General features: G+C 63.8%; 56 protein-coding genes (1 of these 56 cut by a window edge). 28 read left to right on the top strand and 28 right to left on the bottom strand.

The window, feature by feature from the left end:
* The 9 genes from NGM28_RS11125 to NGM28_RS11085 all read right to left on the bottom strand — a co-directional run.
* Window positions 1-276: the 5' end (the start) of a peptide ABC transporter ATP-binding protein gene (locus NGM28_RS11125; RefSeq protein WP_240065593.1), read on the bottom strand. It extends 693 nt beyond the left edge of the window; the window shows 276 of its 969 coding nt (coding positions 1-276); the start codon lies at window positions 274-276; its stop codon lies off the left edge, out of view.
* Entirely contained in the window at window positions 276-1244 is a 969-nt protein-coding gene (locus tag NGM28_RS11120) for an ABC transporter ATP-binding protein (RefSeq protein WP_240065594.1), read from the bottom strand. Before NGM28_RS11120 ends, NGM28_RS11125 begins: the two co-directional genes overlap by 1 nt.
* Window positions 1245-1254: 10 nt before the next feature.
* Window positions 1255-2181, bottom strand: coding sequence for an ABC transporter permease subunit (locus NGM28_RS11115; RefSeq protein WP_011532378.1), 927 nt, complete (start codon window positions 2179-2181; stop codon window positions 1255-1257).
* A gap of 10 nt (window positions 2182-2191) precedes the next feature.
* Complete coding sequence (locus NGM28_RS11110) at window positions 2192-3202, bottom strand: ABC transporter permease subunit (RefSeq protein ID WP_011532379.1); 1011 nt, start codon at window positions 3200-3202, stop codon at window positions 2192-2194.
* Between the two features lie 76 nt (window positions 3203-3278).
* Complete coding sequence (locus NGM28_RS11105; protein ID WP_252090146.1) at window positions 3279-4874, bottom strand: ABC transporter substrate-binding protein; 1596 nt, start codon at window positions 4872-4874, stop codon at window positions 3279-3281.
* A 72-nt stretch (window positions 4875-4946) separates the two neighbouring features.
* Window positions 4947-6326 (bottom strand): OprD family porin, encoded by a 1380-nt coding sequence (locus tag NGM28_RS11100; protein ID WP_252090145.1) that lies wholly within the window; start codon window positions 6324-6326, stop codon window positions 4947-4949.
* A 163-nt stretch (window positions 6327-6489) separates the two neighbouring features.
* The gene (locus NGM28_RS11095) at window positions 6490-8082 is read right to left on the bottom strand and encodes an ABC transporter substrate-binding protein (protein WP_252090144.1); all 1593 of its coding nucleotides are present in this window, start codon (window positions 8080-8082) and stop codon (window positions 6490-6492) included.
* A 211-nt stretch (window positions 8083-8293) separates the two neighbouring features.
* On the bottom strand, window positions 8294-9919 hold the full coding sequence (locus tag NGM28_RS11090; RefSeq protein ID WP_240065598.1) for an ABC transporter substrate-binding protein: 1626 nt from the start codon (window positions 9917-9919) through the stop codon (window positions 8294-8296).
* 312 nt (window positions 9920-10231) lie between these two features.
* The gene (locus NGM28_RS11085) at window positions 10232-10951 is read right to left on the bottom strand and encodes an SIMPL domain-containing protein (RefSeq protein WP_240065599.1); all 720 of its coding nucleotides are present in this window, start codon (window positions 10949-10951) and stop codon (window positions 10232-10234) included.
* A 350-nt stretch (window positions 10952-11301) separates the two neighbouring features.
* On the opposite strand from NGM28_RS11085, the gene NGM28_RS11080 reads away from it, so the two are divergent.
* Entirely contained in the window at window positions 11302-12558 is a 1257-nt protein-coding gene (locus NGM28_RS11080) for an ATP-binding protein (protein ID WP_011532385.1), read from the top strand.
* Window positions 12558-13118 carry a response regulator transcription factor gene (locus tag NGM28_RS11075; protein ID WP_194789012.1) on the top strand — a complete coding sequence of 187 codons (561 nt, stop codon included), beginning with the start codon at window positions 12558-12560 and terminating at the stop codon, window positions 13116-13118. Before NGM28_RS11080 ends, NGM28_RS11075 begins: the two co-directional genes overlap by 1 nt.
* Window positions 13119-13222: 104 nt before the next feature.
* Here NGM28_RS11075 and NGM28_RS11070 read toward each other — a convergent pair whose 3' ends face one another.
* Entirely contained in the window at window positions 13223-13411 is a 189-nt protein-coding gene (locus NGM28_RS11070; protein ID WP_240065600.1) for a hypothetical protein, read from the bottom strand.
* Window positions 13412-13425: 14 nt separating this feature from the next.
* The gene (locus NGM28_RS11065; RefSeq protein WP_252090143.1) at window positions 13426-15057 is read right to left on the bottom strand and encodes a phospholipase; all 1632 of its coding nucleotides are present in this window, start codon (window positions 15055-15057) and stop codon (window positions 13426-13428) included.
* Between the two features lie 189 nt (window positions 15058-15246).
* On the opposite strand from NGM28_RS11065, the gene NGM28_RS11060 reads away from it, so the two are divergent.
* Together NGM28_RS11060 and NGM28_RS11055 are read left to right on the top strand one after the other, a co-directional pair.
* Complete coding sequence (locus NGM28_RS11060) at window positions 15247-16188, top strand: AEC family transporter (protein WP_011532389.1); 942 nt, start codon at window positions 15247-15249, stop codon at window positions 16186-16188.
* 51 nt (window positions 16189-16239) lie between these two features.
* A complete protein-coding gene (locus tag NGM28_RS11055; protein WP_240065602.1) occupies window positions 16240-17598 on the top strand; it encodes an amino acid permease in 1359 nt (452 codons plus the stop codon).
* An 88-nt stretch (window positions 17599-17686) separates the two neighbouring features.
* On the opposite strand, the gene NGM28_RS11050 is transcribed toward NGM28_RS11055, so the two are convergent.
* From NGM28_RS11050 to gatC, 6 genes are all read right to left on the bottom strand, one after another.
* A complete protein-coding gene (locus NGM28_RS11050; RefSeq protein WP_240065603.1) occupies window positions 17687-18061 on the bottom strand; it encodes a carboxymuconolactone decarboxylase family protein in 375 nt (124 codons plus the stop codon).
* A gap of 10 nt (window positions 18062-18071) precedes the next feature.
* Entirely contained in the window at window positions 18072-19115 is a 1044-nt protein-coding gene (locus tag NGM28_RS11045; RefSeq protein ID WP_252090288.1) for a calcium/sodium antiporter, read from the bottom strand.
* Window positions 19116-19176: 61 nt separating this feature from the next.
* On the bottom strand, window positions 19177-19551 hold the full coding sequence (locus NGM28_RS11040; protein WP_252090142.1) for a septal ring lytic transglycosylase RlpA family protein: 375 nt from the start codon (window positions 19549-19551) through the stop codon (window positions 19177-19179).
* A gap of 133 nt (window positions 19552-19684) precedes the next feature.
* Window positions 19685-21130, bottom strand: a complete 1446-nt coding sequence (gene gatB / locus NGM28_RS11035; protein ID WP_240065605.1) for an Asp-tRNA(Asn)/Glu-tRNA(Gln) amidotransferase subunit GatB — start codon at window positions 21128-21130, stop codon at window positions 19685-19687.
* An 11-nt stretch (window positions 21131-21141) separates the two neighbouring features.
* Entirely contained in the window at window positions 21142-22593 is a 1452-nt protein-coding gene (gene gatA / locus NGM28_RS11030) for an Asp-tRNA(Asn)/Glu-tRNA(Gln) amidotransferase subunit GatA (protein ID WP_240065606.1), read from the bottom strand.
* Window positions 22594-22608: 15 nt separating this feature from the next.
* Window positions 22609-22896 carry an Asp-tRNA(Asn)/Glu-tRNA(Gln) amidotransferase subunit GatC gene (gatC, locus tag NGM28_RS11025; protein WP_240065607.1) on the bottom strand — a complete coding sequence of 96 codons (288 nt, stop codon included), beginning with the start codon at window positions 22894-22896 and terminating at the stop codon, window positions 22609-22611.
* Window positions 22897-23099: 203 nt separating this feature from the next.
* On the opposite strand from gatC, the gene mreB reads away from it, so the two are divergent.
* From mreB to tldD, 8 genes are all read left to right on the top strand, one after another.
* Window positions 23100-24137, top strand: a complete 1038-nt coding sequence (gene mreB / locus NGM28_RS11020) for a rod shape-determining protein MreB (RefSeq protein ID WP_011532397.1) — start codon at window positions 23100-23102, stop codon at window positions 24135-24137.
* Window positions 24138-24305: 168 nt separating this feature from the next.
* Entirely contained in the window at window positions 24306-25322 is a 1017-nt protein-coding gene (gene mreC, locus NGM28_RS11015; RefSeq protein ID WP_430624212.1) for a rod shape-determining protein MreC, read from the top strand.
* Complete coding sequence (gene mreD, locus NGM28_RS11010; protein WP_213659732.1) at window positions 25323-25811, top strand: rod shape-determining protein MreD; 489 nt, start codon at window positions 25323-25325, stop codon at window positions 25809-25811.
* 31 nt (window positions 25812-25842) lie between these two features.
* Window positions 25843-26442, top strand: coding sequence for a Maf family protein (locus tag NGM28_RS11005; RefSeq protein WP_252090141.1), 600 nt, complete (start codon window positions 25843-25845; stop codon window positions 26440-26442).
* A 55-nt stretch (window positions 26443-26497) separates the two neighbouring features.
* The gene (rng, locus tag NGM28_RS11000; protein ID WP_011532401.1) at window positions 26498-27955 is read left to right on the top strand and encodes a ribonuclease G; all 1458 of its coding nucleotides are present in this window, start codon (window positions 26498-26500) and stop codon (window positions 27953-27955) included.
* Window positions 27956-28043: 88 nt separating this feature from the next.
* Window positions 28044-31856: a YhdP family protein gene (locus NGM28_RS10995; RefSeq protein WP_252090140.1), complete on the top strand. Its 3813-nt coding sequence runs from the start codon at window positions 28044-28046 to the stop codon at window positions 31854-31856.
* Between the two features lie 14 nt (window positions 31857-31870).
* Window positions 31871-32722: a carbon-nitrogen hydrolase family protein gene (locus tag NGM28_RS10990; RefSeq protein ID WP_011532403.1), complete on the top strand. Its 852-nt coding sequence runs from the start codon at window positions 31871-31873 to the stop codon at window positions 32720-32722.
* Between the two features lie 2 nt (window positions 32723-32724).
* Window positions 32725-34164 (top strand): metalloprotease TldD, encoded by a 1440-nt coding sequence (tldD, locus tag NGM28_RS10985; protein ID WP_252090139.1) that lies wholly within the window; start codon window positions 32725-32727, stop codon window positions 34162-34164.
* Between the two features lie 122 nt (window positions 34165-34286).
* Here tldD and yjgA read toward each other — a convergent pair whose 3' ends face one another.
* Window positions 34287-34808, bottom strand: a complete 522-nt coding sequence (gene yjgA, locus NGM28_RS10980; RefSeq protein WP_011532405.1) for a ribosome biogenesis factor YjgA — start codon at window positions 34806-34808, stop codon at window positions 34287-34289.
* Window positions 34809-34917: 109 nt separating this feature from the next.
* Between yjgA and pmbA the strand changes: the two genes are divergently transcribed.
* The 6 genes from pmbA (at window position 34918) to NGM28_RS10950 (ending at window position 40226) form a co-directional block, all read left to right on the top strand.
* Window positions 34918-36264, top strand: coding sequence for a metalloprotease PmbA (pmbA, locus tag NGM28_RS10975; protein ID WP_240065611.1), 1347 nt, complete (start codon window positions 34918-34920; stop codon window positions 36262-36264).
* Window positions 36265-36459: 195 nt separating this feature from the next.
* Window positions 36460-36861: a FagA protein gene (locus NGM28_RS10970; RefSeq protein WP_240065612.1), complete on the top strand. Its 402-nt coding sequence runs from the start codon at window positions 36460-36462 to the stop codon at window positions 36859-36861.
* The gene (locus tag NGM28_RS10965) at window positions 36854-38230 is read left to right on the top strand and encodes a class II fumarate hydratase (RefSeq protein WP_252090138.1); all 1377 of its coding nucleotides are present in this window, start codon (window positions 36854-36856) and stop codon (window positions 38228-38230) included. The genes NGM28_RS10970 and NGM28_RS10965 overlap by 8 nt, the downstream gene beginning before the upstream one ends.
* Before the next feature lie 16 nt (window positions 38231-38246).
* Complete coding sequence (locus tag NGM28_RS10960; protein WP_252090137.1) at window positions 38247-38708, top strand: DUF2753 family protein; 462 nt, start codon at window positions 38247-38249, stop codon at window positions 38706-38708.
* A 1-nt stretch (window position 38709) separates the two neighbouring features.
* On the top strand, window positions 38710-39321 hold the full coding sequence (locus NGM28_RS10955; RefSeq protein ID WP_252090136.1) for a superoxide dismutase: 612 nt from the start codon (window positions 38710-38712) through the stop codon (window positions 39319-39321).
* 11 nt (window positions 39322-39332) lie between these two features.
* Window positions 39333-40226 (top strand): ZIP family metal transporter, encoded by an 894-nt coding sequence (locus NGM28_RS10950; RefSeq protein WP_252090287.1) that lies wholly within the window; start codon window positions 39333-39335, stop codon window positions 40224-40226.
* A gap of 125 nt (window positions 40227-40351) precedes the next feature.
* Here the strand turns inward: NGM28_RS10950 and NGM28_RS10945 are convergent, their stop codons facing one another.
* The 10 genes from NGM28_RS10945 to NGM28_RS10900 form a co-directional block, all read right to left on the bottom strand.
* Window positions 40352-40624: an HPr family phosphocarrier protein gene (locus NGM28_RS10945; RefSeq protein WP_011532412.1), complete on the bottom strand. Its 273-nt coding sequence runs from the start codon at window positions 40622-40624 to the stop codon at window positions 40352-40354.
* Between the two features lie 20 nt (window positions 40625-40644).
* Entirely contained in the window at window positions 40645-41499 is an 855-nt protein-coding gene (gene rapZ, locus NGM28_RS10940) for an RNase adapter RapZ (RefSeq protein WP_240065617.1), read from the bottom strand.
* A gap of 2 nt (window positions 41500-41501) precedes the next feature.
* Entirely contained in the window at window positions 41502-41966 is a 465-nt protein-coding gene (gene ptsN / locus NGM28_RS10935; RefSeq protein WP_252090135.1) for a PTS IIA-like nitrogen regulatory protein PtsN, read from the bottom strand.
* Window positions 41967-41977: 11 nt separating this feature from the next.
* A complete protein-coding gene (gene hpf / locus NGM28_RS10930; protein ID WP_011532415.1) occupies window positions 41978-42286 on the bottom strand; it encodes a ribosome hibernation-promoting factor, HPF/YfiA family in 309 nt (102 codons plus the stop codon).
* A 78-nt stretch (window positions 42287-42364) separates the two neighbouring features.
* Window positions 42365-43861, bottom strand: coding sequence for an RNA polymerase factor sigma-54 (locus tag NGM28_RS10925; protein ID WP_240065618.1), 1497 nt, complete (start codon window positions 43859-43861; stop codon window positions 42365-42367).
* Window positions 43862-44033: 172 nt separating this feature from the next.
* Complete coding sequence (lptB, locus tag NGM28_RS10920) at window positions 44034-44759, bottom strand: LPS export ABC transporter ATP-binding protein (protein ID WP_252090134.1); 726 nt, start codon at window positions 44757-44759, stop codon at window positions 44034-44036.
* Window positions 44760-45284, bottom strand: a complete 525-nt coding sequence (lptA, locus tag NGM28_RS10915) for a lipopolysaccharide transport periplasmic protein LptA (protein ID WP_011532418.1) — start codon at window positions 45282-45284, stop codon at window positions 44760-44762. It abuts the gene before it with no gap.
* The gene (gene lptC, locus NGM28_RS10910; protein WP_252090133.1) at window positions 45271-45843 is read right to left on the bottom strand and encodes an LPS export ABC transporter periplasmic protein LptC; all 573 of its coding nucleotides are present in this window, start codon (window positions 45841-45843) and stop codon (window positions 45271-45273) included. The genes lptA and lptC overlap by 14 nt, the downstream gene beginning before the upstream one ends.
* A gap of 8 nt (window positions 45844-45851) precedes the next feature.
* Window positions 45852-46376, bottom strand: coding sequence for a KdsC family phosphatase (locus NGM28_RS10905; protein ID WP_240065620.1), 525 nt, complete (start codon window positions 46374-46376; stop codon window positions 45852-45854).
* Window positions 46377-47351: a KpsF/GutQ family sugar-phosphate isomerase gene (locus tag NGM28_RS10900; RefSeq protein WP_252090132.1), complete on the bottom strand. Its 975-nt coding sequence runs from the start codon at window positions 47349-47351 to the stop codon at window positions 46377-46379. It abuts the gene before it with no gap.
* A gap of 235 nt (window positions 47352-47586) precedes the next feature.
* On the opposite strand from NGM28_RS10900, the gene NGM28_RS10895 reads away from it, so the two are divergent.
* From NGM28_RS10895 to hisC, 10 genes are all read left to right on the top strand, one after another.
* Complete coding sequence (locus tag NGM28_RS10895; protein WP_011532422.1) at window positions 47587-48396, top strand: ATP-binding cassette domain-containing protein; 810 nt, start codon at window positions 47587-47589, stop codon at window positions 48394-48396.
* Window positions 48396-49193, top strand: a complete 798-nt coding sequence (gene mlaE, locus NGM28_RS10890) for a lipid asymmetry maintenance ABC transporter permease subunit MlaE (RefSeq protein WP_213659746.1) — start codon at window positions 48396-48398, stop codon at window positions 49191-49193. Before NGM28_RS10895 ends, mlaE begins: the two co-directional genes overlap by 1 nt.
* On the top strand, window positions 49193-49678 hold the full coding sequence (gene mlaD / locus NGM28_RS10885) for an outer membrane lipid asymmetry maintenance protein MlaD (RefSeq protein WP_011532424.1): 486 nt from the start codon (window positions 49193-49195) through the stop codon (window positions 49676-49678). Before mlaE ends, mlaD begins: the two co-directional genes overlap by 1 nt.
* Window positions 49679-49687: 9 nt before the next feature.
* Complete coding sequence (locus NGM28_RS10880) at window positions 49688-50341, top strand: MlaC/ttg2D family ABC transporter substrate-binding protein (protein ID WP_252090131.1); 654 nt, start codon at window positions 49688-49690, stop codon at window positions 50339-50341.
* Window positions 50338-50640 carry an STAS domain-containing protein gene (locus tag NGM28_RS10875; RefSeq protein ID WP_240065623.1) on the top strand — a complete coding sequence of 101 codons (303 nt, stop codon included), beginning with the start codon at window positions 50338-50340 and terminating at the stop codon, window positions 50638-50640. The genes NGM28_RS10880 and NGM28_RS10875 overlap by 4 nt, the downstream gene beginning before the upstream one ends.
* Before the next feature lie 118 nt (window positions 50641-50758).
* Window positions 50759-50998, top strand: a complete 240-nt coding sequence (locus tag NGM28_RS10870; RefSeq protein WP_011532427.1) for a BolA family protein — start codon at window positions 50759-50761, stop codon at window positions 50996-50998.
* A gap of 23 nt (window positions 50999-51021) precedes the next feature.
* A complete protein-coding gene (gene murA / locus NGM28_RS10865; protein WP_011532428.1) occupies window positions 51022-52287 on the top strand; it encodes a UDP-N-acetylglucosamine 1-carboxyvinyltransferase in 1266 nt (421 codons plus the stop codon).
* A gap of 92 nt (window positions 52288-52379) precedes the next feature.
* Complete coding sequence (gene hisG, locus NGM28_RS10860) at window positions 52380-53015, top strand: ATP phosphoribosyltransferase (protein WP_011532429.1); 636 nt, start codon at window positions 52380-52382, stop codon at window positions 53013-53015.
* Window positions 53016-53141: 126 nt separating this feature from the next.
* Complete coding sequence (gene hisD, locus NGM28_RS10855; protein ID WP_240065624.1) at window positions 53142-54464, top strand: histidinol dehydrogenase; 1323 nt, start codon at window positions 53142-53144, stop codon at window positions 54462-54464.
* A 2-nt stretch (window positions 54465-54466) separates the two neighbouring features.
* Window positions 54467-55513 carry a histidinol-phosphate transaminase gene (gene hisC, locus NGM28_RS10850; protein WP_240065625.1) on the top strand — a complete coding sequence of 349 codons (1047 nt, stop codon included), beginning with the start codon at window positions 54467-54469 and terminating at the stop codon, window positions 55511-55513.
* Window positions 55514-55648: the final 135 nt, after the last annotated feature.

The raw sequence follows: 55648 nt of genomic DNA, 5'->3' as shown, positions 1-55648 counted from the left end.
GTCGCGGCGCAGTTGCTTGCGCTGGTCCTTGCTGGCGCCCTTGACCTCGTGGCCGGCGATCTGCAGCGAGCCGGAGGAGGGCTCCTCGATCAGCGTCAGCGCGCGGGCCAGGGTGGACTTGCCGCAGCCGGACTCGCCGACCACGGCCAGGGTCTTGCCGGCCTCCAGTTCGAACGATACGCCATTGAGCGCGCGTACCAGCGCATGGCCCTTGAACAGGCCGCGGGAGACTTCGTAGTGGCGGGTCAGCTCACGGGCGGATAGAACGACGGTCATCACGCCACCTCCTGGTTCAGCGGATAGAAGCAACGCACCAGGCTATGGGCCTGGGGATCGAGGGCCGGGCGCTGGCGACGGCAGTTTTCCTGCACGTACGGGCAGCGCGGCGACAGCAGGCAGCCTTGCGGGCGGTCGTAACGACCGGGGACGATGCCGGGCAGGGTGGCCAGGCGCTCGGCACCGATGCTGTGCTCGGGGATGGCCGCCAGCAGCGCTTCGCTATACGGGTGGGCGGGGATGTCGAACAGCTCGGGTACCTGGCCTACCTCGACGGCCTGGCCCGCATACATCACACACACGCGCTTGGCAGTCTCGGCGACCACGGCCAGGTCGTGGGTGATGAGAATGAGCGCCATGTTGCGCTCTTTCTGCAGGTTGACCAGCAGCTCCATGATCTGTGCCTGGATGGTCACATCGAGGGCGGTGGTCGGTTCGTCGGCGATCAGCAGCTTCGGTTCACCGGCGATGGCCATGGCGATCGCCACCCGTTGGCTCATGCCGCCGGACAGTTGGTGCGGGTAAGCGTCCAGGCGGCTTTCAGCGGCCGGAATCTCGACTTTCTTCAGCAGCTCCAGGGCACGCTGGCGTGCGGCCTTGCCCTTGAGCCCGAGGTGCTGGCGCAGCACTTCCTCGATCTGGTAGCCCACGGTGTAGCTGGGGTTGAGCGCGGTCATCGGGTCCTGGAAGACCATGGCGATGTCCTTGCCCACCACCTTGCGGCGCTGGCGGCCGCTGAGCTTGAGCATGTCGATGCCATCGAAGTTGAGCACATCGGCGGTGATACGGCCGGGTGCGTCGATCAGGCCCATCAGGGCCATCATGGTGACCGACTTGCCGGAACCGGACTCGCCGACGATGGCGAGGATCTCGCCGGCCTCCACGGCGAGGTCGAGGCCGTCCACGACAGGGATGGCATTGGCGTCGCCGAAGCGCACGTTCAGGTTGTTGATCTGCAACAGTGACATGGCGTTCTCCTCAGGCGGCGTTCTTGAGTTTCGGGTCCAGCGCGTCGCGCAGGCCGTCGCCCATCAGGTTGATTGCCAGCACACTGAGCAAGATGGTCAGGCCGGGCAGGCTCACCACCCACCAGGCGCGCTCGATGTAGTCGCGGGCCGAGGCCAGCATGGTGCCCCACTCGGGGGTTGGCGGCTGCACGCCCAACCCCAGGAAGCCCAGGGCGGCGGCGTCGAGAATGGCCGAGGAGAAGCTCAGCGTGGCCTGCACGATCAGCGGTGCCATGCAGTTGGGCAGCACGGTGACGAACATCAGGCGCGGCAGGCCGGCGCCGGCCAGGCGTGCGGCGGTGACGTAGTCACGGTTCAGCTCGCCCATCACGGCGGCACGGGTCAGGCGCACATACGACGGCAGCGAGACGATGGCGATGGCGATCACGGTGTTGATCAGGCCAGGGCCGAGGATGGCGACGATGGCCACGGCCAGCAGCAGCGACGGCAGGGCCAGCATCACGTCCATCAGGCGCATGATCGAAGGGCCGAGCAGGCGCGGGAAGAAGCCGGCGAACAGGCCGAGCAGAATCCCCGGGATCAGCGACATCACCACCGACGACAAACCAATCAGCAGCGACAGGCGCGCGCCCTGGATCAGCCGCGAGAGCAGGTCGCGGCCCAGCTCGTCGGTCCCCAGGATGAACTGCCAGGTGCCGCCTTCCAGCCACACCGGCGGGGTGAGCAGGAAGTCGCGGTATTGCTCGCTGGGGTTGTGCGGCGCCACCCAGGGCGCGAACAGGGCGCAGAACACCACCAGGATCATGAAGGCCAGGCCGGCCACCGCGCCTTTGTTGCGCGAGAAGGCCTGCCAGAATTCTTTGTAGGGCGAGGGGTAGAGCAAGCTCTGGTCGACCGCGCTGGACGGGGTCACGGATTTCGGAATCGGGCTAGTCATGACGGGAGCCTCAGCGCTGATGACGGATGCGTGGGTTGACCAGGCCGTAGAGGATATCCACGACGAAGTTGACCAGGATCACCAGGCAGGCAATCAGCAGGATGCCGTTCTGGACCACGGGGTAGTCACGGGCGCCGATGGCTTCGATCAGCCATTTGCCGATGCCCGGCCAGGAGAAGATGGTTTCGGTGAGCACGGCGCCGGCCAGCAGCGTGCCGACCTGCAGGCCGAACACGGTCAGCACCGGGATCAGCGCGTTGCGCAAGCCATGGATGAACACCACGCGCGACGGCGACAGGCCTTTGGCGCGGGCGGTGCGGATGTAGTCCTCGCGCAGCACTTCGAGCATCGACGAGCGGGTCATGCGGGCGATCACCGCCAGCGGGATGGTGCCCAGCACGATGGCCGGCAGGATCAGGTGCATCACCGCATCCTTGAACGCGCCCTCTTCGTCACTGAGCAGGGTGTCGATGAGCATGAAACCGGTCTTGGGTTCGATGTCGTAGAGCAGGTCGATGCGCCCGGACACCGGCGTCCAGCCGAGGCTCACGGAGAAGAACATGATCAGGATCAGGCCCCACCAGAAGATCGGCATGGAGTAGCCGGCCAGCGAGATGCCCATCACCCCATGGTCGAACAGCGAGCCGCGCTTGAGCGCGGCGATCACCCCAGCCAGCAGGCCGATGACACCGGCGAACAGCAGGGCGGCCATGGCCAGCTCCAGCGTTGCCGGGAACAGGGTGAGGAATTCGTTCCATACGCTTTCACGGGTGCGCAGGGATTCACCCAGGTCGCCCTGGGCAAGCTTGCCGACATAGTCCAGGTACTGGGCCGGCAGCGGTTTGTTCAGGCCCAGGCGCTCCATGGCCTGGGCGTGCATTTCGGGGTCGACCCGGCGTTCGCCCATCATCACTTCGACGGGGTCGCCGGGGATCAGGCGTATGAGCGCGAAGGTCAGCAGGGTGATACCGAAGAAAGTCGGGATCAGCAGACCCAGGCGTCGGGCAATAAAACTCAACATTGTCGGGGGTACCTCATCAGCCGGAACGGCGGTGCCGCCGGGCCCTCGTGAGGCGCCGGCGGCAGTTGTTGTTGTTCTACTTCACCTTGGTGGTGGCGAAGTTGTTGTTGGTCAGTGGGTTGATCACATAGCCCTCGACGTTCTCGCGCATGGCGGTGAACATTTTCGGGTGGGCCATGCTGATCCAGGGCTGGTCTTCATCGTACACCGCCAACGCCTCGTTATAGAGCCTGGCGCGTTCATCGTTGTCGATCACTTCGCGGGCCCGGGTGATCAGGTCCTGGAACTTCTGGTTGCACCAGCGTGCATAGTTCTCGCCGCTCTTGACGGCATCGCAGCTGAGCATGGGTGTGAGGAAGTTGTCCGGGTCGCCGTTGTCGCCGGCCCAACCCGCCGACACCAGGTCGGCTTCGCCTTTCTTGGCGCGGCGCAGCATTTCGGCCCATTCCATCACGCGAATGTCGAGCTTGATGCCGATCTTGGCCAGGTCGGACTGGAGCATTTCTGCGGACAGGCGCGGGTTGGGGTTGGTCGGGCCACCGCCGTTGCGGGTGAACAGGGTGATCACGGTACCTTCCGGCACACCGGCTTCTTTGAGCAGGGCGCGGGCCTTGTCCAGGTCATGGGGCGGGTTCTTGTTGTCGGTGTTGTAGCCGATCATGGTCGGTGGGTACGGGTTGACGCCGGGCAGCGCGTTGCCCTTGCCGAACAGCTGGTCGACGTGGGTCTGGCGGTCGAAGGCCATGTTGATCGCCTTGCGCACGCGCACATCGCTCAGGTACTTGTGCTGGGTGTTCATCGAGATGTAGCCGGTGACCAGCGCCTCGATCTCGGCGACCTTGAGTTTTGGGTCGGTCTTGATGCCCGGCACGTCGTCAGGCTTGGGGTACAGGGCGACCTGGCATTCGTTGGCGCGCAGCTTCTGCAGGCGCACGTTGCTGTCGGTGGCGATGGCGAAGATCAGCGCGTCGGCCGGTGGCTTGCCGCGGAAGTAGTCCGGGTTCGGCTTGTAACGGACCTGGGCGTCCTTGTTGTAGCGCTGGAAAATGAACGGCCCGGTGCCGATCGGCTTGCTGTTCAGGTCGGCGGTCTTGCCGGCCTTGAGCAGCTGGTCGCCGTATTCGGCGGAATAGATCGAGGTGAAGGCCATGGCCATGTCGCGCAGGAAGGGGGCTTCCGGGCGGGTGAGGGTGATCACCACGGTATGGTCGTCGGTCTTTTCCACCGACTTGAGCAGGTCCTTGAAGGCCATGCTCTCGAAATAGGGGAAGCCGATGCTGGTCTTGTCATGCCACGGGTGGTCGGGCCGCAATTGGCGGTTCAGGCTCCACAGCACGTCGTCGGCGTTGAAGTCGCGGGTCGGGGTGAAGTAGTCGGTGGTGTGGAACTTGACACCTTCACGCAGGTGGAAGGTGTAGACCAGCCCGTCGGGGCTGACGTCCCAGCTCTTGGCCAGGGCCGGCTGGATCTCGGTGGTGCCGGGCTTGAAGTCGACCAGGCGATTGAAGATGGCCTCGGCGGTGGCGTCGGCGGTGACGGCGGTGGTGTACTGGACGATGTCGAAGCCCTCTGGGCTCGCCTCGGTGCACACCACCAGCGGCTTGGCCGCCAGGTTTGACGCCGCGCCCAGGATGACCGCTGCCAGGGCAGCGCGTAGCGGTAGCGATTTCATGGAACCTCCCTGCAGTCAATGTTCCAGCGTAGCCGCCACGGCCCGTTGTTAATCGGGCCGTGGCGCCAACGGTCAGAGGATGTTGAACGGAATGGTGGTGACCAGGCGGAACTCGTCCAGGCTGCCATCGCCCTGGGCCTTGCTGGCGCGGTGGGCGGTGTAGGTGGCGCGAATGGCGGTATCCTTCAGCGGGCCGCTCTGTATCGCGTAGCTGGTACCGAAGCCCCACTCGTAGTGGGTTTCGCCGTCCAGGCCTTTGACGTCGTACATCGTGCCCTTGTAGTGGGTGCCATCGATGCCCCAGCCGCGAGCGTTGTACAGGTTGAACTTGAGGCCCGGCACACCGTACGGCGCCATGTTCAGCACGTAGCTGATCTGCAGGGATTTCTCGTTCGGGCCGTTGAAGTCCGACAGCAGGGAGTTGGCCAGGTAGATGCCGTTGGTTTCATGCAGGTAGTCGAAGTACTCGTTGCCGTTGACCTGCTGCCAGGAGGCGCTGAGCGTGTGGGCCTGGTGGGTCAGGCCAAACGACAGGCTGTAGGTGTCGTTGTCGATCTCGCCCATCTTCTTGCTGCCTTCGTCCACGGTCTTGTAGTAGTTCAGACCGGTGGTCAGGCTCAGCACCGCGCTGTCACCCAGCACATGGTTGGCGCCGACGTAGTACTGGTTCCAGAAATCTTCGACCTGGGTGGCGTAGAAGCTGGTGGTCAGGCTCTTGAGCGGCTGGTAGTTGATACCGACGGTGCTGGCGCGGTCAGTTTCCACGCGCTTGGCCGTGTATTCGCTGCGGAACTTGCTCAGGCTCTGTTCGGTACGCGGCGAGACGCGGTCGAAGGTGCCCAGGTCGAACGACAGGTTGTCGAACTCGGCGCTGTGCAGGAACGCACCCTGGAAACTCGAGGGCAGGGCACGGTTGCCGATGTAGGCGATCATGGGCGTGTCGACCGACTGGCGGCCGACGGTCAGCGTGGTGTTGGAGACGCGCGCCTTCACGTTACCCAGGCCCATCTTGCTCCACTGGCCGATGACATCGCCGTCGCTGTGGGTGAGCGTGCGGTTGTTCGGCCCGGCCACGGCGGCGCGGCCGCGTTCGAGGGCGATGGCGTTGTAGGCCGCGGCCTCGACGGCGAAGCCCACGGTGCCTTCGGTGAAGCCCGAGCTGTAGTTGAGGATGGTGCCTTGCACCCAGTTGTTACGGCTGTGGGTGTCGTGTTGGGTGCCGTCGCCCTTGTAGTACTTCCACAGCGGCGCGCGGGTGGCGCGTTCGTGGGCATACCAGTTGCGGGTGCTGCCGGACAGGCTCTGGCCGTCGATGAAGCCTTTGCTCTCGGCCTGCTCGCTGCTCGACTTGAGCGTGACCGGAACGAAGTCCTGGCTGGCGGGTTCGGCCAGGGCCAGGGCGCTGAAGGCGCCGACGGACAAGGCTAATGCGGTGAGTGTGAAACGTCTCAAGATTAAAGCTCCCTTTATATTTTTTTTAGTTATCACCCAGGCCTTGTGGGCCGGGCGTGCTGCGGTGCTGCGGTACTGCAATGTTTGCCTTGGGGTCACCAGGCAAATCCGGGCTGCACGCGGGCGCGGGGGTGGGTCTCACCCCCGGCCGCGCGGTGCAGGGTCAATCGATGCTGACGCCGGAAAATACGTTGCGTCCGAAGGGGCTGACCTTGAAATCTTTCACGCCGATGCTCAGTGGCTGGTTGACCGTGGAATGGGCCACCGGGGTGATCGGCACCTGTTGCTTGAGGCGTTGCTGGGCCTGTTGGTAGAGGGCAGTGCGCTGTTCACGGTCGGTGACCTGCTTGGCCTTGTTGACCAGCGCGTCGTACTGCGGGTCGCACCACAGCGAGTAGTTGTTGCTGCCGATGGCGCCGCAGCTGTAGAGGGTGCCCAGCCAGTTGTCCGGGTCACCGTTGTCGCCGGTCCAGCCGATCAGGGCGATGTCGTGCTCGCCGTTTTTCATGCGCTTGAGGTACTCGCCCCACTCGTAGCTGACGATGCGGACCTTGAAGCCGAGCTTGCTCCAGTCAGACTGCAGCATTTCGGCCATCAGCTTGGCGTTGGGGTTGTAGGGGCGCTGCACCGGCATGGCCCACAGGGTGATCTCGGTGCCTTCCTTGACACCGGCCTGCTTGAGCAGTTGCTTGGCTTTTTCCGGGTCGTACTTGGCGTCCTTGAGCGAGGTGTCGTAGGACCACTGCGTGGGCGGCATGGCATTGACCGCGGGTTGGCCGGCGTCCTGATAGACCGCCTGGATGATCGCTTGCTTGTTCACCGCCATGTCCATGGCCTGGCGCACTTCGACTCGGTCGAACGGTGGGTGCTGGGTGTTGTAGGCGATGTAGCCGAGGTTGAAGCCGGGTTGCGTCATCACCTGCAGCTTGTCGTCCTGCTTGAGCGCGGGCAGGTCGGCCGGGCGTGGGTGCAGGGTGATCTGGCACTCGTTGCGGCGCAGCTTCTGGATGCGTACCGACGGGTCGACGTTGATGGAGAACACCAGGTTGTCGATCTTCACCCGATCCGGGGCCCAGTAGTCCTTGTTGCCCTTGTAGCGAATCTGCGAGTCCTTCTGGTAGCGCTGGAACACGAACGGGCCGGTGCCGATCGGTTTCTGGTTGATATCGCTGGGCTTGCCGCTGGCCAGCAGGTGCTCGGCGTACTCGGCGGAGAGGATCGAGGCGAAGGCCATGGCGATGTTCTGCAGGAACGCGGCATCGACCTTGTTGAGCGTGAATACCACGGTGAGCGGGGCGGTCTTCTCGACCTTGGCGATGTTCTTGTCCAGCCCCATGCTGACGAAGTAGGGGAACTCGGTGGGGTAGGCTTTGCGGAAGGGCTGGTCCTTGTCGAGCATGCGGTTGAAGGTGAACAGCACGTCGTCGGCGTTGAAGTCGCGGGTGGGCTTGAAGTCCTTGTTGGCGTGGAACTTCACACCCGGGCGCAGGTGGAAGGTGTACTTCAGGCCATCTTCCGAGACCTGCCAATCGGTGGCCAGGCCTGGCTGAACAGCAGTGCCGCCACGTTCGAACTCGACGAGGCGGTTGTAGATCGGTTCGGCGGCGTCGTTGTCGGTGGCCGCCGTGTACTGGGCGGTGTCGAAACCGGCCGGGCTGCCCTCGGAACAGAACACCAGGTTGTTGGCCGCGACGAGCGGTGCCTGGCTCAGCAGGCCGAGGGCGAGCAGGGTGGAACTCAATGTAGTGAGGCGCATGGCAGATCCTTTGTCCGTGTATTTCGGCCGCGACAGGCAAAACGCGGCTGCAACGTCCCGGCCCTGACGATAGAAGCGCCAGAATGCGGGAACCAGAGTCAGATACTGATAAGTGAGCGGGAGCTGTCCGGTGAGCGCTAGGGAATTGCCCTACGTATCACCCGGTCGTGTCACCGTCCTGCCGAATGTTCCGGCAGGACGGTCACGGCCGTTAGTTGTCCACGCTTACCCCGTAGAAGGAGTTCAGGCCGAAGGGGCTGATCTTGAAGTCCTTCACTTTCGTGCTCATGGGCTGATACACGGTGGAGTGGGCGATCGGGGTGATCGGCACCTGCTCCTTGAGGATGTGTTGCGCCTGCTTGTACAGCTCGGTGCGCTTGGCCTGGTCAGGGGTGGCCTTGGCCTGCTTGATCAGGTCGTCGTACGGCTTGTAGCACCACTTGGAGAAGTTGTTGCCGTCCATTGCATCGCAGCCGTAGAGGGTGCCCAGCCAGTTGTCCGGGTCACCATTGTCGCCGCTCCAGCCGATCAGCATGGCGCCCTGCTCGCCGCCTTTGGAACGCTTGATGTACTCGCCCCACTCGTAGCTGACGATCTTGGCCTTGATGCCGACCTTGGCCCAGTCCGATTGCAGCATCTCGGCCATCAGCTTGGCGTTGGGGTTGTACGGGCGCTGCACCGGCATCGCCCACAGGGTGATCTCGGTGCCTTCCTTGATGCCGGCTTCCTTGAGCAGCTGCTTCGCTTTCTCAGGGTCGTACTTGGCGTCCTTGATCGTGGTGTCGTAGGACCATTGAGTGGGAGGCATGGCGTTGACGGCCAGCTGGCCGGCGCCTTGATAGACCGACTCGATGATCTGCGGCTTGTTCACCGCCATGTCCAGCGCTTCGCGCACCTTGAGTTGCGACAGCGGGTTGGGCTCGTTGCTGCCCTTGACCTTGTCCATCACGTTGTAGGCGATGTAGCCGAGGTTGAAGCCGGCCTGGTCAGGCATCTTCAGCTTCGGGTCTTCTTTCAGCGGCTTGATGTCGGCAGGGCGCGGGAACAGGGTGACCTGGCACTCGTTCTTCTTGAGCTTCTGCATACGCACCGAGGCGTCGGTGCTGATGGCGAAGATCAGGTTGTCGATCTTCACGTCCTCGGGCTTCCAGTAGTCCTTGTTGCCCTTGTAGCGGATCTGCGCGTCCTTCTGGTACTTGCTGAACACGAACGGGCCGGTGCCGATGGGCTTCTGGTTGATATCGGCGGCCTTGCCTTCCTTGAGCAACTGGTCGGCGTATTCGGCGGACTGGATGGAGGCGAAGCTCATGGCGAGGTTCTGGATGAACGCGGCGTCCACTTCGTTGAGGGCGAAACGCACGGTGTGGTCATCGACCTTCTCGACCTTGGCGATGTTCTTGTCCATGCCCATGTCGGTGAAGTAAGGGAACTCGGTGGGGTAGGCCTTGCGGAAGGGGTGGTTCTTGTCGAGCATGCGGTTGAAGGTGAACAGCACGTCGTCGGCGTTGAATTCACGGGTGGGCTTGAAGTACTCGGTGGTATGGAACTTCACGCCGTCGCGCAGGTGGAAGGTGTACGTCTTGCCGTCGTCGGACACTTCCCACTTGGTGGCCAGCCCCGGGATCACTGCGGTACCGCCACGCTCGAATTGGGTCAGGCGGTTGAAGATGGTTTCGGCGGAGGCGTCAAAGTCGGTCCCGGTGGTGTACTGGCCAGGGTCGAAACCGGCCGGGCTGCCTTCTGAGCAGAACACCAGGTTGGTCGCGGCGAAGGCGGACGGAGCGCCGGCTAGCAAGCCTGCACTGACCAGGAACGGGAGGACTGCGTGTTTGAGCATGGTGGCCTCATTGTTGTCATTTTTCGAATTGAGGCGGCCTCGTGAGCCGACCTGCGGATACTTATGCAGGGGCCATTCCCAATGCAACACTCAGCGGGATGGTTGGCGGCAAAAATGTGGGACGGACGTACATGGATGTCGCATCCATATAACTTTGGCGAATGTTGATCGTTTGCGCAGTCGTTTGGAGCGTTAATTTCTAGATGTTTCGAACCAAAAATGACAAGCAGATGCACCCGATTGGGGCGTAGGAAAGGGCTGAAACTACTGTCCGAGACGGTCTTGGCCGCCTCGGACATCCAACTGGAGGGGTCAAGGCACCTGGACTTCGATCAGGCCATCGGCACTCATGCTGACTTCACTGGTGCCGGCTTCGATATCGGGTGCCGGCGCGGCTTCATCGGCGGCGCCCTTGGCCATCATCGCCATCGGTGCATTGCGCAGGTACGGGCGCGGGTAGCCGCTGCTGTTCAGGTTCAGGCTGACCACCTTGTAGCCTTTGCCGCCCAGCGCCTCGGTGGCCAGCTGGGCACGTGCCTTGAATGCCGCGACGGCATCCTTGAGCAGCTCGTCTTCATTGCTCTTGCGGGTGGCGGGGGCGATGGAGAAATCCATGCCGCCCATCTTCAGGTCCTGTAGCAGCTCGCCGGTCAGTTTGGACAGGGCCGGGAAGTCGGCGCTCTCCAGGCGCAGCTCGGCGCGCTCGCGCCAGCCGGTGATCTTCTGGCCCTTGGTGTCGTAGATCGGGTAGCTGTTGCGGCTGCCCTGGCTGATCTTCACCTCCTTGGCCTGGCGTGCCTGCTGCACCGCCTTGTTCATGGTCTCGGTGATCTCCTTGGCCAGCTTGCCCGGATCACTGTTTTGCGATTCGCTGTACAGCGTCACGACCATCAGGTCGCGTGCCACTTCCTTGCTGACTTCGGCGCGCAGCGAAACCTGGTTGTAGCGTGGCTCGTCGGCCGCCAGGGCGGGCAAGCTGGCAAGCATGCCGCAGGACAGGGCGAAGGCTTTGCTGCGACGGGAAATGTGCATGTGGAACTCCTTGGCAATATATAAAGCGCGGAACGATCTTCATCCCACGCATGGCCGATCAGACCGGCATCAGTTTAGGCAGTTCAAAGCTGCAAGCCACAAGCTGCAAGAAAGTATGTGAAATTATTCAGGACAGTTTCCAGCAAGCTGCAATCGAGTAGAGGAGCCTGAAACCATCGAGACAAGCTTGCAGCTTGCAGCTTGCAGCTTGCAGCTTGCAGCTTGCAGCTTGCAGCTTGCAGCTCAAAGCTCGAAGCTGCTCCTGTGGCGCTTTGCCGCATTGCTGCAGCGAGGCGCCTGGCTTCGGTATACTCCAGCCGATTTTCCTGGAGCACTCATCGGGAGAGCTCATGCTCGCCGCCGCACATCCGCTGTCCGCTACACGCCAGAACCTCTGGCGCCTGACCTTCATCCGCATCCTCGTCCTGGCGGCCCAGGCCGGCTCGGTGGGCGTGGCCTACTGGACCGAACTGCTGCCACTACCGTGGTTCTCGCTGGCGGTGACTCTGGCCCTGTCGTCACTGCTGTGTGCCTTCACCGCCCTGCGCCTGCGCCTGTCGTTGCCGGTCACCGAGCTCGAGTACGCCCTGCAACTGGCCTGTGACCTGCTGATCCACAGTGCCCTGCTGTATTACTCGGGAGGCTCGACCAACCCCTTCGTCTCCTATTACCTGGTGCCGCTGGCGATCGCCGCGGTCACGCTGCCGTGGATCTACTCGCTGGTGCTGTCAGGTATCGCCCTGGTGGCCTACAGCCTGTTGCTGGTGCAGTACTACCCGCTGGAAACCCTGCCACTGGCGCGCGACACCATGCAGGTCTATGGCATGTGGCTGAGCATCGCCTTGGCCGCAGGGGTGATCACCTTCTTCGCCGCACGCATGGCCGAGGAACTGCGCCAGCAGGAGAACCTGCGCGCCGAGCGGCGTGAAGAAAGCCTGCGCGACGAACAATTGTTGGCAGTGGCCACCCAGGCCGCTGGCGCCGCCCATGAACTGGGCACCCCGCTGGCGACCATGAGCGTGCTGCTCAACGAGATGCGCCAGGATCACGCCGACCCCTTGTTGCAGGAAGACCTGCAGATCCTTCAGGACCAGGTCAAGCTGTGCAAGGAAACCCTGCAGCAACTGGTGCGCGCCGCCGAGGCCAACCGGCGCCTGGCTATCGTCGAGCAGGACGTCACCGCCTGGCTCGATGAAGCGCTCAATCGCTGGCACCTGATGCGCCCGGAGGCCAGCTACCGCTTCCAGCGCTTGCGCGACGGCGTGGTGCCGCGGCTGACGCCGCCACCGGACCTGACCCAGGCCCTGCTGAACCTGTTGAACAATGCCGCCGATGCCTGCCCCGACGATCTGGAGGTGCGCCTGGATTGGGACGCCCACGACATCGTCATCAGCATCCGCGACCATGGCCCGGGCGTACCGCCGGCCATCGCCGAAGCCATCGGCAAACCTTTCATTACCACCAAGGGCAAAGGCTTCGGCCTGGGCCTGTTCTTGAGCAAGGCCAGCGTGACGCGTGCGGGCGGTTCGGTGAAACTCTATAGTCATGAGCAGGGTGGCACCCTGACCGAATTGCGCCTGCCCCATGGCAAGCGAGGAGATGCATGATGAGCGAAGAAAACCAGGTTGAAGGCGAAGAGCTGCCGCACCTGCTGCTGGTGGACGACGACGCCACCTTTACCCGAGTGATGGCACGAGCCATGGCCCGTCGCGGGTTCCGCGTGAGCACCGCGGGTTCCGCCGAAGAGGGCTTGAAGCTGGCCGAGCAGGACCTGCCGGACTACGCCACGCTGGACCTGAAGATGGAGGGGGACTCGGGCCTGGTGCTGTTGCCCAAGCTGCTGGAGCTGGACCCGGAGATGCGCGTGGTGATCCTGACCGGCTACTCGAGCATCGCCACGGCGGTCGAGGCGGTCAAGCGCGGTGCCTGCAACTACCTGTGCAAGCCGGCCGACGCCGACGACGTGCTGGCAGCGTTGCTCTCGGAGCACACCGACCTGGACACCCTGGTGCCGGAAAACCCGATGTCGGTGGATCGCCTGCAGTGGGAGCACATCCAGCGCGTACTGGGTGAGCACGAAGGCAATATCTCCGCCACGGCGCGAGCGCTGGGGATGCACCGGCGCACCCTGCAGCGCAAGTTGCAGAAGCGCCCGGTTCGTCGCTGACAGGTTCGCCGGCAAGCCGGCTCCTACGGGATATGGCCGTTTGGACGATTACGCGTAGGAGCCGGCTTGCCGGCGAAAGGGCCGCCAAGCGGCCCCGCCTTCTGTCAGGCTTTCACCCCCGACCGGTCAACGCGCACCGCTAATTGTCCGGTACCCGCCGGTGCCTCGAACGCTACCTGTCCTCCCGCCGGCACCTTGCTCCGGCCAATCACCTTGCCTGCACGCAGCAACTCCAGCGGCATGCCTTCCAACGACTGGCCCGAAGCCAGCTCCAGTTTGATCCTGATGTTCATCTGTGACCTCCTTGTCACGCGTTGCGATCGATGTAGGTGGTTGCCTTGCCGTCGAGGCTGGCGATCAGTTCCGGCGAGCCGCCGCGGAACTGGCGGAACAGGTTGCGCCCGCGCTGCTTGACGTCCACCGGCACCTGCACGGTCGGATGGAACTGATCGGTCAGTTCGGCATAGGTGCTCCACGGGCCGATGTAGGACTCGTTGAGCTGTTCGGTCACGCTGAAGGCATAGCGCACGGCATTGCCGCGCTGCCAGTTGAGGCCATCGGGCTCGCGGCGCTGCCAGGCATTGGCGATGATCGCCGGTGACCCGGTCGGCGCCTCGATGTAGCCCGTGGGCTTGTTCGGCTTGTAGTCCTTGAGCAGCAGGTAGGTGCTCCAACCCCACCAGTCGGCGGTGCGGTTGCGGTCATTGAGGTCGTTGACGTCCTTGCGCCGCAGCACGGTCTTGCCGTCATTGAAGTACAGCGGGGCGAAGTTGCCGGGCACCAGGTCCTGCTCGGCGGCACGCAGGTCCGGCACCAGGCGCAGGGCGGCGTAATCCTTGGCCAGCGGCACGCGGCCGTCGACGAAGGCCTGGAACACTTCGTCGGCCGAGCGCTGCACGGCGCGCCCGACCTGGCGACGGTTGGCCACGTCGACCGTGTCGAAGTAGCGCTTGTCGCCATAGGCGCGCCATTGCTCGCCCTCGGCGTTGCGCACGGCCAGGCCGTACTTGCTGTCCTCGTCGTGCATGAAGCGCGCGATCAACGAGCCGACGTCGCTGGGGGTGACGGCGTCGGCCAGTGCCTTGCGCGGCACCCGCAGGTGGCCGGCGGAAAACAGGTCGGTGAGGAAGTGGTCGGCGAAGGCATTCATCGCATAGGCCAGTTGCAGGTCGCGCTCGTTGCCGCTGGCGTGCGCCTTCACGGCTTGCAGCAGGGCGCAGGCGTGACCCGCTTGATAGGCGAGCAGGGCCCAGGGGCCGAAATGGTCCCAGTTGCTGGCGGCCAGTTTCAGGTAGCGGCCCAGGGGGAACAGGTCGGAGGCGAAGCTGCCGCCGCCGGTGATGCGATTCCAGCGCGCCGAGAGGGTGTCGCCCAGCGCGTCATAGGCCTCGTGAGGTTGGCGGCCATCCTTGATGGCCTGGTTGGCGGCGCTGATCTCTTCCTGCATGACGGCCAGGATCGATTCGGCTTCGCTTTTGGCCGCAGGCAGGCGAGCGAGGGCGTCGAAGGCCTGGGTGAAGCGTTCGAGGCGTTCGGCCTCGTTGGCACCATCGGCGATCGGGCGCTCGGGCACGCCGTAGAAATCACCGCCCAGGGCGATCACCTGGCCGTAGGTCAGGCTCAGGCCGTTGGGCAAGGGCAGCGGCGACTGGTGGGCGGGGATGCCGGCTTGCCCGGCCTCGAAGCGCAGCAGGGTGTTGTCGCCGATGGCGGTGTGTTCCGCGCCTTCAAAGAACAGTTCCGGGCCACGCTTGGGGGGCGCGGGCGGTACGGCAAAGCGGTGGTACTTGAGTGTGTGGTGCCCGTGCATCACCAGCACCAGATGGCTGTCCGGGCCTGGGAGGGCGATGCCTTGCGTGTCGAATAGCTGGTCGAGGTCGGCGACCACCAAGCTGGCCTGGGCCTGAAGGGCCGCAGGCGGGGTTTGCATGCCTGACATGATTTGCTCCTTGCAATCTTGGAATTGTCCATTTTTATACTGTATGTATATACAGTAAAATTCACTATATGCTGGATTTTTCCTACGTCAAGGTCTGTTTGTGCGGGTAACCGGCACCTGCGGCGGGCGCAAGCCCCTGGCACTGACGTATGATTGCTCCCCTGACGAATACCCTCAGGATCGCGCTGCATGCTCGCCCTTCTCATCCAGACACTGAACATCACGGCACCTGTGTTCGCCATGCTGTTCATGGGCGTGCTGCTCAAGCGCATCCGCTTGATCGACGACAACTTCAACAAGGTCGCTTCGACGCTGGTGTTCAACGTGTGCATGCCGGCGCTGCTGTTCCTCGGCATCTACCACGCCGACCTGGCAACGGCGGTCAAGCCCGGGGTGATCCTTTACTTCATCGCCGCCACACTGGTGTGCTTCGGCCTGGCCTGGTGCCTGGCGATCTGGCGCTGCCCACCGGCAGACCGGGGCATCTACACGCAAGGCGCGTTTCGCGGCAACAATGGCGTGATCGGCTTGGCACTGGCGGCCAGCCTGTATGGCGACTACGGTATATCCCTCGGCGCGGTACTGGCCGGCCTGGTGATCCTCATGTACAACTCGCTGTCGGCCGTGGTGCTGGCGGTGTACAGCCCGGACCTGAAGTCCGACCCATGGAGCATCTGCAAGAGCATCCTCAGCAACCCGTTGATCATCAGCGTGCTGCTGGCCACGCCCATGGCCTATGGCCAGGTGCCGCTGCCCAATTGGCTGCTGACCTCGGGCGACTACCTGGCGCAGATGACCCTGCCGCTGGCGCTGATCTGCATCGGCGGCACCTTGTCGATGGCGGCGCTGCGCGACAGTGGCCGGCTGGCGTTCGACGTCAGCCTGGTGAAAATGGTCTGGCTGCCACTGCTGGGGACGCTGGGCGCCTGGTTGTGTGGCTTCCGTGGCGCGGAACTGGGCATCCTGTTCCTCTACATCGGCAGCCCTACCGCGGCGGCCAGTTATGTGATGGCGCGGGCGGCCAATGGCAACCACGAACTGGCTGCGTCGATCATCGTGATCACCACCTTGATGGCGGCGATCACCACGAACATCGGTATTTTCTTCTTGCAATGGGGTGGATGGATCTAGCCCATGACAGCAAGCAACACCAACAATACGGCCTCATTGAAAGGACACTTCATGCAAGACCAGAGCACGCCCGAGCAGTTGCAGCGCGGGCTGAAGAATCGCCATATCCAGCTGATCGCGCTGGGTGGCGCCATCGGTACCGGATTGTTCCTGGGCATCGCCCAGACCATCCAGCTGGCCGGCCCCTCGGTGCTGCTGGGCTATGCCGTCGCCGGCCTGATGGCTTTCCTGATCATGCGCCAGCTGGGCGAGATGGTGGTAGAGGAGCCGGTCGCCGGCAGCTTCAGCCACTTCGCCCACCAGTACTGGAGCGAGTTCGCCGGCTTCGTTTCGGGCTGGAACTACTGGGTGGTGTACGTGCTGGTCGGCATGGCCGAGCTCACCGCGGTGGGCATCTACGTACAGTACTGGTGGCCTGACTTCCCCACCTGGGCCACGGCGGCGATCTTCTTCGTGGCCATCAACGCCATCAACCTGACCCAGGTGAAGGTGTATGGCGAAATGGAGTTCTGGTTCGCCCTGGTCAAGGTGGTGGCCATCGTCAGCATGATCGGCTTCGGTGCCTGGCTGCTGAGCAGCGGCCACGGTGGCCCGGATGCCAGTGTCGCCAACCTCTGGCAGTACGGTGGCTTCTTTCCCAATGGCGTGACGGGTCTGGTCATGGCCCTGGCGGTGATCATGTTTTCGTTCGGTGGCCTGGAACTGGTGGGCATCACGGCCGCCGAAGCCGCCAACCCGCGTGAAAGCATCCCCAAGGCCACCAACCAGGTGGTCTACCGCATCCTGATCTTCTACATCGGCGCGCTGGCGGTGCTGTTGTCGCTGTACCCGTGGCAGAAGGTGGTGCAGGGCGGCAGCCCGTTCGTGATGATCTTCCACGAGCTGGACAGCGACCTGGTCGCGACCATTCTCAACATTGTGGTACTGACGGCGGCGCTGTCGGTGTACAACAGTTGCGTGTACGCCAACAGCCGCATGCTGTTCGGCCTGGCCGCCCAGGGTGATGCGCCGCGTCAGTTGCTCAAGGTCAGCCGCCGTGGCGTGCCGCTTACCGCATTGGGCGTTTCGGCGTTCGCCACCGGGCTGTGCGTGGTGATCAACTACCTCATGCCGGGCGAGGCGTTCGGCCTGCTGATGGCGTTGGCGGTGTCGGCGCTGGTGATCAACTGGGCGAGCATCAGCATCACCCACCTGAAGTTCCGCAAAGCCAAGCTGGCGGCTGGCATCACGCCGTTCTACCGCAGCTGGGGGCATCCGCTGACCAACTACCTGTGCCTGGCGTTCATCGTGCTGATTCTGGTGGTGATGTACCTGACGCCGCCGATCCGCATCTCGGTGATGCTGATCCCGGCGTGGATCGCTGTGCTGGGGGTGGCGTTCAAGATGAAGAAGGCGCGCCAGGCCCAATGATATAGCCAGTTTCGCCGGCAAGCCGGCCCCTACAGGGGCGTGCCATACCTGTAGGAGCCGGCTTGCCGGCGAAAGGGCCGGTGGCCACTCAGCTTTGGTAGCTGTCGATCACTTCCTGCGCGGCACGAAATGCATCGATCGCGGCCGGCACCCCGGCATACACCGCACAATGCAGCAGCGCCTCGCGGATCTCCTCCACCGTGCAGCCATTGTTCAGCGCACCGCGAACATGCCCCTTGAGCTCCTGCGGGCACTTGAGCGCGGTCAACGTGGCCAGGGTGATCAGGCTGCGCGTCTTCAGCGGCAGCCCCTCACGCGTCCAGACGCTGCCCCAGGCATGCTCGTTGACGAAGTCCTGAAGCGGTTGGGTGAATTCGGTCGCGTTGCCCAAGGCGCGGTCGACGAAGGCATCGCCCATCACCTGGCGACGGATTTTTTCCCCGCTCTGTTTCGAATCAGCCATGTTGTTTTCCTTAGTGTTGGCGGCGCCAGGCGCGAAGCGTGGTGCACAGCAGCACAACCCCGAGCACCGGCAGTGCATAGAACAGCATCAGTCGTTCAAGGCGCCCGGCCAGTGGCATGCCGGTGGTAAAGGCCACCACGTGCAGGCCATAGGCCAGGTAGAGACATAGGAACACCAGGCCTTCGGCACGGGTGACCCGGTAGCCGGAATAAAAGACCGGCAGGCACAGCGCCGCCACGCCGAGCATCACCGGCAGGTCGAAGTCCAGCGCATTGGGCGAGATCGACAGCGGCTCGGGAGTGACCAGCGCCGTCAGCCCCAGCACCGCCAGCAGGTTGAACAGATTGCTGCCGATCACCGTGCCCACCGCAATTTCCCGCTCACCGCGCAGGGCGGCGATCAAGGCAGCGGCCAACTCCGGCAGCGAGGTGCACACGGCGACCACGGTCAGGCCGATGATCCGCTCGGACAACCCCAGGTCGGTCGCCACTTCCACGGCGGCCTCCAGCAGCAGGTGGCCGGCCAGGCTCAGAAGGCCGAGCCCAAGGGCGATCTGCAGCAGCGCGCCGCTCCAGAAGCGTCCGGCGCTCGCATGGGCCGCACTGGGTGCCGGATAGGTGCGGGCATAGTGGCGCGATTGGTGCCAGAGCATGAGCAGGTAACCCAGCAGTGCGAGTAGCAGCACCAGGCCTTCGAGACGCCCCAGCTGGCCGTTGCTGGCCAGCAAGTAGACCAGGCCACTGGCGACGATCATCAGGGGGATGTCCAGGCGTACCAGTTGGCGTGAAACGCGCAGCGGAATGATCAGCGCCGCCAGGCCGAGGATCACCAGCACATTGAAGATGTTGCTGCCGACCACGCTGCCCACCGCGACGTCCGGGGCGCCCTGGTAGGCGGCCTGCAGGCTCACGGTCAACTGTGGCGCGGTACTGCCGAAGGCCACCAGGCTCAGGCCGATGATCAGCGGGCGCACATGCAGGCGGGTGGCCAGGCGCAGGGCTGCGCGCACCAGCAGTTCGGCGCCGATGATCAGCAGCACCAGGCCCAGGCCCAGTTGCAGAAGGCTGAAGGTGGGGAGGGTGGCCAGGTCGAAAATGGCGAGGGCTCCAGTCAGGTCAATCGCTCAGACCTTGTACCCGGACTCGCGCCGTTCCGCTACGGAGCATGCCGATTTTTTCTGCGGCTGCGCGTGAAAGGTCGATCAGCCGGCCACGGGTGTGGGGGCCTCGGTCGTTGATACGGACCACGACGCTGCGCTGGTTGGCGAGATTGGTGACCAGTACGCGGCTGCCGAAAGGCAGGCTGCGGTGGGCAGCGGTGAGGCCGTGCTGGTTGAAGGGTTCGCCGCTGGCAGTGCGTTTGCCATGGTGGCGGCTGCCGTAGTAGGAGGCGGTACCGGTTTCGTTGTAACCGCGGGGGTCGATGTCGTGGCTGGCGCAGCCGGCCAGAAAGGAGAAGAGGGTGAAGGTGGCGAGGGATCGCTTCAGCAATTCGGATGCTCCGCAAATGGGGCCGCTGTGCGGCCCATCGCGGATGAATCCGCTCCTACAGGTATGGCGTCATCAACTGTGTAGGAGCGGATTCATCCGCGATCGAGGGCGTCGCCCTCGCCGCGTTCTCAGATCACCCTTCGAGCTTGGCCTTGAGCAATTGGTTCACTTGCCCCGGGTTGGCCTTGCCCTTCGATGCCTTCATCGCCTGGCCGACGAAGAAGCCGAACATCTTGCCGCGCTTGGCTTCATCAGCCGCACGGTACTGTTCGACTTGTTCAGTATTGGCGGCGAGCATCTCGTCGAGCATCTTGTCGATTGCACCGGTATCGGTGACCTGCTTCAGGCCTTTGCTTTCGATGATGCTGTCGGCGTCGCCCTCACCGGCGGCCATGGCTTCGAACACAGTCTTGGCGATCTTGCCGCTGATGGTGTTGTCGCGGATGCGCAGCAGCATGCCACCGAGTTGCTCCGCGCTGACCGGCGACTGGTCGATCTCGACGCCCAGTTTGTTCAGCAGGCTGCCCAGTTCCACCATCACCCAGTTGGCCGCCAGCTTGGCGTCGCCACCGATGCTGACCACCTGCTCGAAGTAGTCTGCCTGTTCGCGGCTGGAAGCCAGCACGTTGGCGTCATACGCAGAGAGGCCGTACTGGCTCTGGAAGCGCTCGACCTTCTGTGTGGGCAGCTCCGGCAGGGCGGCGCGCACGCTGTCGAGGAAGCTTTGCTCGATGACCACCGGCAGCAGGTCCGGGTCGGGGAAGTAACGGTAGTCGTTGGCTTCCTCCTTGCTGCGCATAGGGCGGGTCTCGTCCTTGTTCGGGTCGTACAGGCGGGTTTCCTGCACCACCTTGCCGCCGTCTTCGATCAGGTCGATCTGGCGCTGGATCTCGCTGTTGATCGCGCGCTCGATGAAGCGGAACGAGTTGACGTTCTTGATCTCGCAGCGGGTGCCAAACTCGGTCTGGCCTTTCGGGCGCACCGAGACGTTGCAGTCGCAACGCAGCGAGCCTTCGGCCATGTTGCCGTCGCAGATGCCCAGGTAGCGCACCAGGGCGTGGATTGCCTTGACGTAGGCCACGGCTTCCTTGGCGCTGCGCATGTCCGGTTCGGAGACGATTTCCAGCAGCGGGGTGCCGGCACGGTTCAGGTCGATGCCGGTGGCGCCGTTGAAGTCTTCGTGCAGGCTCTTGCCGGCATCCTCTTCAAGGTGCGCGCGGGTCACGCCGATGCGCTTGATGGTGCCGTCTTCCAGGGCGATGTCCAGGTGGCCCTTGCCGACGATCGGCAGGTCCATCTGGCTGATCTGGTAGCCCTTGGGCAGGTCGGGGTAGAAGTAGTTCTTGCGCGCGAACACGTTGCGCGGCCCGATCTCGGCGTCGATCGCCAGGCCGAACATGCACGCCATGCGCACGGCTTCCTGGTTGAGCACCGGCAGCACGCCAGGCATCCCCAGGTCGACCAGGCTGGCCTGGGTGTTCGGCTCGGAGCCGAAGGTGGTGGCGCTGCCGGAGAAGATCTTCGACTGGGTGGCGAGCTGGGTGTGGATCTCCAGCCCGATAACAACTTCCCATTGCATGTGTGAATTCCTCAGAAGCCGTTAGGGGCGCGGGTGTGCCAGTCGGTGACTTGCTGGTAACGGTGCGCGATGTTGAGCAGGCGGCCTTCCTGGAAGTACGGGGCCAGCAACTGCACGCCCACTGGCAGGCCATCAACGAAGCCGGCCGGCATCGACAGGCCTGGCAGGCCCGCCAGGTTGGCGGTGATGGTGTAGACGTCTTCCAGGTAGGCGGCGACCGGGTCGGCGCTCTTGGCGCCGAGCTTCCAGGCCGGGTTGGGGGTGGTCGGGCCGAGGATCACGTCGACGTCGTTGAACGCAGCGACGAAGTCGTTCTTGATCAGACGGCGGATCTGCTGCGCCTTGATGTAGTAGGCGTCGTAGTAGCCGGCCGACAGGGCGTAGGTGCCGACCATGATGCGACGCTGCACTTCAACGCCGAAGCCTTCACCGCGGGAGCGTTCGTACAGGTCGGTCAGGTCCTTCGGGTCCGCGCAACGGTGGCCGAAGCGCACGCCGTCGAATCGCGACAGGTTGGAAGAGGCTTCGGCCGGGGCGATCACGTAGTACGCCGGGATGGCGTGCTGCATGTTCGGCAGGCTGATTTCCTTGACCACCGCGCCGAGCTTTTCCAACTCCTTGACGCTGGCCTGGACCAGTTCCGCGATACGCGGGTCGAGACCGGCGCCGAAGTACTCCTTCGGCAGGCCAATGCGCAGGCCCTGCAGCGAGGCGTTGAGGCCGGCGCTGAAGTTCGGTACCGGCTCGTCGACCGAGGTCGAGTCCTTGCTGTCGAAACCGGCCATGCCTTGCAGCAGCAGGGCGCAGTCTTCGGCGGTGCGGGCCAGCGGGCCACCCTGGTCGAGGCTCGAGGCGTAGGCGATCATGCCCCAGCGCGATACGCGGCCGTAGGTCGGCTTCAGGCCGGTGAGGTTGGTCAGCGCCGCCGGCTGGCGGATCGAGCCGCCGGTGTCGGTGCCGGTGGTGGCCGGCAGCAGGCGCGCGGCCACGGCGGCGGCCGAACCACCGGACGAGCCGCCTGGCACGTGCTCGAGGTTCCACGGGTTCTTCACCGCGCCGTAGTGGCTGGATTCGTTGGCCGAACCCATGGCGAATTCGTCCATGTTGGTCTTGCCCAGCGTGACCATGCCGGCTTCGGCCAGCTTGGCGACCACGGTGGCGTCGTACGGGGCGGTGAAGTTGTCGAGCATCTTCGAGCCGCAGCTGGTGCGTACGCCGTTGGTGCAGAACAGGTCCTTGTGGGCGATCGGTGCGCCGAGCAGCGCGCCGGTTTCACCGGCGGCGCGGCGGGCATCGGCGGCGCGGGCCTGGTGCAGGGCCTGCTCTTCGGTGATGGTGATGAAGCTGTTGAGTTGCGGGTCGAGCTGCTTGATGCGCGACAGCAGTGCGCCGGTCAGTTCTTCCGAGGAGAACGACTTGTCGGCGAGTCCGCGGGCGATCTCGGCCAGGGTCAATTGATGCATGGCAGGCGCTTTCCCTTAATCGATGACTTTCGGTACGAGATACAGGCCGTTCTCGGTCGACGGCGCGACGGCCTGGTAGCGGTCGCGCTGGTTGCTTTCGGTGACCTGGTCGGGACGCAGGCGCTGGGTGGTTTCCAGCGGGTGGGCCAGGGGCTCGATGCCGGTGGTGTCGACGGCTTGCATCTGGTCGACCAGCCCGAGAATACTGTTCAAGGCGTCGGTAATGCGTGGCAGTTCGCTTTCATTCAGGCCCAGGCGGGCCAGATGGGCGATCTTTTCCACGTCGGAGCGTTGAAGCGCCATGGGGATCTCCAGGGAAACGAAATGCGGAATGGGTCCGCAAATGAGGAACATGTCAGGATTCTGGCGGTCAAAGGGCCGCGATCATCGGCAGGCATGCTCGGAAAAACAGCCAATTTAACATATTGGCTCCTTGCCCAAAATCCCTGCCATTGTTAGAGTTTGCCGCACTTTTTTACCCACGCTTTCCCCAGGGTCACTTTCCCATGTTCAAGAAACTGCGTGGCATGTTTTCCAGCGATCTGTCCATCGACCTGGGTACTGCCAACACCCTTATTTACGTGCGTGAGCGCGGTATCGTCCTGAATGAGCCCTCGGTGGTTGCCATCCGTACCCATGGCACGCAGAAAAGCGTCGTCGCAGTCGGGACCGAAGCCAAGCGCATGCTCGGCCGTACTCCAGGCAACATCGCTGCCATTCGTCCGATGAAGGACGGCGTGATCGCCGACTTCAGCGTCTGCGAAAAGATGCTGCAGTACTTCATCAACAAGGTGCACGAAAACAGCTTCCTGCAGCCCAGCCCCCGTGTGCTGATCTGCGTACCCTGCAAATCCACTCAGGTAGAGCGTCGTGCCATCCGCGAATCGGCCCTCGGTGCCGGTGCCCGTGAAGTATTCCTGATCGAAGAGCCGATGGCTGCTGCCATCGGTGCTGGCCTGCCGGTCGAAGAGGCCCGTGGCTCGATGGTCGTCGATATCGGTGGCGGTACCACCGAGATCGCCCTGATCTCGCTGAACGGTGTGGTCTACGCCGAGTCCGTCCGCGTCGGCGGCGACCGCTTCGACGAAGCCATCGTCACCTATGTGCGTCGTAACTACGGCAGCCTGATCGGCGAATCCACCGCCGAGCGCATCAAGCAGGAAATCGGTACCGCTTATCCAGGCGGCGAAGTGCGCGAAGTCGACGTTCGTGGCCGCAACCTCGCCGAAGGCGTACCGCGTGCCTTCACCCTGAACTCCAACGAAGTGCTCGAAGCGCTTCAGGAATCGCTGGCGACCATCGTCCAGGCGGTCAAGAGCGCCCTCGAACAGTCTCCGCCGGAGCTGGCCTCGGACATCGCCGAGCGCGGCCTGGTGCTGACCGGTGGCGGCGCGCTGCTGCGCGACCTGGACAAGCTGCTGGCCCAGGAAACCGGCCTGCCGGTGATCGTCGCCGAAGACCCGCTGACCTGCGTCGCCCGCGGTGGTGGCCGTGCGCTGGAGATGATGGACAAGCACGCCATGGACCTGCTCTCCAGCGAGTGATCGCTGGCGCTGCAGCAGGCATCCAGGTTTACAGGTAGCACGCACAGTGCTACCTGTATGCGCTGTGCTGGCGCCCGTTCGGGCGTCGTTTCCGTCAATCCGCAAGCAGGCCGGTGCGTTGCCCCATGTCCCATGACCTCCTGAATTGTCGTCCACGAGGAACGGCCCATTAAACCGCTTTTCTCCAAGGGCCCTTCGCTGGGCGTTCGCCTGCTTGTGCTGGTGGTGCTGTCGGTCGCGCTCATGGTGGTCGACTCGCGCTTCGACCTGCTCAAGCCCGTGCGCAGCCAGATGGGCCTGGTGTTGATGGAATCCTACTGGATCACCGACCTGCCCCAGCGTGCGTGGCAGGGCGTGGCGAGCCAGTTCGGCAGCCGCACCGAGCTGATTGCCGAAAACGAGAAGCTCAAGACCGAAGCCTTGCTGCTACAGGGGCGGCTGCAGAAGCTGGCGGCCCTGACCGAACAGAACGTGCGCCTGCGTGAGCTGCTCAACTCCTCGGCGCTGGTCAACGAGAAGGTCGAGGTCGCCGAGCTGATCGGTGTCGACCCCAACCCGTTCACCCACCGCATCCTGATCAACAAGGGCGAGCGCGACGGCGTGTTCCTCGGCCAGCCGGTGCTCGATGCGCGTGGCCTGATGGGCCAGGTGGTCGAGCTGATGCCGTACACTTCGCGCGTGCTGCTGCTGACCGACACCACCCACAGCATTCCGGTGCAGGTCAACCGCAACGGCTTGCGCGCCATTGCCAGCGGCACCGGCAACCCGGAGCGCCTGGAACTGCGCCATGTGGCCGACACGGCCGATGTCAAGGAAGGCGACTTGCTGGTGAGTTCCGGCATGGGCCAGCGCTTCCCGGCCGGTTACCCGGTGGCCACGGTCAACGAAGTGATCCACGATTCCGGCCAGCCATTCGCCATCGTCCGCGCCATCCCCACCGCCGCGCTCAACCGCAGCCGCTACATGCTGCTGGTGTTCAGCGACCGGCGTACGCCGGAAGAGCGCGCCACCGAAGCGGCGATCGCCCAGGAAGAAGCCGACCGTCAAGGGGCCAACCATGGCCAGGCGCCCGCCACCCCGGCGACGCCTGCCCCGGCCAGCCAGACCGTGCCTGCGGCACCCGCCACGACGACCCCCGCACCGGCCCACCCGCCTGCCGCGCCCGCTCAACCCCGGAGACAATGAATGGCCAGCACCCGTAGCAGAAACGGCTGGGTCATCTGGGTGACGTTCGCCATCGGCCTGTTGCTCAGCGTTTCGCCCATGCCGCAGTTCATGGAAGTGTTCCGGCCCATGTGGCTGGCCTTGCTGCTGGCGTTCTGGACCCTGGCCGTGCCCAGCAAGGTCGGCATGACCACCGCCTTCGTGCTGGGTCTGGCCGAGGATGTGCTGTACGGCACCCTGCTGGGGCAGAACGCCCTGATTCTCACGCTCATCACCTTCCTCGTGCTGTCGTTGCAGCAACGCTTGCGCATGTTCCCCATGTGGCAGCAGAGCCTGGTGATCCTGGTGATCTTCGGCATCGCCCAGCTGATCCAGCTGTGGCTCAGCGCCCTGACCGGCAATCGCCTGCCAACGCTGGCGCTGGTCTGGCCTGCGGTGATCAGCGCCTTGCTCTGGCCCTGGATCAGCTTTGCCTTGCGCGGCCTGCGCCTGCGCCTGCATATCCACTGACGGCCGCCGCCACTGACAAGGAGATGTCTACATGCCCCAGCTGTACCTGGCCTCCGGGTCGCCACGACGGCGTGAACTGCTGACCCAGATCGGCGTGCCGTTCGTCGTCGTCAGTGCGCCCATCGATGAAACCCCGTTACCCGACGAGGCGCCGGCTGCCTACGTCGAACGCCTGGCGCAGGCCAAGGCCGTGGCGGGCTTCACCCAGACCGACGGCACCGGCGTGGTGTTGGGCGCCGACACGACTGTGGTGCTCGATGGCAACATCCTCGGCAAACCCGAAAACCGCGAGCAGGCACTGGCCATGCTCGGTGACCTGTCAAAACGCGAACACCAGGTACTGACCGCCGTGGCGGTGACCGATGGCCAGCGCAGCCTGAGCTGCTGCGTCGCCACCACCGTGCGCTTTCGTACCATCTCCTTCGAGGAAGCCTTGCGCTACTGGGCCAGCGGCGAGCCCCAGGACAAGGCCGGCGGCTATGCCATCCAGGGCCTGGGCGCGGTGTTCGTCAGCGGCATCGAAGGCAGCTATTCATCTGTGGTCGGCCTGCCCCTGAGCGAGACGGCGGAACTGCTCGAGCAGTTCGCCATTCCCTGCTGGCAGCTGCAAGGGGATGTCGCCCAGCGCTAGCCAGTCTTCCTGCTGCGATCCATCATTACCCCCAGACCTTTGACGAGAGCGTGCCATGAGTGAAGAGATCCTGATCAACATCACCCCGATGGAATCACGCGTGGCGGTGGTGGAGAACGGCGTCCTGCAGGAAGTGCACGTGGAGCGGACCCAGCGCCGCGGTATCGTCGGCAACATCTACAAGGGCAAGGTAGTGCGGGTGTTGCCAGGCATGCAGGCGGCCTTCGTCGACATCGGCCTGGAGCGCGCGGCGTTCATCCATGCCTCGGAGATCTCGCAGCGCGAAGGCTCGGCGGTGGAGACCATCACCGCGCTGGTCCACGAGGGCCAGGCGCTGGTGGTGCAGGTCACCAAGGACCCGATCGGCACCAAGGGCGCGCGCCTGACCACCCAGCTGTCGATCCCCTCACGCTACCTGGTGTACATGCCACGCAGCAGTCATGTCGGGATTTCGCTGAAGATCGAGGAAGAAGCCGAGCGCGAACGCCTCAAGCAAGTGGTCAACGACTGCATGGCCCAGGAAGACATGAAGGATGCCGGTGGCTTCATCCTGCGCACCGCCGCCGAAGGCGCCCGCGCTGAAGACATCCTCCAGGACATCCGCTACCTGCGCCGCCTGTGGGAACAGATTGGCGCGCAGATCAGCACCTGTGGCGCCCCCACCGTGATCTACGAGGACCTCGGCCTGGCGCTGCGCACGCTGCGCGACCTGGTCAACCCGAAGATCGAGAAGATTCGCATCGATTCGCGGGAGACGTTCCAGAAGACCACGCAGTTCGTCGCCGAACTGATGCCCGAGATCGCTGACCGCCTCGAACATTACCCCGGCGAGCGTCCGATCTTCGACCTGTACGGGGTCGAGGACGAGATCCAGCGTGCCCTGGAGCGCAAGGTGCCGCTCAAGTCCGGCGGTTATCTTGTAGTCGACCCGGCCGAGGCGATGACCACCATCGACGTCAACACCGGTGCGTTCGTCGGCCATCGCAACCTCGAAGAGACCATTTTCAAGACCAACCTGGAGGCAGCCACCGCCATCGCCCGGCAATTGCGCCTGCGCAACATCGGCGGGATCATCATCATCGACTTCATCGACATGGAGGACGAGGAGCACCAGCGCCAGGTCTTGCGTACCCTGGAGAAGCAACTCGAGCGTGATCACGCCAAGACCAACATCATCGGCATCACCGAGCTGGGCCTGGTGCAGATGACCCGCAAGCGTACCCGCGAAAGCCTCGAACAAGTGCTGTGCGAGCCATGTGCCGCCTGCCAGGGTCGGGGCAAATTGAAGACCCCTGAGACAATCTGTTACGAAATCTTCCGTGAGATCCTGCGCGAGGCCCGCGCCTACCAGGCCGAGGGCTATCGGGTACTGGCCAACCAGAAGGTGGTCGACCGCCTGCTCGACGAAGAGTCGGGCAATGTCGCCGAACTGGAAGCGTTCATCGGGAGAACCATTCGCTTCCAGGTCGAGTCCATGTACTCCCAGGAACAATACGATGTGGTGCTGCTCTGACCCGTTCTGAAGGCCGTCGCCCCCTACCAGGGCTGGCAAAGCCCGATTCCCCGGCCATAGTTAAGGGACGATTCGGAGGGCCTTGGCCATGGAACGTCTGATCCGCGTTCTGGGCGCCTTGACCCGCTGGGGGCTGGGCATCTGCGCCTTGCTGGCGGTGCTGGTGGCGCTGTATGTCAGCCTTGGGCGACAACTGGTACCCCTGGTCGCCGAATACCGCGCGGACGCCGAGCTCAAGGCCGAACAGGCCTTGGGCATGCCTGTGCATGTCGGCGTGCTGGAAGGACGCTGGAGTGGCCTGGCCCCGGTGTTGCGGGTGCGTGACCTGCAGTTGGGCGAGGGCACCGCATCGCTGCGCCTGGATGACGTCAAGCTGGTGCCGGACCTGTGGGCCAGCCTCAAAGCGCGTGAAGTGCGCCTGGCGCGAATCCAGCTCGCCGGCTTGCAGTTGATCCTGCGTGAAGACGAGCAAGGCACTTGGGCGCTTGAAGGCCTGCCGCACAAGGACGACGCGCCATTCGATCCGGCCGACGCGCTCAAGCGCCTGCGCCAGTTGGGGCGCATCGACCTGTTCGACAGCCAGGTCACCTTGCACCCGTGGCAGCGTGACCCGCTGACCCTGACCTATGTCAGCCTGGGTTGGCAGGCCGGTGCTTCGCGCCAGCGCCTGGATCTGCGGGCTACCTTACCTGACGGCCAGCCGCTGGCCATGAGCCTGGACAGCCGGGCCAGCGCCAAGGCGTGGCGCGAGGGGCGTCTGCAGGCCTACCTGAGCCTGCCGCAAAGCGACTGGGCTCGCTGGTTGCCGCCGCGCCTGCTGGGGCAGTGGCAAGCCAGTACGCTGCGTGCCGGCGGCGAATTCTGGATCGACTGGAACAAAGGGCAACTGCAGCAGGCGATGGTTCGCCTCAATGCCCCGCAACTCAAGGGAGCCTACGCCGAACGCAAGGCTGTCACCCTGGACAACCTGGCCTTGGCGGCCTGGTTCCAGCGCAAGGGCCAGGGTTTTGACGTGGCAGTCGACTCCCTGGCCATGAGCCTTGGCCAGACCCGCTGGGAATCCCACCTGCAACTGGCACAGCGCCTGGGCCAGAACCCTGCCGACGAAACCTGGCAGGTCCAGGCTGACCGCCTCGACCTGACGCCGCTGACCCCGTTGATCGATGCCCTGGCACCTTTGCCCGACAAACTCATGACCGTGGTCGACGCCCTCAAGGTGACCGGCTCGTTGCGCAACGTGCGCCTGGACATCCGCCCGAAGGCCGAGGGTGACCAGCGTCTGCAGTTCGCCGCCAACCTGGAGAAGGTCGGCTTCGACGCCTATCACGGCGCGCCGGCCGCCGGTAATGTCACCGGGGCGATCAGCGGTGATCTCGGGCATGGCGAACTGCGCCTGGACACTCAAGCGTTCATGCTGCATCTGTACCCGATCTTCGGCAAACCCTGGCATTACCCCAAGGCCAACGCACGGCTGACCTGGACGCTGGACAAGGACGCCTTCACCCTGGTCGCCCCCTATATCAAGGTGTTGGGCGACGAAGGCAAGATCGCCGCCGACTTCCTGATCCGCATCCATCTGGAGCCAGGCCATGAGGACTACATGGACCTGCGCGTCGGCCTCACCGAGGGTGATGGCCGCTACACCGCCAAGTACCTGCCCGAGGTGCTCAGCCCTGCCTTGGACGAGTGGCTGCGCAGCGCCATCGTCAAGGGCAATGTCGACGAAGGCTACTTCCAGTACCAGGGCTCGCTGAACCACGGTGCGCCACCCCATGCCCGCGATATCAGCCTGTTCTTCAAGGTGCACGACGCAGCCCTGGACTTCCAGCCGGGCTGGCCCCAGGTGCAGCAGGTCGAGGGCGACGTCTTCATCGAGGACACCGGTGTGCGGATCAAGGCCCGCCAGGGGCTGCTGCTCGACACCAAGGTCAGCGACGTGAGCGTCGACATTCCCCATGTCGAGGGCGACCAGCACAGCCACCTGTATCTCGATGGCGACTTCGATGGCAGCCTCGGCGATGGCCTGAAGATTCTCAAGGAAGCGCCCATCGGCACGGGTGAGATCTTCGCCGGTTGGGAGGGCGAAGGGCCGCTGCGGGGCAAGGTCAAGCTCGACATTCCCCTGGCCCACGGGCAGCGCCCCAAGGTACTGGTGGACTTCTCGACCGCCGACGCAACGCTCAAGGTTGCCCCACCGAGCCTGGAACTGAACCGCTTGAAGGGCGATTTCACCTTTGACTTCGACAAGGGGCTCAGCGGCAAGGGCATCACCCTGCAGGCTTTCGGCAAGCCGGTCACCGCGCAGATCGCCGCCGAAGGGCAGGGCGGGCAGATCCAGACGCGTATCAGCGCCACAGGCCAGGTCGGCCTCAAGGCCTTGACCGACTGGTTGAACTTCCAGCAAGCGCTGCCGGCTTCGGGTGATCTGCCCTACCAGTTGCAGGTGATGCTCGGAAGCCGTGACAACCGGATCACGGTCAATTCATCGCTCAAGGGCCTGGCCATCGATCTTCCGGCCCCCTTCGGCAAGGCCGCCGCGGACACCCGCGACAGCCGTTTCAGCCTCACCTTGCAAGGCCCCGAGCGGCGTATCGATGCCGGCTATGCCGACTTGGCCCGATTCGCCTACACCGCGCCTGCCGACAAACTGGCCCAGGGGCGCGGCGAACTGCTGTTGGGTGCCGGTGAAGCCAGCGTGCCGAGTGGCCAGGGCCTGCGTGTACGAGGGCGCCTGGAGGCCCTGGATCTGGCGCCCTGGCAACAGCAGATGGAGCGTTTCGCCGGGCAGGATCCAGGCGGTAGCGCCCGCCAGAACCTGCAGGGTGTCGACCTGAGCATCGGTCAGCTCAAGGCTTTCGGCATGGATCTCAACCAGGTGGTCGTGCGCCTGGCGCGTGGCGGCCAGGCCTGGGACCTGCGGCTGGACAGCAAGGAAGTCATTGGCAATGCACGTATTCCCGATGCCAAGGCCACGCCGATGACCATCCGCCTGCAGACCTTGCGCCTGCCGCCCGCCAACGCGACGACGGAAGAGCAGGCCGAGAATGCTCCGGATCCGCTGGCCGGTGTCGATCCGCGCAAGGTACCGCCGCTGGACCTGACCATCGACAAGATGTACCGCGGCGACGACCTGTTCGGCAGTGCGTCGGTGAAGTTGCGCCAGGCGTCGCGTGGCTTGTCGCTAGCGGACATCGACCTGGACCTCAAGGGGTTGCATATCGATGGCAGCGGCGGCTGGGAAGGCGAGCCCGGCAGTACGTCGAGCTGGTACAAGGGCCGCCTGGACGGCAAGAACCTGGCCGACGTGCTCAAGGCCTGGGGCTTTGCGCCGACCGTCACCAGTCGTGATTTCCGCATGGATGTCGATGGCCGCTGGCCGGGCTCGCCGGCCTGGGTCAGCCTCAATCGTTATTCCGGCAGCCTCGACGCCGCCCTGCGCACCGGCCAGTTCGTCGAAGTCGAGGGCAGTGCCCAGGCCCTGCGGGTGTTCGGGCTGCTCAACTTCAACTCCATCGGCCGCCGCCTGCGCCTGGACTTCTCCGACTTGTTCAGCAAGGGCCTGGCCTACGACCGGGTCAAGGGCCTGCTGGTGGCCAGCGAAGGGGTCTACGTGACCCGCGAGCCGATTACCGTGACGGGGCCGTCGAGCAACTTCGAGCTCGACGGCACCCTGGACTTCGTCCGCGACCGGGTCGACGCCAACCTGCTGGTGACCCTGCCGGTGACCAACAACCTGCCGCTGGCAGCGCTGATCATCGGCGCGCCGGCTGTCGGTGGCGCGTTGTTCCTGGTCGACCGCCTGATCGGCGACCGCGTGGCCCGCTTCGCCAGCGTGCACTACCGCGTAGAAGGGCCGGTGAAAGAGCCTAAAATCACGTTTGTGAAACCATTCGACAAGTAATGGCGGGGGTGGGCATGACGTCAGCAGTGATCCAGATGGTCAGCCAGGACGATATCCTGGCCAACCTGCAACGCGCCCGGGCACTGCTCGAGCAGGCCGCGGCCGGTGGCGCGCGCCTGGCGGTATTGCCGGAAAACTTCGCCGCCATGGGCCGCCGTGACGCCGCCGCCATCGGCCGCGCCGAGGCGCTGGGCGAAGGGCCGATCCTGCCGTGGTTGAAACAGGCGGCCCGTGACCTCAGGTTATGGATTGTCGCCGGCACCTTGCCCTTGCCGCCGGTTGGTCGGCCGGAGCACAAGGCCCACGCCTGCTCGCTGCTGGTCGATGAGCAGGGCGAAATCGCCGCACGCTACGACAAGCTGCACCTGTTCGATGTGGACGTTGCCGACAACCGTGGTCGTTATCGCGAGTCCGACGACTACGCCCACGGCGACCAGGTGGTGGTGGTCGATACGCCGGTCGGGCGTCTCGGTTTGTCGGTGTGCTATGACCTGCGCTTCCCCGAGCTGTACAGCGCCTTGCGCGCCGCCGGGGCCGAGCTGATCAGCGCACCGGCGGCGTTCACCGCGGTGACTGGCGCGGCGCACTGGGAAGTGCTGATTCGCGCAAGGGCCATCGAAACCCAGTGCTATGTGCTGGCGGCCGCCCAGGGCGGTGTGCATCCGGGCCCGAGGGAAACCCACGGCCAGGCGGCGATCGTCGACCCCTGGGGGCGGATCGTCGCGCAACAGGCGCGGGGCGAGGCAGTACTGCTGGCCACGCGCGACAGCGAAGAACAAGCGTCCATCCGGGCGCGCATGCCGGTGGTCAGCCACCGGCGCTTTTTCTCGCAGGACGCCTTGCGGCCTGCGCACACCTCGGAGTGACTATGAGCCAGATGTTATCCACCGTCAGCGAGCAGCTCCTGGCCCCGGGCGGCTTGACCCTCGACAGCCTGCAGACGGTGCTGGGCGAGTTGGCCGGCCCCGGCATCGACGCCGCCGACCTGTATTTCCAGGGCCAGATCTCGGAAACCTGGGCGCTGGAAGACGGCATCGTCAAGGAAGGCAGCTTTAACCTCGACCAGGGCGTGGGCGTACGTGCCCAGTCCGGCGAGAAGACCGGTTTCGCCTACAGCAACGCGATCAACCTCGAAGCACTCACCTCGGCGGCCCGTGCCGCCCGTTCGATTTCGCGCGCCGGGCAGAACGGCAAGGTGCAGGCCTTCCGCAGCCAGGACGTGACCGCGCTGTATGCCGCCGATAACCCCCTCGCGGTGCTCAGCCGTGCGGAAAAGGTCGAGCTGCTCAAGCGCGTCGACGCCGCCACCCGCGCCCTCGACCCGCGCATCCAGCAGGTCAGCGTGAGCATGGCCGGGGTTTGGGAACGCATCCTGGTGGCCGCCGCCGACGGCAGCCTGGCCGCTGATGTACGCCCGCTGGTGCGCTTCAATGTCAGCGTGATCGTCGAACAGAATGGTCGTCGTGAGCGCGGCGGGCAAGGCGGTGGCGGGCGTACCGACTATCGCTTCTTCACCGAGGAGCGAGTCATGGGCTATGCCCGTGAAGCGTTGCGCCAGGCGCTGGTCAACCTTGAAGCGATTCCGGCGCCGGCCGGCACATTGCCTGTAGTGCTTGGCCCGGGCTGGTCCGGTGTGCTGTTGCATGAAGCGGTCGGCCATGGTCTGGAAGGCGACTTCAACCGCAAGGGCAGTTCTGCGTTCAGCGGGCGGATCGGCGAAAAAGTCGCCTCGAGCCTGTGCACCATCGTCGACGATGGCACCTTGGAGGGCCGTCGCGGCTCGCTCAGTGTCGACGACGAGGGCACGCCCACCGAGTGCACGACGCTGATCGAGAATGGCGTGCTCAAGGGCTACATGCAGGACAAGCTCAATGCCCGCCTGATGAAGATGGCGGTCACTGGCAACGGCCGTCGTGAGTCCTACGCCCACCTGCCGATGCCGCGCATGACCAACACCTACATGCGTGCCGGCGAAAGCGACCCCGAGGAAATCATCCGGTCGGTGAAGAGGGGCATCTACTGCGCCAACCTCGGCGGTGGCCAGGTGGACATCACCAGCGGCAAGTTCGTGTTCTCCACCAGCGAGGCGTACCTGATCGAGGACGGCAAGATTACGGCGCCGGTGAAAGGCGCGACGCTGATCGGCAATGGTCCGGAAGCGATGCGTGGCGTGTCGATGGTCGGCAACGACCTGGCGCTGGACAGTGGCGTGGGCACGTGCGGGAAGGATGGGCAGTCGGTGCCGGTGGGGGTTGGCCAGCCGACCCTGAAGCTGGATGCGATTACCGTGGGTGGTACAGGGGCTTGAGGGCCATGGGGACCGCTTTGCGGTCCTTTCGCGGCACAAGGGCGCTCCTACAGTCTTGCGCGTTTTCTGTAGGAGCGGCCTTGTGCCGCGATGGGCTGCGTAGCAGCCCCCGAAACCAGGGCTCAGCGCAGGCCGCGCTGGGTCTCGTCGAGGTCGCGGATGTACTTGAACACTTTGCGCGCGGCGGCAGGTGGCTTGTTCCGCGCTTTTTCGTGCTGGGCATGACGGATCAGCGAGCGCAGGTGCTGGCGATCGGTGTCGGGGAACTCGTTGACGAAGCGTTCGAGGTCTTCGTCGTTACCGTCGATCAGGCGGTCGCGCCAGCGCTCAAGGCCATGAAAGCGCTCGTTGTACTGGCGGCTGGAGCTGTCGATCTGCTCGAGCACGGCGTGGATGGCGTCGAGGTCCTGGACGCGCATCAGCTTGCCGACGAACGACATGTGGCGTTTGCGGGCGCCATGGGCGGTGTGCCGGGAGGCCTCGTCCAGCGCCTTGCGCAGCTCGTCGGTCAGCGGCAGGCGCGCCAGGGTGTCGGCCTTGAGGGTGGTGAGGCGCTCACCGAGTTCGACCAGCGCATGCAGCTCGCGCTTGATCTGGGTTTTGCTTTTTTCGCCATCGAAGGCGTCGTCGTAAGAATCAACCATGGGGGCAGTCCGCAGGAAATCGCCGCCATGATAACCAGTCGGGGGCCGCTTGTCCGGCCCGGTCGTAGAATGACCCTAGCCGTACGCAGAATTTTCAGTGGAGAGAACCATGAGTGCAGTCCAGAGCGTAGGCCCCAAGGACCTGCCGGCGTTGCAGGAACAGGTCGAAGCGATTGTCGCCGAAGCGCGCCGCCAAGGGGCCAGTGCCTGCGAAGTAGCGGTGTCGCTGGAGCAGGGCCTGTCCACCACGGTGCGCCAGCGCGAGGTCGAGACCGTCGAGTTCAACCGCGACCAGGGCTTCGGCATCACCCTTTATGTTGGCCAGCGCAAGGGCTCGGCCAGCACCTCGGCCAGCGGTGCCGACGCCATTCGCGAAACGGTCGCGGCGGCGCTGGCGATCGCCAAGCATACCTCCGAGGATGAGTGCTCGGGCCTCGCTGATGCGGCGCTGATGGCGCGTGACATTCCGGACCTCGACCTCTATCACGACTGGGACATCGAGCCTGAAAAGGCCATCGAGATGGCGCTGGCGTGCGAGGCGGCTGCCTTCGACGCCGACAAACGCATCAAGAACGCCGACGGTACCACCCTCAATACCCACCAGGGCGTGCGGGTGTACGGCAACAGCCATGGCTTCATCGGCGGTTACGCCTCCACGCGCCACAGCCTGAGCTGCGTGATGATCGCCGAGAGCGAAGGCCAGATGCAGCGTGACTACTGGTACGACGTCAATCGCCAGGGTCAACTGCTGGCTGACCCACGCAGCATCGGTCAGCGCGCCGCTCAGCGTGCGGCAAGCCGCCTGGGCGCGCGCCCTGTACCGACCTGCGAGGTACCGGTGCTGTTTTCGGCGGAATTGGCGGGTGGCCTGTTCGGCAGCTTCCTCTCGGCGATTTCCGGCGGCAACCTGTACCGCAAGTCCTCGTTCCTCGAAGGCACCCTTGGCCAGCGCCTGTTCCCCACCTGGCTGACCCTCGACGAACGCCCACACCTTCCGCGTGCGCTGGGCAGCGCGGCATTCGACGGCGATGGCCTGGCTACCTATGCCAAGCCGTTCGTCGACAAGGGCGAGCTGGTGTCGTACATCCTGGGTACCTATTCCGGGCGCAAGCTGAAGTTGCCAAGCACCGCGAACTCCGGTGGCGTCCACAACCTGTTCGTCACCCATGGGGTCGAGGACCAGGCCGCGTTGATCCGCCGCATGGGTCGTGGCCTGTTGGTGACCGAGCTGATGGGGCATGGCCTGAACATGGTCACGGGGGATTACTCCCGTGGCGCGGCGGGCTTCTGGGTCGAGCATGGCGAGATCCAGTTCCCGGTTCAGGAAGTGACCATCGCCGGTAATATGAAGGATATGTTCCAGCAGATTGTGGCGATCGGCAGCGATATTGAAACCCGTAGCAATATTCATAGTGGTTCGGTGTTGATCGAGCGGATGACTGTCGCGGGAAGTTGACATGCAGGTTCCATTCGCCGGCAAGCCGGCTCCTACGGAGGTCAAGGTAGGAGCCGGCTTGCCGGCGAACAGATCCGAACCGCGACCGCGGTTTTCCGAGCCGGCCATCGAGCCGGCTTATTTGTTTATCGCGGCAAGCTTGAAGTGATTCTGATTATCATCTAATAATGAATATCATTACCCAGTAACCTGGCGATGACGTTCATGAAATCCGTTCTCCACGAACTGCCCTACCTGGAAAACTGGCGCTGGCTCAGCCGGCGCATCCGTTGCGCCCTCGAACCTGATGAGCCGCGCCTGATCGAGCACTACCTGGCCGAAGGCCGCTACCTGGTGTGCTGTACCGAAACCTCGCCCTGGACCGTGGCCCTGACCTCCTTCCGCCTGCTGCTGGATACCGCCTGCGACCGCATGCTGCCCTGGCATTGGCGCTGCCTGTGCCTGGACCAGGCCTGGCGCCCACTGCTCGACCTGCGCACCCTCGATCGCCGCGCACACAACCAACGCTGGCAACCCTACGCGATGCAGCTCGCCAATTGCGTGCTGCTGCCGTCGATCTCTCCCGAAGAACTGATGCAAGGACTTGAAGATGAGTGATACCCGTATCGAGCGCGACAGCATGGGTGAATTGCAGGTGCCGGCCCAGGCCCTGTATGGCGCCCAGACCCAGCGCGCGGTCGACAACTTCCCGATCAGCGGCCAGCCGATGCCGGCGCAATTCATCCGCGCACTGCTGCTGGCCAAGGCAGCAGCGGCCAAGGCCAATATCGAGCTGGGGCAACTGAGCACAGGGCAGGGTGGTGCGATCGTCAAGGCCGTGGAGCAACTGTTGGCCGAGGACTTCATTCGGCATTTCCCGGTGGATGTGTTCCAGACCGGCTCCGGCACCAGCTCGAACATGAACGCCAACGAAGTGATCGCCACCCTGGCCAGCTGTGTGCTGGGCGAACTGGTCAATGCCAACGACCACGTCAACTGTGGCCAGAGCAGCAACGACATCATCCCCACCACCATCCATGTCAGTGCTGCCCTGGCCTTGCATGAACAGTTGCTGCCCGCCTTGCGTCATCTGGTCCAGGTGATCGATGCCAAAGCTGTCGAAGTGCATCAGTACGTGAAGACCGGCCGCACCCACCTGATGGACGCCATGCCGGTGCGCATGAGCCAAGTGCTCGGTGGTTGGGCCGCACAGATCAAGGGCGCCCTGGCGCATATCGAGTCCACCCTGCCGAGCCTGCAGGCCTTGGCCCAAGGCGGAACCGCGGTGGGAACCGGGATCAACGCGCACCCACAATTCGCGGCAGGCTTTGCCCGTCAGCTGAGCGGTTTGACCAAGATCGAGTTCACGCCGGGCCAGAACTTGTTCGCCCTGATCGGCTCCCAGGACACTGCCGTGGCACTGTCGGGCCAGCTCAAGACCACTGCGGTGGCACTGATGAAGATCGCCAACGACCTGCGCTGGATGAACTCCGGCCCACTGGCCGGCCTGGGTGAAATCGAGCTGCAGGGCTTGCAGCCGGGCTCCTCGATCATGCCTGGCAAGGTCAACCCGGTGATCCCGGAGGCTACTGCCATGGTTGCCGCGCAAGTCATCGGCAACGACGCCACCATCGCCGTGGCGGGGCAGTCGGGCAACTTCGAGCTGAACGTGATGTTGCCGGTGATCGCCCGCAACCTGCTGGAAAGCATCGAGCTGATGGCCAACGCCAGCCGTCTGCTGGCCGACAAGGCCATCGCCAGCTTCAAGGTCAACGAAGGCAAGCTCAAAGAGGCGCTGTCGCGCAACCCGATCCTGGTCACCGCGCTGAACCCGATCATCGGTTACCTCAAGGCCGCCGAGATCGCCAAGACCGCCTACAAGCAGGGCCGCCCGATCATCGACGTGGCACTGGAGCATACCGACCTGTCGCGCGATCAGCTCGAAGCCCTGCTGGATCCGGAAAAACTCACCGCCGGCGGCATCTGAGCCCAGGAGGCACGTCATGCAGCACTGGAGACGCACCACGCAGATCGCCAACCAGCTGTTCGAACAAGGCGAGCTGGTCGATGCCCGGGAACACTACCTGCAAGCGCTGGCATTGGCCCAGGTGCTGTTCGAGCGCTGGCATGACGTCGACGAGGCGGTGGCCGCGCTGGTCATCGCCCACCACAACCTGGCCGACCTGCACCTGCGTCTGAATCAGCCGCATGAAAGCGCCGATTACCTGTGCGCCGCCCACCAGCGGCTGCTCCAGGCCATCCAGGAGCAACGCCTGCCCCAGGCGCTGCGCGACGCCGCGCTGCGCCACAGTGGGCGGACCTACACCGAACTGCTGAGTTTCATCGCCGAGTACGGGCAGTACCCGCGTACCGAGCGCCTGCTCCATCGCCAGGCGCCGGTGGCCAGCGAACTGGTCGCGCAAGCGGAAACCACTCACAGCACAACAGCCTACGGAATTCACTGATATGTCCCACACCTTGCCTGCATTGCCTTACGCCTACGCTGCACTGGAACCGCACATCGACACCCAGACCATGGAGATCCACCACAGCAAGCACCACCAGACCTACATCAACAACCTCAATGCCGCCCTCGAGGGCAGCGAGTGGGCCGACTGGCCGGTGGATCAACTGGTCGCAGCGGTCAAGCAATTGCCCGAGAAACTGCAGGGCGCGGTGATCAACCAAGGCGGTGGTCATGCCAACCACACCCTGTTCTGGACGGTCATGTCGCCCACGGGCGGCGGACAGCCCCAGGGGCAGGTAGCAAAGGCCATCGATGATCAGCTTGGTGGTTATGCCGCGTTCAAGGAGGCGTTCACCAAGGCTGCGCTGACCCGTTTCGGCAGCGGTTGGGCCTGGCTCAGTGTCACACCGAAGAACACGTTGGTGGTTGAGAGCAGCGGCAACCAGGACAGCCCGTTGATGCACGGCAATACACCGATCCTCGGCCTGGATGTCTGGGAACACGCCTATTACTTGAAATATCAGAACCGACGCCCGGAATACATCGGTGCCTTCTACAATGTGGTCGACTGGTCCGAAGTGGAGCGTCGCTACCTTGAAGCCTTGAAGTGAGTCAGGCCGGTATGCGCTCGCAGGTGGTGTCTGTCAGCAGTGTGCGCCTGTTCCGCCTGGCGCTGGGGACCTTGCTGTTGCTGGTTGGCGCGGCATTGCTCGCGGCCCGTGGCATTGCCTGGTTGGAGCTGGAGCCCCGCATGTTGCGCGCCCTGGAGGGTGGAGCACTGTGCGCATTGGGGACGGCGTTGGGGGCGGTACCGGTGCTGGTCATTCGCAACATGCCGGTGGCATTGGCTGACACGCTACTGGGCTTTGGCGCGGGGGTGATGCTGGCGGCCACGGCGTTTTCCCTGATCATCCCCGGGCTGGACGCCGCCCAAGCGGTTGGTTTCAGTCCGTGGGGGGCGGGTGGTCTGATCAGCAGCGGCTTGCTGTTCGGGGCGCTGTGCCTGTTCCTGGTCGACCTGAAGGTCTCCGGTGCCTCGCCGGAGGCATTGGTTGGCACCGAGCAGCAGCCGGTGATTGCCGCACGGATCTGGCTGTTCGTCATCGCCATCATTGCCCATAACATTCCCGAAGGCATGGCCATAGGTGTTTCCGCTGGAGGTGGCATGCCCGATGCCGACAGCCTGGCCATGGGCATTGCCCTGCAGGATGTACCGGAAGGGTTGGTGATTGCCCTGGTGTTGGCAGGGGCGGGCATGCCGCGCTTCAAGGCTTTCCTGATCGGAGCCGCGTCCGGGTTGGTCGAGCCGCTGGCCGCGGTGATCTGCGCCTGGCTGGTGAATATCGCCGAGTTGCTGCTACCGCTGGGGCTTGCCTGTGCGGCGGGGGCGATGCTGCTGGTGGTAACTCAGGAGATCATCCCGGAGTCACGCAGCAATGGTCATCACCGGTTGGCGAGCCTGGGGCTGTGTGTCGGGTTCTGCCTGATGATGGTGATGGATACCGCGATGTCGTGAAACCTCTGCTGATTTGGCACGATCTCTGTAGGAGCGGCTTTAGCCGCGATCACCCGCGTAGCGGGTGCCAGATACCGTGTTGCCTGCATCGCGGCTAAAGCCGCTCCTACAGAGGGAAGGGCGTTTCACTCACCCTCGTCAAAGAAGTTGTTGATCAGTGCCACCAGCGCATCCATGGCATCGTTATCCTGCTCGCCTTCGGTGGCCAGGTGCACCTGGGTGCCCTTGCCGGCTGCCAGCATCATCACGGCCATGATGCTCTTGCCATCCACCAGTTTGTCCGGTGCGCGCCCGACGCGCACTTGGCAGGGGAAGCGCCCGGCCACGCCGACGAACTTGGCGGCCGCCCGGGCGTGCAGGCCCAGCTTGTTGATGATGGTGATTTCGCGGGCGGGCATCGTGGTGCGGATCCTGTGGGCTAGAGGTCGCGGTGGCGGACCTGGACGTTTTTCAGGGATTGCTGGAGCAACTGGCCCAGCCGTTCGGTGATGTACACCGAGCGATGGTGGCCGCCAGTGCAGCCGATGGCGATGGTGACATAGGCACGATTGCTGGCGGCGAAGCGTGGCAACCATTTGAGCAGGTAGGTGGAGATATCCTGGAACATTTCCTCGACATCCGGCTGCGCAGCCAGATAGTCGATCACCGGCTGTTCGAGCCCGGAATGTTCGCGAAGTTCCGGCTTCCAGTAAGGGTTGGGCAGGCAGCGCACGTCGAACACCAGGTCGGCATCAACGGGCATGCCGCGCTTGAAACCGAACGACTCGACGAGGAATGCGGTGCCAGGTTCCGGCTGATTGAGCAGGCGCAGCTTGATCGAGTCGCGCAGCTGGTAAAGATTCAGGCTGGTGGTGTCGATCTTCAGGTCGGCGAGGTCCGCGATCGGCCCCAGCAGCTCGCTCTCCACCCGGATCGCCTCGGCCAGCGAGCGATTGGCATTGGTCAGCGGGTGGCGGCGGCGGGTTTCGGAAAAGCGCTTGAGCAGCGTGTCTTCGTCAGCGTCCAGATAAAGCACGTCACACTGGATATGACGGTTACGCGCTTCTTCCAGTAGCTCTGGAAAGCGGGTCAGGTGGCTGGGCAGGTTACGCGCATCGATCGAAACAGCCACCTTGGGTTGCTGCAGCTCGGTGTTGATCAGTGCGTTTTCCGCCAACTGCGGCAGCAACCCGGCGGGCAGGTTGTCGATGCAGTAGTAACCGTTGTCTTCCAGTACGTCGAGGGCGGTGCTCTTGCCGGAGCCGGAGCGACCGCTGACGATGATCAGGCGCATGGTCAGGCCTCGTTCTGCACGTCCAGGACTACCTGGTACAGAGCCTCGTTGCTGGCGGCGCCGCGCAGGCGATCGCGAACCTCCTTGCGATCGAGCATGCTGGCGATCTGGCGCAGCAGTTCAAGGTGGGCATCGGTGGCGGCTTCCGGGACCAGCAGGACGAACAGCAGGTCGACCGGGGCGCCGTCGATGGCGTCGTAATCGATGGGGGCGTCCAGATGCAGCAGGGCGCTGACGGGCGCGGTGCAGCCTTCGAGCCGGCAGTGGGGGATGGCGATGCCATTGCCGAAGCCGGTGGAGCCCAGTTTTTCACGAGCGACGAGTTTTTCGAAGACGTCTTGCACCTTCAGCTCGGGTACTTGCTCGGCGATCAGGTTGGCGACCTTTTCCAGGGCGCGCTTTTTACTGCCACCCGGCACGTTCACGAGGGAACGGCCGGGGGTCAGGATGGTTTCAAGTCGGATCATGGATGAGGGGATCAGCGGGCGGCTGCACCTTGCAGCAAGCTTTGCTGTTTTTCCTTGTGTTTTTTCAGTTGGCGGTCGAGCTTGTCAGCCAGGGCGTCGATCGCTGCATACATGTCTTGGTGTTCGGCGTTGGCGACCACTTCGCCACCGGGTATCTGGAGTGTGGCTTCAACCTTCTGCTGTAGCTTCTCGACTTTCATGATCACCGTTGCATTGGTGATCTTGTCGAAATGACCCTCCACCCGGGCGAGCTTTTCAAGCACATAATCGCGCAGTGGTTGGGTGACTTCTACATGCTGTCCACTGATGTTGACTTGCATACAGCTTCTCCTTTGTTGCCCGTGCATAAAGAGGCAGGTATTGCACCTGCCACTGAAACGCTGTGGCACATCCGGGGGCTACATCAGTCGCTTGCGCTCGCTCGACGGGGCGATCCCCAACGACTCGCGGTACTTGGCGACGGTGCGACGGGCTACCTGGATGCCTTGTGCCTCCAGTAAACCAGCGATCTTGCTGTCACTCAATGGCTTTTTCTGATTTTCCGCCGCCACCAGTTTCTTGATGATCGCGCGGATCGCCGTGGACGAGCATTCGCCGCCTTCGGCGGTGCTCACGTGGCTCGAGAAAAAGTATTTCAGTTCGTAGATGCCACGCGGCGTGTGCATGTACTTCTGCGTGGTGACCCGGGAAATGGTCGACTCGTGCATGCCCACCGCCTCGGCGATGTCATGCAGCACCAGGGGCTTCATGGCTTCGTCGCCATGGTCGAGGAAGCCGCGCTGGTGTTCGACGATTTGCGTCGCCACCTTCATCAGCGTCTCGTTGCGGCTCTGCAGGCTCTTGATGAACCAGCGTGCCTCTTGCAACTGGTTGCGCATGAAGGTGTTGTCGGCGCTGGTGTCGGCGCGACGGACGAACCCGGCGTACTGCGGGTTGACGCGCAGGCGCGGAATGGCCTCTTGGTTGAGCTCGACCAGCCAGCGCTCGCTGTCCTTGCGCACGATGACGTCCGGGACCACGTATTCCGGCTCGCTGGATTCGATCTGCGAGCCGGGGCGCGGATTGAGTGTCTGCACCAGTTCGATGACCTGGCGCAGTTCGTCTTCCTTGAGCTTCATGCGGCGCATCAGCTGGCTGTAGTCACGGCTGCCGAGCAGGTCGATGAAGTCGGTGACCAGGCGCTGTGCTTCGCTCATCCAGGGCGTCGAGGCCGGCAACTGGCGCAATTGCAGCAGCAGGCACTCACCCAGCGAGCGGGCGCCGATGCCGGCGGGTTCGAACTGCTGGATGCGGTGCAGTACCGCTTCGACTTCATCCAGCTCGATATCGAGCTCTGGGTCGAAGCCGGCGCAGATTTCGTCGAGCGAGTCTTCGAGATAGCCTTGCTCGTTGATGCTGTCGATCAGGGTGACGGCGATCAGGCGGTCGGTGTCCGACATCGGCGCCAGGTTCAGTTGCCACAGCAGGTGGCTCTGCAGGCTCTCGCCGACCGAGGTGCGGGTGGTGAAGTCCCACTCGTCGTCGTCATTGCTGGGGAGGCTGCTGGCGCTGGTCTGGTAGATGTCCTCCCAGGCCGTGTCGACCGGCAACTCGTTGGGGATTCGTTCGGCCCACTCGCCATCTTCCAGGGTTTCCGCGCTGCTGCTGCTGGTTTCCTGGAAGCTGTTGTCCTGGACTTCGGTGGCCGGCTTGTTCTCGGCGTTGTCCGCCATCGGGTCGCTGTTGTCGAAATCGTCGCCGTCTTCCTGACGTTCGAGCATCGGGTTGGATTCCAGCGCTTCCTGGATTTCCTGCTGAAGGTCCAGGGTGGAGAGCTGAAGCAGACGGATGGCCTGTTGCAACTGCGGGGTCATCGTCAGTTGCTGGCCCATTTTTAGGACGAGCGATGGTTTCATGGCAGGGGCTTAATACCTTGTTCGCCGGCGCACATGCGCCATCCACTACGTAGGGCGCTTGGGCGCCGATTTTAAGCAAGTTATATGCCTGAAATTGCAGCGTTTGCCTAGAGCACTGTTACACTTAAGCCCGTCCCGGGCGTGTTTGCCAGTGCTCCGGGCAGGCCCTGGATCAGAGGCGGAACTCGTGGCCCAGGTAGACTTCCTTGACCAGCTGGTTGGCCAGGATGCTCTCGGCATCGCCTTCGGCGATCAGTTGACCGTCGTTGACGATGTAGGCGGTCTCGCAGATGTCCAGCGTTTCGCGAACGTTGTGGTCGGTGATCAGTACGCCGATGCCCTTGTTCTTGAGGTGGTGGATGATCTGCTTGATGTCGCCCACGGAGATCGGGTCGACGCCGGCAAAGGGTTCGTCCAGCAGGATGAACTTGGGCGCGGTGGCCAGGGCGCGGGCGATTTCGACACGACGGCGTTCGCCACCGGAGAGGCTCATGCCCAGGTTGTCGCGGATGTGGCTGATGTGGAACTCCTGCAGCAGGCTTTCCAGTTCTTTGCGCCGGCCGTCGCGGTCGAGGTCCTTGCGGGTCTCGAGGATCGCCATGATGTTGTCGGCCACCGATAGCTTGCGGAAGATCGAGGCTTCCTGCGGTAGATAGCCGATGCCTGCTTGCGCGCGGCCATGCATGGGCTGGTGGCTGACGTCGAGGCTGTCGATCAGGACGCGGCCTTGATCCGCCTGGACCAGCCCCACGATCATGTAGAAGCAGGTGGTCTTGCCGGCGCCGTTGGGGCCGAGCAAGCCGACGATCTGGCCGCTGTCGATGGACAGGCTGACGTCGCGAACGACCTGCCTGCCCTTGTAGCTCTTGGCCAGGTGCTGGGCTTTGAGGGTTGCCATTTACTCGGCCTTTTTCTTCGGTTGAATGACCATGTCGATGCGCTGACGTGGTGCAGTCACGTTGCCACCGCGACCGGCGGTCGCCACCTGGGTCTTGGTGTTGTAGACGATCTTCTCGCCTTCGGTGGTGTTGCCTTCGTTCTCGACCTTGGCGCGGTCGGTAAGAATCACCATGTCCTTCTGCGCCTGGTACTGGATGGTCACGGCCCAGCCTTTCATCTTGTCGGGCTTGGCGGCGCTCTGCTGCTGCTCGAAATAGGCCAGGTTGCCCACCGAGGTGACCACGTCGATGTCGCCGGAAGCGGCGCGGGTCATGGTCACGGTGTTGCCTTTGATCATCATCGAGCCTTGGGTGATGATCACGTCGCCGGTGTAGGTGGCCACGCCTTGCTTGTCGTCCAGGTGGGCGTTGTCCGCCTGGATGCGGATCGGCTGGTCACGGTCGTTCGGCAGGGCGAAGGCGCTCGCGCTTCCCAGTGCTACACCCAGGCTGAGCAGAAGGGGGATGGTTTTAACGAGCCTCATACTGTCCTCTTACGTTAGAGAGCAGGTCCATCCTGCCTTCTTTCAAATACGCTTTCATTCCTTTGCCCGTAGTCGTGCCACCGGCGCCGTCGATTCTAACGGCTTGCTCGGTCTGCGCATATTGCTTCTGCGGGAACACGGTCATGCGGGTGCTGGTAATGATGGTTTCGCGTTGCTTTTCGTCGGTGCGCGCCACGCGCACGTCATCGATCAGTTCGACCTCGGTGCCGTCCGGGTTGACCTCGGCGCGTTTGCTCTGCACGTGCCACGGGTACGCGGTGCCGCGGTACATGTGCAGGTCGGGCGTGGTCACCAGGGTGACTTCGCTGGCCTTGAGGTGTTCGACCTTGTCGGCGGTCATCTCGTACTGCAGCTTGCCGTCCGGCAGGAACTGCACGCTGTGGGCATTGATCGCGTAATAGTCGATGGCGCTTTCGTCGACCTGGGCGGTGGGCTGGTCGAGGAAGCTTTCCGGGCTGACGTTCCAATAGCCGACGGCGGCCAGCACTGCGGCAATCACGCCGAACAGCACAACATTACGAAGTTTCTTGCTGAACATGGGCGGCCTTACAGGTAGTTGGCGTTGGCAGCGTCCAGGGTGCCCTGGGCCTGCATGATCAGTTCGCAGAACTCGCGGGCGGCGCCTTCACCGCCGCGTGCCTGGGTCACGCCGTGGGCGTGCTGGCGAACGAACGGCGCGGCATTGGCCACCGCCATGCCCAGGCCCACCCGGCGGATCACCGGCAGGTCGGGCAGGTCGTCGCCAAGATAGGCGACCTGTTCATAGCTTAGGTTGAGTTCGGCGAGCAGGCCGTCGAGCACCACCTGTTTGTCCTCGCGGCCCTGGAACAGGTGCGGGATGCCCAGGTTCTTCGCCCGGCGCTCGACCACGGGGGTCTTGCGCCCGCTGATGATCGCGGTGGTCACGCCCGAGGCCATGAGCATCTTGATGCCCTGGCCATCGAGGGTGTTGAAGGTCTTGAATTCGCTGCCATCCTCGAGGAAGTACAGGCGGCCGTCGGTGAGCACGCCATCGACGTCGAACACCGCCAGCTTGATGGCCTTGCCGCGTTGCATGAGGTCCTGGTTCATTTACATCACTCCGGCACGCAACAGGTCGTGCATGTTCAGGGCGCCGGTCGGGCGGTCTTCGCGGTCGACAACCACGAGCGCGCTGATCTTGTGGTCTTCCATGATCTTGAGCGCTTCGGCGGCGAGCATCTCGGCGCGGGCGGTCTTGCCGTGGACGGTCATGACCTCGTCGATGAGGGTCTTGTGGATATCGATGCTGCGGTCGAGGCTGCGGCGCAGGTCGCCGTCGGTGAAGACGCCGGCGAGCTTGCCGTCGTTTTCCAGGACCACGGTCATGCCCAGGCCCTTGCGGGACATCTCGAGCAGGGCATCCTTGAGCAGCGTGCCGCGTTGCACCTGTGGCAGCTCCTCGCCCGAATGCATCACGTTCTCGACTTTCAGCAGCAGGCGTCGGCCCAGTGCGCCGCCCGGGTGCGAGAAGGCGAAATCCTCGGCGGTGAAGCCGCGTGCTTCCAGCAGGGCGATGGCCAGTGCGTCGCCCAGCACCAGCGCGGCGGTGGTGGAAGAGGTGGGGGCCAAGTTGAGCGGGCAGGCTTCCTGGGCCACGCGGGCGTCGAGGTTGACCTCGGCCGCTTGCGCCAGGGGTGAGTCCGGGTTGCCGGTAAGGCTGATCATCTGGATCCCCAGGCGCTTGATCAGCGGCAGCAGGGTGACGATCTCGGCGGTGCTGCCGGAGTTGGACAGGGCAAGAATGACATCGTCACGGGTGATCATGCCCATGTCACCGTGGCTGGCCTCGGCCGGGTGCACGAAGAACGAAGGGGTGCCGGTGCTGGCGAGGGTGGCGGCGATCTTGTTGCCGATGTGCCCCGACTTGCCCATGCCGACCACCACGACGCGTCCCTTGCTGGCCAGGATCAGCTCACAAGCCTTGACGAAGTTGCCGTCGATACGGGCCAGCAGGCCCTCTACGGCCTCGAGTTCCAGACGCAGGGTGCGCTGGGCGGAGTGGATCAGCTCGCTGGATTGGCTCATGTCGAAAACGCAATGCCTGATGAAAAGGCGGCGATTATAGCCGCAATGTGTGAAACGCTCATCCTTCGAATGTCACATATAGCTGTCAGCACCCTGAATGGAACGTTTGACGCCCTTGGGAAGGGCCTGCCAGCGGTGCTATAGTTCGCCGCTATTCGGCCTGCCAGGGACGCGTGTGCCTTCACGATGAAGGTGAACGTCCATTAGTGCGAGGCTGCACTAGCAAGGAGTCTAGATGAGTGTGGATAGCGCCTACGCGGTCGAGTTGAAGGGCGTCACCTTCAAGCGCGGTTCGCGCAGCATTTTCAGCAACGTGGACATACGTATTCCCCGCGGCAAGGTCACCGGCATCATGGGGCCTTCGGGGTGCGGCAAGACCACCTTGCTGCGCCTGATGGGCGCGCAGTTGCGCCCCACAGGCGGCGAAGTCTGGGTCAACGGGCAGAACCTGCCCGCGTTGTCGCGCAGCGACCTGTTCGACGCGCGCAAGCACATGGGCGTGCTGTTCCAGAGCGGCGCGCTGTTCACCGACCTCGATGTGTTCGAGAACGTCGCTTTTCCGTTGCGCGTGCACACGCAGCTGTCGGACGAGATGATCCGCGACATCGTCCTGATGAAACTGCAGGCGGTGGGGCTGCGTGGTGCCATCGACCTGATGCCCGACGAATTGTCCGGCGGCATGAAGCGCCGTGTGGCGTTGGCCCGTGCGATCGCCCTCGATCCGCAGATCCTCATGTACGACGAACCGTTCGTCGGCCAGGATCCGATTGCCATGGGTGTGCTGGTCCGTCTCATCCGCCTGCTCAACGATGCCCTGGGGATCACCAGCATCGTGGTTTCCCACGACCTGGCGGAAACCGCCAGCATCGCCGACTACATCTATGTGGTGGGTGATGGGCAGGTACTGGGGCAGGGCACGCCGGACGAGCTGATGGGGTCGGACAACCCGCGTATCCGCCAGTTCATGAAGGGTGACCCGGACGGTCCGGTGCCATTCCATTTTCCCGCGCCTGACTATCGCGCCGATCTGCTGGGGGCGCGTTGATGCGCAGAAAATCCTTACTCGAACGTATCCGTCTGTTCGGCCGTTCGGCCATCGACGTGCTCGCGGTGCTGGGGCGCTCGTGCCTGTTCCTGGGGCATGCGCTCAGTGGCCGTGGCGGCATCGGCGGTGGCTTCCAGCTGCTGGTCAAGCAGCTCTACTCGGTCGGCGTGCTGTCGCTGGCGATCATCGTCGTGTCCGGCGTGTTCATCGGCATGGTGCTGGCGCTGCAGGGCTACAGCATCCTCACCAAATACGGCTCGGAACAGGCCGTGGGGCAGATGGTTGCCCTGACGCTGCTGCGTGAGCTGGGGCCGGTGGTGACCGCCTTGCTGTTCGCCGGGCGCGCGGGTTCCGCGCTGACTGCCGAGATCGGCAACATGAAGTCCACCGAGCAGTTGTCGAGCCTGGAGATGATCGGTGTCGACCCGCTCAAGTACATCGTTGCCCCGCGCCTGTGGGCCGGTTTCATTTCGCTGCCGTTGCTGGCGCTGATCTTCAGTGTGGTCGGCATCTGGGGCGGTTCGTGGGTCGCCGTCGACTGGCTGGGCGTCTACGACGGTTCGTTCTGGGGCAACATGCAGAACAGCGTTTCTTTCAGCGACGACGTGATCAACGGGCTAATCAAGAGCCTGGTGTTCGCCTTTGTCGTTACCTGGATCGCCGTATTCCAGGGGTACGACTGCGAGCCCACTTCAGAAGGGATCAGCCGTGCCACCACCAAGACCGTGGTTTATGCCTCATTGGCAGTCCTGGGTCTGGACTTTATTCTGACCGCCTTGATGTTTGGAGATTTCTGATGCAAAACCGCACCCTGGAAATCGGTGTCGGCCTGTTCCTCCTGGCCGGGATCCTGGCGCTGCTGCTGCTGGCCCTGCGTGTCAGCGGGCTGTCGGCCAGCCCGAGCAGCGACACGTACAAAGTTTATGCGTATTTCGACAATATCGCCGGTTTGACGGTCAGAGCCAAAGTGACCATGGCTGGCGTGACCATCGGCAAGGTCACGGCCATCGATCTGGACCGTGATTCGTATACCGGTCGGGTCACGTTGCAGTTGGACAAGCAGGTCGACAACCTGCCGACCGACTCCACGGCCTCGATCCTGACCGCTGGCCTGCTGGGCGAGAAGTACATCGGCATCAGCGTCGGCGGCGAAGAAGCGGTTCTCAAGGATGGCAGCACCATTCACGACACCCAGTCGGCGCTGGTGCTGGAAGATCTGATCGGCAAGTTCCTGCTCAATTCCGTGGGCAAGGAACCGAAAGAAGCTCAACCGGCTAATTAAGGAGTTCCCATGATTTCGATCCTGCGACGTGGCCTGCTGGTGCTGTTGGCGGCCTTCCCCCTGCTGAGCATGGCAGCGCCTGGGCAGTCTGCCCGCGACGTCATCCAGGGCACTACCACTCAACTGCTGAGCGACCTGAAAGCCAACAAAGAGCAGTACAAGGCCAACCCCGAGGCGTTCTACAAGGCGCTCAACGACAACCTCGGCCCGGTGGTCGATGCCGACGGCATCTCCAAGAGCATCATGACGGTCAAGTACTCGCGCAAGGCCACGCCTGAGCAGATGCAGCGCTTCCAGGAGAACTTCAAGCGCAGCCTGATGCAGTTCTATGGCAATGCGCTGCTGGAGTACAACAACCAGGGCATCGTCGTAGACCCAGCCAAGGCTGAGGATGGCGACCGCACCAGCGTCGGCATGAAGATCACCGGCACCAACGGTGCGGTCTACCCGGTGCAGTACACCATGGAGAAGATCGGCGGCGAGTGGAAGGTGCGTAACGTCATCGTCAACGGCATCAACATCGGCAAACTGTTCCGCGACCAGTTCCAGGACGCCATGCAGCGTAACGGCAACAACCTCGACAAGACCATCGACGGCTGGGCCGGCGAAGTGGCCAAGGCCAAGCAGACCGCCGACAACTCGCCGGACAAGGAAGTCAAATGAGCGATGCCGCAGTGAGCATGGCCGAGCCTGGCGTCCTGCGCCTGGCCGGCGTGCTGGACTACCGCAGCGGCCCGGCCCTGCGCAAGCAGGGCAAGGCGTTGATCGCCGCCAGCGGCGAGGCCCGCCTGGTGCTGGACTGCACCGCCGTGGTGAAGTCCAGCAGCGTCGGCCTGTCGCTGCTGCTGGCCTTCATGCGTGACGCCCAGGCGGCCGGCAAGGCCTGCGAGCTGCGCGGCATGCCTGACGACATGCGGGAAATTGCCGAGGTCTATGACCTCGATGAGGTACTGGCGGGCTGATGGCCTGCCGCAAGGTGAAAGCCCCTCGGTCAGTGCGCCCCGTCTTGGGCTTCGCAGGCGAGGGGCTTTTTTGTATGATGGCCGACCCGCGCGCGTTGGGCGCCGATCGAGGTTGAGCATGCAGGCCGTAGAAGTCAAAAGCTTTCTGGAAGAGAAATTGCCGGGAACCCGGGTCGAAGTTGAAGGCGAAGGCTGCAACTTCCAGTTGAACGTGATCAGCGACGAGCTGGCCGGCCTGAGCCCGGTCAAGCGTCAACAGGCGATCTATGCTCACCTCAATCCGTGGATCTCGAACGGCAGCATTCACGCGGTAACCATGAAATTCTTCAGCAGCGCAGCCTGGGCTGAGCGCACCTGAGCCAACTTGGCGGCGAGAGACGTATGGACAAACTGATTATCACTGGCGGCCCGCGCCTCGACGGCGAAATCCGCATTTCCGGCGCGAAGAACGCCGCATTGCCAATCCTGGCGGCGACCCTGCTGGCCGACGGTCCGGTCACCGTGGGCAACCTGCCACACCTGCACGACATCACCACCATGATCGAGCTGTTCGGTCGCATGGGCATCGAGCCTGTGATCGATGAGAAGCTCGCGGTGGAGATCGACCCGCGCACCATCAAGACCCTGGTTGCTCCTTATGAGCTGGTCAAGACCATGCGCGCCTCGATCCTGGTGCTGGGGCCGATGGTCGCTCGCTTCGGTGAGGCCGAAGTGGCCCTGCCAGGTGGTTGCGCCATTGGCTCGCGTCCGGTCGACCTGCACATCCGTGGCCTGGAAGCCATGGGCGCGAAGATCGAGGTCGAGGGCGGCTACATCAAGGCCAAGGCCCCGGAAGGCGGCCTGCGTGGCGCGCACTTCTTCTTCGATACCGTGAGTGTGACCGGTACCGAGAACATCATGATGGCCGCCGCGCTGGCCAAGGGCCGCAGCGTACTGCAGAACGCCGCGCGCGAGCCGGAAGTGGTCGACCTGGCCAACTTCATCAATGCCATGGGCGGCAAGGTTCAGGGCGCCGGTACCGACACCATCACCATCGATGGCGTGGAGCGCTTGGCCTCGGCAACCTACCGCGTCATGCCCGACCGAATCGAGACCGGCACCTACCTGGTCGCCGCTGCCGTGACCGGCGGCCGCGTCAAGGTCAAGGATACCGATCCGACCATTCTCGAAGCCGTCCTGGAGAAGCTCAAGGAAGCTGGTGCCGACATCACCACCGGCGAAGACTGGATCGAGCTGGACATGCACGGCAAGCGGCCCAAAGCCGTCAACCTGCGTACCGCGCCGTACCCGGCGTTCCCCACTGACATGCAGGCGCAGTTCATCTCGCTCAACGCCATCGCCGAAGGCACTGGCGCGGTGATCGAGACCATCTTCGAAAACCGTTTCATGCACGTGTACGAGATGCACCGCATGGGCGCGCAGATCCAGGTCGAAGGCAACACCGCCATCGTCACTGGCGTCAAGGCGCTCAAGGGCGCTCCAGTGATGGCCACCGACCTGCGCGCTTCCGCCAGCCTGGTGCTGTCGGCCCTGGTCGCCGAAGGTGACACGCTCATCGATCGCATCTACCACATCGACCGTGGTTACGAGTGCATCGAGGAAAAACTGCAGATGCTCGGCGCCAAGATCCGCCGCGTACCGGGCTAGTCTGTGACCGGCGCAGGGACGCGCCAGCCGAATCGTATGCGGTCGGGCCCATGGCCCGGCCGGCTATAGCTGCTTAAGGACCGACGTTTCCCATGTTGACCATCGCGCTATCAAAAGGCCGCATTCTCGACGACACCCTGCCGTTGCTGGCTGAAGCCGGTATCGTTCCCACCGAGAACCCGGACAAGAGCCGCAAGCTGATCATCCCCACCACGCAGGATGACGTACGCCTGCTCATCGTGCGTGCTACCGACGTGCCGACCTATGTCGAGCATGGCGCCGCCGACCTCGGGGTGGCAGGCAAGGACGTGCTGATGGAATACGGCGGCCAGGGGCTGTATGAGCCGCTGGACCTGCAGATCGCCCAGTGCAAGCTGATGACCGCTGGTGTGACCGGGGCGCCCGAGCCCAAGGGCCGCCTGCGCGTGGCCACCAAGTTCGTCAACGTAGCCAAGCGCTACTACGCCGAGCAGGGCCGCCAGGTCGATATCATCAAGCTGTACGGTTCCATGGAACTGGCACCGCTGATCAACCTTGCCGACAAGATCATCGACGTGGTCGACACCGGCAACACCCTGCGGGCCAACGGCCTCGAGCCGCAAGAACTGATCGCCACGATCAGCTCGCGCCTGGTGGTCAACAAGGCCTCCATGAAGATGCAGCACGCCCGTATCCAGAGCCTGATCGACACCCTGCGCAACGCCGTCGAATCACGACACCGCGGCTGACCTCTGCGCGCGACCTCTGCTGTCGCGCCCGTCTATCCGCGTCATAGCCTTCTTTCTCAGGTGCCCGCGCGGATGGAGTGGTAGCTTTAGGGCGCCTGAACATCCGCTAATAACGAGGCCCTCGCCATGACCGTGTCCACTGCAATTGCCCGTCTCAACGCCGCTGACCAGGATTTCGCCCGACATCTGGATCATCTGCTGAGCTGGGAAAGCGTGTCCGATGACGCGGTCAACCAGCGCGTGCTCGATATCATCAAGGCCGTGCGCGAGCGCGGCGATGCGGCGCTGGTGGAGTTCACCCAGCGTTTCGACGGTGTCGATGCCAAATCCATCGATGACCTGATTCTCGACCGCGCTCGCCTGGAGCTGGCCCTGACCCGCATCACCCCGGTTCAACGCGAAGCCCTGGAGAAGGCTGCCAACCGTGTGCGTATCTACCACGAGCGGCAGAAGCAGGACTCCTGGCAGTACACCGAGGCCGACGGCACCGTGTTGGGCCAGAAGGTCACGCCACTGGACCGTGCTGGCCTGTATGTACCGGGCGGCAAGGCGTCGTACCCGTCGTCGGTGTTGATGAACGCCATTCCGGCGAAGGTAGCCGGTGTGTCCGAAGTGGTGATGGTGGTCCCGACGCCGCGTGGGGAGGTCAACGAATTGGTGCTGGCTGCGGCCTGCATCGCCGGGGTTGATCGGGTCTTCACCGTCGGTGGCGCGCAGGCCGTAGCGGCCTTGGCCTATGGCACCGAGAGCGTGCCGCAGGTGGACAAGATCGTCGGTCCGGGCAACATCTACGTCGCCACCGCCAAGCGCCATGTGTTCGGCCAGGTCGGGATCGACATGATCGCCGGCCCGTCGGAGATTCTTGTCGTGTGCGATGGCCAGACCGATCCGGACTGGATCGCCATGGACCTGTTCTCCCAGGCCGAGCACGACGAAGACGCCCAGGCGATCCTGGTCAGCCCGGATGCCGCCTTCCTCGACCAGGTTGCCGCCAGCATCGAGAAGCTGCTCCCCACCATGGAGCGTGCCGAGATCATCGAGAAGTCGATCAATGGCCGTGGCGCGCTGATCCAGGTGCGCGACATGCAGCAGGCGATCGAGGTGGCCAACCGCATCGCCCCCGAACACCTGGAGCTGTCGGTGGCCGATCCGCAGGCCTGGCTGCCGCAGATCCGCCACGCCGGTGCGATCTTCATGGGCCGCCACACCAGCGAGGCGCTGGGCGACTACTGCGCCGGCCCTAACCATGTGTTGCCGACTTCTGGTACCGCACGGTTCTCTTCGCCGTTGGGTGTGTACGACTTCCAGAAGCGTTCGTCGATCATCTTCTGCTCCGAGCAAGGGGCTAGCGAACTGGGCCACACCGCGTCGGTGCTGGCTCGTGGCGAATCGCTGACCGCCCACGCGCGCAGCGCCGAATACCGCATCCTCAACGAGAAGGGGAACTGAGCATGAGTCGTTTCTGGAGTCCCTTCGTCAAGGACCTCGTCCCTTATGTGCCCGGCGAGCAACCCAAGCTGGCGCGGCTGGTCAAGCTCAACACCAACGAGAACCCTTATGGCCCGTCGCCCAAGGCGCTGGAGGCCATGCGGGGTGAATTGAACGACAACCTGCGCCTGTACCCGGACCCGAACGGTGACCGGCTCAAGCAGGCGGTTGCCGAATACTACGGTGTAACGCCTGCGCAGGTGTTCGTCGGCAATGGCTCGGACGAGGTGCTGGCGCACATCTTCCACGGCCTGTTCCAGCACACTCGTGGGCCGCTGTTGTTCCCCGACGTCAGCTACAGCTTCTATCCGGTGTATTGCGGCCTGTACGGCATTGCGTTCGAGCAGGTGCCGCTGGATGAGCAGTTCCAGATCCAGGTCTCGGACTACAGCAAGCCCAATGCCGGGATCATTTTCCCCAACCCTAACGCGCCGACGGGTTGCCTGCTGCCGCTTCAGGCGGTGGAGCAGCTGTTGCAGGCGAACCGTGATTCGGTGGTGGTGGTTGATGAGGCCTACATCGATTTTGGCGGTGAGACGGCCATCAGCCTGGTGAACCGCTACGACAACCTTCTGGTGACCCAGACTCTGTCCAAGTCGCGCTCGCTTGCGGGGCTGCGGGTGGGGTTGGCGGTGGGGCATCCGGACCTGATCGAGGCGCTGGAGCGGATCAAGAACAGCTTCAACTCCTACCCGCTGGATCGCATGGCGATCGTTGGCGCGGCGGTGGCGTTCGAGGACCGTGCGTATTTCGACGAGACCTGCCGCAAGGTGATCGAAAGCCGGGAGGTGTTGGTCGCTGAGTTGGTGGCACGTGGGTTCGAGGTGCTGCCTTCGGCGGCGAACTTCATCTTTGCTCGTCATCCTTCGCAGGATGCGGCGGGGATCGCGGCGCGGCTGCGGGAGCAGGGGGTGATTGTGCGGCACTTCAAGCAGGCGCGGATTGCGCAGTTCCTGCGGATTACGATTGGGACGCCGGAGATGAACCAGGCGTTGCTTGATGCGCTTTAAGTGGTGGTTGGTTTGAGCGTTTGACTGAAGGGCGGGTTGGGGCGTATCTGGTTACGTTTCAATTCGCCCTTGTTGTTGTTGTTGGTGGTGGTTTTTCATGTTGTGGGCATATCCATTTGCTATATGGACGCTGAC

Source organism: Pseudomonas sp. MWU13-3659, assembly GCF_023757525.1.
Lineage (GTDB): Bacteria > Pseudomonadota > Gammaproteobacteria > Pseudomonadales > Pseudomonadaceae > Aquipseudomonas > Aquipseudomonas entomophila_E.
This window is presented reverse-complemented; position numbering and strand designations above follow the sequence as displayed.

Coding starts and splice junctions, on each gene's coding strand:
- NGM28_RS10880 (WP_252090131.1), top strand. CDS start 49,688: ATGATTTCGATCCTGCGACGTGGCCTGCTGGTGCTGTTGGCGGCCTTC.
- NGM28_RS10875 (WP_240065623.1), top strand. CDS start 50,338: ATGAGCGATGCCGCAGTGAGCATGGCCGAGCCTGGCGTCCTGCGCCTG.
- NGM28_RS11115 (WP_011532378.1), bottom strand. CDS start 2,181: ATGACTAGCCCGATTCCGAAATCCGTGACCCCGTCCAGCGCGGTCGAC.
- lptB (WP_252090134.1), bottom strand. CDS start 44,759: ATGGCAACCCTCAAAGCCCAGCACCTGGCCAAGAGCTACAAGGGCAGG.
- hpf (WP_011532415.1), bottom strand. CDS start 42,286: ATGCAAGTCAACATCAGTGGACAGCATGTAGAAGTCACCCAACCACTG.
- NGM28_RS10970 (WP_240065612.1), top strand. CDS start 36,460: ATGACGTTCATGAAATCCGTTCTCCACGAACTGCCCTACCTGGAAAAC.
- ptsN (WP_252090135.1), bottom strand. CDS start 41,966: ATGATCCGACTTGAAACCATCCTGACCCCCGGCCGTTCCCTCGTGAAC.
- mlaD (WP_011532424.1), top strand. CDS start 49,193: ATGCAAAACCGCACCCTGGAAATCGGTGTCGGCCTGTTCCTCCTGGCC.
- murA (WP_011532428.1), top strand. CDS start 51,022: ATGGACAAACTGATTATCACTGGCGGCCCGCGCCTCGACGGCGAAATC.
- NGM28_RS11080 (WP_011532385.1), top strand. CDS start 11,302: ATGCTCGCCGCCGCACATCCGCTGTCCGCTACACGCCAGAACCTCTGG.
- gatA (WP_240065606.1), bottom strand. CDS start 22,593: ATGCATCAATTGACCCTGGCCGAGATCGCCCGCGGACTCGCCGACAAG.
- hisG (WP_011532429.1), top strand. CDS start 52,380: ATGTTGACCATCGCGCTATCAAAAGGCCGCATTCTCGACGACACCCTG.
- hisD (WP_240065624.1), top strand. CDS start 53,142: ATGACCGTGTCCACTGCAATTGCCCGTCTCAACGCCGCTGACCAGGAT.
- NGM28_RS10950 (WP_252090287.1), top strand. CDS start 39,333: ATGCGCTCGCAGGTGGTGTCTGTCAGCAGTGTGCGCCTGTTCCGCCTG.
- rng (WP_011532401.1), top strand. CDS start 26,498: ATGAGTGAAGAGATCCTGATCAACATCACCCCGATGGAATCACGCGTG.
- lptA (WP_011532418.1), bottom strand. CDS start 45,284: ATGAGGCTCGTTAAAACCATCCCCCTTCTGCTCAGCCTGGGTGTAGCA.
- NGM28_RS11050 (WP_240065603.1), bottom strand. CDS start 18,061: ATGGCTGATTCGAAACAGAGCGGGGAAAAAATCCGTCGCCAGGTGATG.
- NGM28_RS11120 (WP_240065594.1), bottom strand. CDS start 1,244: ATGTCACTGTTGCAGATCAACAACCTGAACGTGCGCTTCGGCGACGCC.
- NGM28_RS10895 (WP_011532422.1), top strand. CDS start 47,587: ATGAGTGTGGATAGCGCCTACGCGGTCGAGTTGAAGGGCGTCACCTTC.
- NGM28_RS10900 (WP_252090132.1), bottom strand. CDS start 47,351: ATGAGCCAATCCAGCGAGCTGATCCACTCCGCCCAGCGCACCCTGCGT.
- mlaE (WP_213659746.1), top strand. CDS start 48,396: ATGCGCAGAAAATCCTTACTCGAACGTATCCGTCTGTTCGGCCGTTCG.
- pmbA (WP_240065611.1), top strand. CDS start 34,918: ATGAGTGCAGTCCAGAGCGTAGGCCCCAAGGACCTGCCGGCGTTGCAG.
- NGM28_RS11090 (WP_240065598.1), bottom strand. CDS start 9,919: ATGCTCAAACACGCAGTCCTCCCGTTCCTGGTCAGTGCAGGCTTGCTA.
- NGM28_RS11110 (WP_011532379.1), bottom strand. CDS start 3,202: ATGTTGAGTTTTATTGCCCGACGCCTGGGTCTGCTGATCCCGACTTTC.
- NGM28_RS11105 (WP_252090146.1), bottom strand. CDS start 4,874: ATGAAATCGCTACCGCTACGCGCTGCCCTGGCAGCGGTCATCCTGGGC.
- NGM28_RS10905 (WP_240065620.1), bottom strand. CDS start 46,376: ATGAACCAGGACCTCATGCAACGCGGCAAGGCCATCAAGCTGGCGGTG.
- NGM28_RS10945 (WP_011532412.1), bottom strand. CDS start 40,624: ATGCCCGCCCGCGAAATCACCATCATCAACAAGCTGGGCCTGCACGCC.
- gatC (WP_240065607.1), bottom strand. CDS start 22,896: ATGGCGCTTCAACGCTCCGACGTGGAAAAGATCGCCCATCTGGCCCGC.
- NGM28_RS10955 (WP_252090136.1), top strand. CDS start 38,710: ATGTCCCACACCTTGCCTGCATTGCCTTACGCCTACGCTGCACTGGAA.
- NGM28_RS11075 (WP_194789012.1), top strand. CDS start 12,558: ATGAGCGAAGAAAACCAGGTTGAAGGCGAAGAGCTGCCGCACCTGCTG.
- lptC (WP_252090133.1), bottom strand. CDS start 45,843: ATGTTCAGCAAGAAACTTCGTAATGTTGTGCTGTTCGGCGTGATTGCC.
- NGM28_RS11070 (WP_240065600.1), bottom strand. CDS start 13,411: ATGAACATCAGGATCAAACTGGAGCTGGCTTCGGGCCAGTCGTTGGAA.
- NGM28_RS10870 (WP_011532427.1), top strand. CDS start 50,759: ATGCAGGCCGTAGAAGTCAAAAGCTTTCTGGAAGAGAAATTGCCGGGA.
- NGM28_RS10990 (WP_011532403.1), top strand. CDS start 31,871: ATGACGTCAGCAGTGATCCAGATGGTCAGCCAGGACGATATCCTGGCC.
- tldD (WP_252090139.1), top strand. CDS start 32,725: ATGAGCCAGATGTTATCCACCGTCAGCGAGCAGCTCCTGGCCCCGGGC.
- NGM28_RS10995 (WP_252090140.1), top strand. CDS start 28,044: ATGGAACGTCTGATCCGCGTTCTGGGCGCCTTGACCCGCTGGGGGCTG.
- NGM28_RS11055 (WP_240065602.1), top strand. CDS start 16,240: ATGCAAGACCAGAGCACGCCCGAGCAGTTGCAGCGCGGGCTGAAGAAT.
- hisC (WP_240065625.1), top strand. CDS start 54,467: ATGAGTCGTTTCTGGAGTCCCTTCGTCAAGGACCTCGTCCCTTATGTG.
- NGM28_RS11065 (WP_252090143.1), bottom strand. CDS start 15,057: ATGTCAGGCATGCAAACCCCGCCTGCGGCCCTTCAGGCCCAGGCCAGC.
- yjgA (WP_011532405.1), bottom strand. CDS start 34,808: ATGGTTGATTCTTACGACGACGCCTTCGATGGCGAAAAAAGCAAAACC.
- NGM28_RS10960 (WP_252090137.1), top strand. CDS start 38,247: ATGCAGCACTGGAGACGCACCACGCAGATCGCCAACCAGCTGTTCGAA.
- gatB (WP_240065605.1), bottom strand. CDS start 21,130: ATGCAATGGGAAGTTGTTATCGGGCTGGAGATCCACACCCAGCTCGCC.
- NGM28_RS10965 (WP_252090138.1), top strand. CDS start 36,854: ATGAGTGATACCCGTATCGAGCGCGACAGCATGGGTGAATTGCAGGTG.
- NGM28_RS11060 (WP_011532389.1), top strand. CDS start 15,247: ATGCTCGCCCTTCTCATCCAGACACTGAACATCACGGCACCTGTGTTC.
- rapZ (WP_240065617.1), bottom strand. CDS start 41,499: ATGCGCCTGATCATCGTCAGCGGTCGCTCCGGCTCCGGCAAGAGCACC.
- NGM28_RS11085 (WP_240065599.1), bottom strand. CDS start 10,951: ATGCACATTTCCCGTCGCAGCAAAGCCTTCGCCCTGTCCTGCGGCATG.
- NGM28_RS11005 (WP_252090141.1), top strand. CDS start 25,843: ATGCCCCAGCTGTACCTGGCCTCCGGGTCGCCACGACGGCGTGAACTG.
- mreD (WP_213659732.1), top strand. CDS start 25,323: ATGGCCAGCACCCGTAGCAGAAACGGCTGGGTCATCTGGGTGACGTTC.
- NGM28_RS11095 (WP_252090144.1), bottom strand. CDS start 8,082: ATGCGCCTCACTACATTGAGTTCCACCCTGCTCGCCCTCGGCCTGCTG.
- NGM28_RS10925 (WP_240065618.1), bottom strand. CDS start 43,861: ATGAAACCATCGCTCGTCCTAAAAATGGGCCAGCAACTGACGATGACC.
- mreB (WP_011532397.1), top strand. CDS start 23,100: ATGTTCAAGAAACTGCGTGGCATGTTTTCCAGCGATCTGTCCATCGAC.